Annotated in this window: 52 protein-coding genes; 31 read left to right on the top strand and 21 right to left on the bottom strand. The window is 46.1% G+C overall.

The window, feature by feature from the left end; genetic code table 11:
- Nucleotides 1-164 precede the first annotated feature (164 nt).
- The 3 genes from QUA34_RS22985 to QUA34_RS22975 form a co-directional block, all read right to left on the bottom strand.
- Nucleotides 165-1,148, bottom strand: coding sequence for a glycosyltransferase (locus tag QUA34_RS22985; protein WP_333389347.1), 984 nt, complete (start codon nucleotides 1,146-1,148; stop codon nucleotides 165-167).
- Between the two features lie 331 nt (nucleotides 1,149-1,479).
- Nucleotides 1,480-2,595, bottom strand: a complete 1,116-nt coding sequence (gene mraY, locus QUA34_RS22980) for a phospho-N-acetylmuramoyl-pentapeptide-transferase (RefSeq protein WP_333389346.1) — start codon at nucleotides 2,593-2,595, stop codon at nucleotides 1,480-1,482.
- Between the two features lie 130 nt (nucleotides 2,596-2,725).
- The gene (locus QUA34_RS22975; protein ID WP_006631296.1) at nucleotides 2,726-2,965 is read right to left on the bottom strand and encodes a DUF3134 domain-containing protein; all 240 of its coding nucleotides are present in this window, start codon (nucleotides 2,963-2,965) and stop codon (nucleotides 2,726-2,728) included.
- A 411-nt stretch (nucleotides 2,966-3,376) separates the two neighbouring features.
- Between QUA34_RS22975 and QUA34_RS22970 the strand changes: the two genes are divergently transcribed.
- The 9 genes from QUA34_RS22970 (at nucleotide 3,377) to QUA34_RS22930 (ending at nucleotide 16,278) form a co-directional block, all read left to right on the top strand.
- Nucleotides 3,377-5,053 carry a glycosyltransferase family 4 protein gene (locus QUA34_RS22970; protein WP_333389345.1) on the top strand — a complete coding sequence of 559 codons (1,677 nt, stop codon included), beginning with the start codon at nucleotides 3,377-3,379 and terminating at the stop codon, nucleotides 5,051-5,053.
- A gap of 188 nt (nucleotides 5,054-5,241) precedes the next feature.
- On the top strand, nucleotides 5,242-5,826 hold the full coding sequence (locus QUA34_RS22965) for a PAP/fibrillin family protein (RefSeq protein ID WP_333327473.1): 585 nt from the start codon (nucleotides 5,242-5,244) through the stop codon (nucleotides 5,824-5,826).
- Nucleotides 5,827-6,147: 321 nt separating this feature from the next.
- Nucleotides 6,148-6,372, top strand: a complete 225-nt coding sequence (locus QUA34_RS22960; RefSeq protein WP_333389344.1) for a hypothetical protein — start codon at nucleotides 6,148-6,150, stop codon at nucleotides 6,370-6,372.
- 520 nt (nucleotides 6,373-6,892) lie between these two features.
- Nucleotides 6,893-7,162: a type II toxin-antitoxin system ParD family antitoxin gene (locus QUA34_RS22955; RefSeq protein WP_333389343.1), complete on the top strand. Its 270-nt coding sequence runs from the start codon at nucleotides 6,893-6,895 to the stop codon at nucleotides 7,160-7,162.
- 448 nt (nucleotides 7,163-7,610) lie between these two features.
- Nucleotides 7,611-7,916 (top strand): type II toxin-antitoxin system RelE/ParE family toxin, encoded by a 306-nt coding sequence (locus tag QUA34_RS22950; protein WP_333389342.1) that lies wholly within the window; start codon nucleotides 7,611-7,613, stop codon nucleotides 7,914-7,916.
- Nucleotides 7,917-8,088: 172 nt separating this feature from the next.
- Complete coding sequence (locus QUA34_RS22945) at nucleotides 8,089-8,904, top strand: PD-(D/E)XK nuclease family protein (RefSeq protein ID WP_333389341.1); 816 nt, start codon at nucleotides 8,089-8,091, stop codon at nucleotides 8,902-8,904.
- A gap of 118 nt (nucleotides 8,905-9,022) precedes the next feature.
- Nucleotides 9,023-11,578 carry a DHH family phosphoesterase gene (locus QUA34_RS22940; RefSeq protein WP_333389340.1) on the top strand — a complete coding sequence of 852 codons (2,556 nt, stop codon included), beginning with the start codon at nucleotides 9,023-9,025 and terminating at the stop codon, nucleotides 11,576-11,578.
- Nucleotides 11,579-11,929: 351 nt separating this feature from the next.
- Nucleotides 11,930-14,233, top strand: coding sequence for a serine/threonine phosphatase (locus QUA34_RS22935; RefSeq protein ID WP_333389339.1), 2,304 nt, complete (start codon nucleotides 11,930-11,932; stop codon nucleotides 14,231-14,233).
- A gap of 803 nt (nucleotides 14,234-15,036) precedes the next feature.
- On the top strand, nucleotides 15,037-16,278 hold the full coding sequence (locus QUA34_RS22930; protein ID WP_333327450.1) for a protein kinase domain-containing protein: 1,242 nt from the start codon (nucleotides 15,037-15,039) through the stop codon (nucleotides 16,276-16,278).
- A gap of 165 nt (nucleotides 16,279-16,443) precedes the next feature.
- Here the strand turns inward: QUA34_RS22930 and QUA34_RS22925 are convergent, their stop codons facing one another.
- Entirely contained in the window at nucleotides 16,444-16,662 is a 219-nt protein-coding gene (locus QUA34_RS22925; RefSeq protein ID WP_193973492.1) for a DUF4327 family protein, read from the bottom strand.
- Between the two features lie 646 nt (nucleotides 16,663-17,308).
- Here QUA34_RS22925 and QUA34_RS22920 point away from each other — a divergent pair.
- Nucleotides 17,309-18,289 carry an aspartate carbamoyltransferase catalytic subunit gene (locus QUA34_RS22920; protein ID WP_333214740.1) on the top strand — a complete coding sequence of 327 codons (981 nt, stop codon included), beginning with the start codon at nucleotides 17,309-17,311 and terminating at the stop codon, nucleotides 18,287-18,289.
- Nucleotides 18,290-18,426: 137 nt separating this feature from the next.
- On the opposite strand, the gene QUA34_RS22915 is transcribed toward QUA34_RS22920, so the two are convergent.
- Nucleotides 18,427-18,828, bottom strand: coding sequence for an SH3 domain-containing protein (locus tag QUA34_RS22915; RefSeq protein WP_333327445.1), 402 nt, complete (start codon nucleotides 18,826-18,828; stop codon nucleotides 18,427-18,429).
- Between the two features lie 636 nt (nucleotides 18,829-19,464).
- On the opposite strand from QUA34_RS22915, the gene QUA34_RS22910 reads away from it, so the two are divergent.
- The 3 genes from QUA34_RS22910 (at nucleotide 19,465) to QUA34_RS22900 (ending at nucleotide 21,469) form a co-directional block, all read left to right on the top strand.
- The gene (locus QUA34_RS22910) at nucleotides 19,465-19,956 is read left to right on the top strand and encodes a molybdenum cofactor biosynthesis protein MoaE (protein ID WP_333327442.1); all 492 of its coding nucleotides are present in this window, start codon (nucleotides 19,465-19,467) and stop codon (nucleotides 19,954-19,956) included.
- A gap of 107 nt (nucleotides 19,957-20,063) precedes the next feature.
- Nucleotides 20,064-20,723, top strand: coding sequence for a sigma-70 family RNA polymerase sigma factor (locus tag QUA34_RS22905; protein ID WP_041622468.1), 660 nt, complete (start codon nucleotides 20,064-20,066; stop codon nucleotides 20,721-20,723).
- Nucleotides 20,724-20,863: 140 nt separating this feature from the next.
- Entirely contained in the window at nucleotides 20,864-21,469 is a 606-nt protein-coding gene (locus tag QUA34_RS22900; RefSeq protein ID WP_333327439.1) for a zf-HC2 domain-containing protein, read from the top strand.
- Nucleotides 21,470-21,637: 168 nt separating this feature from the next.
- Here QUA34_RS22900 and QUA34_RS22895 read toward each other — a convergent pair whose 3' ends face one another.
- Entirely contained in the window at nucleotides 21,638-24,016 is a 2,379-nt protein-coding gene (locus QUA34_RS22895) for an NACHT domain-containing NTPase (protein ID WP_333389338.1), read from the bottom strand.
- 222 nt (nucleotides 24,017-24,238) lie between these two features.
- On the opposite strand from QUA34_RS22895, the gene QUA34_RS22890 reads away from it, so the two are divergent.
- From QUA34_RS22890 to QUA34_RS22875, 4 genes are read left to right on the top strand one after another with little or no spacing between them, the layout of a single operon-like run.
- A complete protein-coding gene (locus tag QUA34_RS22890) occupies nucleotides 24,239-24,583 on the top strand; it encodes a hypothetical protein (protein WP_333389337.1) in 345 nt (114 codons plus the stop codon).
- Complete coding sequence (locus QUA34_RS22885) at nucleotides 24,559-24,831, top strand: ATP-binding protein (protein ID WP_333389336.1); 273 nt, start codon at nucleotides 24,559-24,561, stop codon at nucleotides 24,829-24,831. The genes QUA34_RS22890 and QUA34_RS22885 overlap by 25 nt, the downstream gene beginning before the upstream one ends.
- Nucleotides 24,832-24,885: 54 nt before the next feature.
- A complete protein-coding gene (locus QUA34_RS22880; RefSeq protein WP_333327431.1) occupies nucleotides 24,886-25,269 on the top strand; it encodes a response regulator transcription factor in 384 nt (127 codons plus the stop codon).
- 6 nt (nucleotides 25,270-25,275) lie between these two features.
- Nucleotides 25,276-25,605, top strand: a complete 330-nt coding sequence (locus tag QUA34_RS22875) for a response regulator transcription factor (RefSeq protein ID WP_333389349.1) — start codon at nucleotides 25,276-25,278, stop codon at nucleotides 25,603-25,605.
- A 20-nt stretch (nucleotides 25,606-25,625) separates the two neighbouring features.
- Here the strand turns inward: QUA34_RS22875 and QUA34_RS22870 are convergent, their stop codons facing one another.
- Nucleotides 25,626-26,030, bottom strand: a complete 405-nt coding sequence (locus QUA34_RS22870; RefSeq protein WP_333327428.1) for a gamma-glutamylcyclotransferase — start codon at nucleotides 26,028-26,030, stop codon at nucleotides 25,626-25,628.
- A gap of 120 nt (nucleotides 26,031-26,150) precedes the next feature.
- Between QUA34_RS22870 and QUA34_RS22865 the strand changes: the two genes are divergently transcribed.
- Both QUA34_RS22865 and QUA34_RS22860 read left to right on the top strand, forming a co-directional pair.
- Nucleotides 26,151-26,750, top strand: coding sequence for a glyoxalase-like domain protein (locus QUA34_RS22865; protein ID WP_333327426.1), 600 nt, complete (start codon nucleotides 26,151-26,153; stop codon nucleotides 26,748-26,750).
- A gap of 182 nt (nucleotides 26,751-26,932) precedes the next feature.
- Entirely contained in the window at nucleotides 26,933-27,748 is an 816-nt protein-coding gene (locus QUA34_RS22860; RefSeq protein WP_333327423.1) for a phytanoyl-CoA dioxygenase family protein, read from the top strand.
- A 110-nt stretch (nucleotides 27,749-27,858) separates the two neighbouring features.
- Here the strand turns inward: QUA34_RS22860 and QUA34_RS22855 are convergent, their stop codons facing one another.
- The 4 genes from QUA34_RS22855 to QUA34_RS22840 form a co-directional block, all read right to left on the bottom strand.
- Complete coding sequence (locus QUA34_RS22855) at nucleotides 27,859-29,130, bottom strand: bifunctional sterol desaturase/short chain dehydrogenase (protein WP_333389335.1); 1,272 nt, start codon at nucleotides 29,128-29,130, stop codon at nucleotides 27,859-27,861.
- A gap of 73 nt (nucleotides 29,131-29,203) precedes the next feature.
- Complete coding sequence (locus tag QUA34_RS22850) at nucleotides 29,204-29,827, bottom strand: restriction endonuclease subunit R (RefSeq protein ID WP_333327418.1); 624 nt, start codon at nucleotides 29,825-29,827, stop codon at nucleotides 29,204-29,206.
- A gap of 123 nt (nucleotides 29,828-29,950) precedes the next feature.
- Nucleotides 29,951-30,244 (bottom strand): hypothetical protein, encoded by a 294-nt coding sequence (locus QUA34_RS22845; protein WP_333327415.1) that lies wholly within the window; start codon nucleotides 30,242-30,244, stop codon nucleotides 29,951-29,953.
- 8 nt (nucleotides 30,245-30,252) lie between these two features.
- Entirely contained in the window at nucleotides 30,253-30,849 is a 597-nt protein-coding gene (locus QUA34_RS22840) for a polysaccharide deacetylase family protein (RefSeq protein ID WP_333327412.1), read from the bottom strand.
- A 102-nt stretch (nucleotides 30,850-30,951) separates the two neighbouring features.
- Between QUA34_RS22840 and QUA34_RS22835 the strand changes: the two genes are divergently transcribed.
- A complete protein-coding gene (locus QUA34_RS22835; RefSeq protein ID WP_333389334.1) occupies nucleotides 30,952-31,656 on the top strand; it encodes a Uma2 family endonuclease in 705 nt (234 codons plus the stop codon).
- A 38-nt stretch (nucleotides 31,657-31,694) separates the two neighbouring features.
- Here the strand turns inward: QUA34_RS22835 and QUA34_RS22830 are convergent, their stop codons facing one another.
- The 4 genes from QUA34_RS22830 to QUA34_RS22815 all read right to left on the bottom strand — a co-directional run bounded on the left by QUA34_RS22830 (nucleotide 31,695) and on the right by QUA34_RS22815 (nucleotide 38,574).
- A complete protein-coding gene (locus tag QUA34_RS22830; protein WP_333389348.1) occupies nucleotides 31,695-33,350 on the bottom strand; it encodes a family 10 glycosylhydrolase in 1,656 nt (551 codons plus the stop codon).
- Nucleotides 33,351-33,709: 359 nt separating this feature from the next.
- On the bottom strand, nucleotides 33,710-34,108 hold the full coding sequence (psb27, locus tag QUA34_RS22825; RefSeq protein ID WP_333107406.1) for a photosystem II protein Psb27: 399 nt from the start codon (nucleotides 34,106-34,108) through the stop codon (nucleotides 33,710-33,712).
- A gap of 147 nt (nucleotides 34,109-34,255) precedes the next feature.
- Entirely contained in the window at nucleotides 34,256-35,509 is a 1,254-nt protein-coding gene (locus QUA34_RS22820) for a DNA replication/repair protein RecF (RefSeq protein ID WP_333389333.1), read from the bottom strand.
- Nucleotides 35,510-35,751: 242 nt separating this feature from the next.
- Nucleotides 35,752-38,574 carry a cation-transporting P-type ATPase gene (locus QUA34_RS22815; protein WP_333389332.1) on the bottom strand — a complete coding sequence of 941 codons (2,823 nt, stop codon included), beginning with the start codon at nucleotides 38,572-38,574 and terminating at the stop codon, nucleotides 35,752-35,754.
- 339 nt (nucleotides 38,575-38,913) lie between these two features.
- Between QUA34_RS22815 and QUA34_RS22810 the strand changes: the two genes are divergently transcribed.
- From QUA34_RS22810 to QUA34_RS22780, 7 genes are all read left to right on the top strand, one after another.
- A complete protein-coding gene (locus tag QUA34_RS22810; RefSeq protein ID WP_333389331.1) occupies nucleotides 38,914-39,438 on the top strand; it encodes a hypothetical protein in 525 nt (174 codons plus the stop codon).
- A gap of 307 nt (nucleotides 39,439-39,745) precedes the next feature.
- Nucleotides 39,746-40,264 carry a phycocyanin subunit beta gene (locus QUA34_RS22805; protein WP_333037001.1) on the top strand — a complete coding sequence of 173 codons (519 nt, stop codon included), beginning with the start codon at nucleotides 39,746-39,748 and terminating at the stop codon, nucleotides 40,262-40,264.
- 102 nt (nucleotides 40,265-40,366) lie between these two features.
- A complete protein-coding gene (cpcA, locus tag QUA34_RS22800; protein ID WP_006631256.1) occupies nucleotides 40,367-40,855 on the top strand; it encodes a phycocyanin subunit alpha in 489 nt (162 codons plus the stop codon).
- Between the two features lie 148 nt (nucleotides 40,856-41,003).
- Complete coding sequence (locus tag QUA34_RS22795; RefSeq protein WP_333327392.1) at nucleotides 41,004-41,819, top strand: phycobilisome linker polypeptide; 816 nt, start codon at nucleotides 41,004-41,006, stop codon at nucleotides 41,817-41,819.
- A 191-nt stretch (nucleotides 41,820-42,010) separates the two neighbouring features.
- Nucleotides 42,011-42,880, top strand: coding sequence for a phycobilisome linker polypeptide (locus QUA34_RS22790; protein ID WP_333327389.1), 870 nt, complete (start codon nucleotides 42,011-42,013; stop codon nucleotides 42,878-42,880).
- 147 nt (nucleotides 42,881-43,027) lie between these two features.
- On the top strand, nucleotides 43,028-43,312 hold the full coding sequence (locus tag QUA34_RS22785) for a phycobilisome linker polypeptide (protein WP_333327386.1): 285 nt from the start codon (nucleotides 43,028-43,030) through the stop codon (nucleotides 43,310-43,312).
- Between the two features lie 331 nt (nucleotides 43,313-43,643).
- Complete coding sequence (locus QUA34_RS22780) at nucleotides 43,644-44,483, top strand: HEAT repeat domain-containing protein (protein ID WP_333389330.1); 840 nt, start codon at nucleotides 43,644-43,646, stop codon at nucleotides 44,481-44,483.
- Nucleotides 44,484-44,489: 6 nt separating this feature from the next.
- Here QUA34_RS22780 and QUA34_RS22775 read toward each other — a convergent pair whose 3' ends face one another.
- Nucleotides 44,490-44,672, bottom strand: a complete 183-nt coding sequence (locus tag QUA34_RS22775) for a hypothetical protein (protein ID WP_333389329.1) — start codon at nucleotides 44,670-44,672, stop codon at nucleotides 44,490-44,492.
- 18 nt (nucleotides 44,673-44,690) lie between these two features.
- Here QUA34_RS22775 and QUA34_RS22770 point away from each other — a divergent pair, with 18 nt between their 5' ends.
- The gene (locus QUA34_RS22770; RefSeq protein ID WP_333389328.1) at nucleotides 44,691-45,317 is read left to right on the top strand and encodes a HEAT repeat domain-containing protein; all 627 of its coding nucleotides are present in this window, start codon (nucleotides 44,691-44,693) and stop codon (nucleotides 45,315-45,317) included.
- On the opposite strand, the gene QUA34_RS22765 is transcribed toward QUA34_RS22770, so the two are convergent.
- Nucleotides 45,306-45,599 (bottom strand): DUF2103 domain-containing protein, encoded by a 294-nt coding sequence (locus QUA34_RS22765; RefSeq protein WP_333327376.1) that lies wholly within the window; start codon nucleotides 45,597-45,599, stop codon nucleotides 45,306-45,308. The two genes, QUA34_RS22770 and QUA34_RS22765, sit on opposite strands and share 12 nt — an antisense overlap.
- A 100-nt stretch (nucleotides 45,600-45,699) precedes the next feature.
- Nucleotides 45,700-46,167 (bottom strand): response regulator, encoded by a 468-nt coding sequence (locus QUA34_RS22760; protein WP_333389327.1) that lies wholly within the window; start codon nucleotides 46,165-46,167, stop codon nucleotides 45,700-45,702.
- A gap of 428 nt (nucleotides 46,168-46,595) precedes the next feature.
- On the opposite strand from QUA34_RS22760, the gene QUA34_RS22755 reads away from it, so the two are divergent.
- Entirely contained in the window at nucleotides 46,596-46,922 is a 327-nt protein-coding gene (locus QUA34_RS22755; protein ID WP_333389326.1) for an antibiotic biosynthesis monooxygenase, read from the top strand.
- On the opposite strand, the gene cas6 is transcribed toward QUA34_RS22755, so the two are convergent.
- Both cas6 and QUA34_RS22745 read right to left on the bottom strand, forming a co-directional pair.
- Nucleotides 46,923-47,804 carry a CRISPR-associated endoribonuclease Cas6 gene (gene cas6 / locus QUA34_RS22750; RefSeq protein WP_333389325.1) on the bottom strand — a complete coding sequence of 294 codons (882 nt, stop codon included), beginning with the start codon at nucleotides 47,802-47,804 and terminating at the stop codon, nucleotides 46,923-46,925.
- A 180-nt stretch (nucleotides 47,805-47,984) separates the two neighbouring features.
- Entirely contained in the window at nucleotides 47,985-49,067 is a 1,083-nt protein-coding gene (locus QUA34_RS22745) for a class I fructose-bisphosphate aldolase (protein WP_333389324.1), read from the bottom strand.
- Nucleotides 49,068-49,291: 224 nt separating this feature from the next.
- On the opposite strand from QUA34_RS22745, the gene QUA34_RS22740 reads away from it, so the two are divergent.
- A complete protein-coding gene (locus QUA34_RS22740; RefSeq protein WP_333389323.1) occupies nucleotides 49,292-51,934 on the top strand; it encodes a M1 family metallopeptidase in 2,643 nt (880 codons plus the stop codon).
- A gap of 287 nt (nucleotides 51,935-52,221) precedes the next feature.
- On the top strand, nucleotides 52,222-52,638 hold the full coding sequence (locus QUA34_RS22735; protein WP_333389322.1) for an NUDIX hydrolase: 417 nt from the start codon (nucleotides 52,222-52,224) through the stop codon (nucleotides 52,636-52,638).
- 195 nt (nucleotides 52,639-52,833) lie between these two features.
- Here the strand turns inward: QUA34_RS22735 and QUA34_RS22730 are convergent, their stop codons facing one another.
- Nucleotides 52,834-53,316 carry a hypothetical protein gene (locus QUA34_RS22730; RefSeq protein ID WP_333389321.1) on the bottom strand — a complete coding sequence of 161 codons (483 nt, stop codon included), beginning with the start codon at nucleotides 53,314-53,316 and terminating at the stop codon, nucleotides 52,834-52,836.
- Nucleotides 53,317-53,395 lie beyond the last annotated feature (79 nt).

Here is a 53,395-nt window from a genome sequence, read left to right as displayed (position 1 = left end):
TTTGCACTTTACCCTCGCTCTCGCGAGCGCATAACCCAGGCTACGTCAAGTGCCATCGATATATTCAGCAAGCCCTATATAGGGGCGGATTGTGTACAAACGAATATTTGTCGATCGCAAGTGCGATCAAACAATGATTTATTGCTCTAAAATATTAAAGCCGATTAAAACCGCTCAATGTCCCAAGCTGATTCTGGAAGTTTGGCTTGGCGCTGCCCCATTGCCCTTGCCCTAACATTCAAAAGACCGATCGGCGTATTGAATAAGTCTACCAGCTCCGAAGAGCCGATCGCACTTTTGGCAGCAGCAACCGGAAATTCCTTGAACAGCCATCTAGCCAGCCGATAAAAATATTCCTGTGTTGTCAATTCTCGCATCAAATCGACACCGTGGAGTTCGTGCAAATATTTATTAGATTCGCCGTACCGATACCATTGACTTTGCAACTGTTTTATTGTAGAACGGTGGCGGTGTCGGACGATCGCATTTTGAGCAAAATGTAATTGATAGGATGTTTCCCGCAAAATCCGCCAACACAAGTCAGCATCGCCGCCACTGGTGAGGTAAGGGCGAAATAATCCTATTTGTTGTAAAACTAGCCTCCGTACAGCTAAGTTGGCGGTTTGACCGTAGGGACAAAAAGAGTGAGCGAGAGTATGTTTTTGAGATAAAGTATTTTGGCGCTCGGCGTGTTGTTCTAAGATAGTTTTACCGGGCAATGCGAGTATTTCCCCAGCGCTAATTCCTATTTCTAAGTCAACGAATGGCTTAACTAAATTTTCCAGCCAGTCAGATTCCGGGCGACAGTCTGCATCGGTAAATGCAATGATTTCGCCTGTGGATGCGCGAATTCCTTGATTGCGGGCGGCGTAGGAACTTTGAATCTGATTTTCACTGAGGTGGCGAATGATTATTTGATTGAAATTGCTTCCTCCCCTTACCAAGGGGGGGACTGAGGGGGGGTTAGAGGCTGCGGTTTCGATGATTGCTGAAGTGCGATCGCGACTGTTGTTGTCTACTAAGAGATATTCTACACTGTCGATCGGATAAGTTTGCGATCGCAGGCACTCGATCAACCCCGGCAAATCCCTCTCGCCGTTGTAAACAGGCACAACCACCGAAACCTCCGGTAAAAACGTTTTAGTCATTCACAAACAACCGTAAACGATAGCATAACTAATATTGAGTAAGATTAAACGAACCGCGAAGGCGCTAAGGAAGATAAATAAGCAAATGTAGTTCTTCCTTTGTCCTAGAACCCTCTTCGCGGTTATTCAAATAATTAAAAAGTGTTACTAAGTTCCATTGCATTAACTGAGGATATCAATTCTCAAAATTATAACTTCCGAGCCTTAAACAGGCAAGATGCCTGTTCCACAACTGCATTCAGTTCTTGTGGAACAGGCATCTTGCCTGTTTCTTTGAAATAGTAGAAAATATCTCTTACATCCCCTGTGCAATCCGTCACGCAATCTCTTCTCAAATGTTGCTAGTTAACATCAGAATCATTAACACTAACGCCCCGTTAGTTAAATAAAAAATGCCAACAACCTGAGTTTCCAACCAGCCGCACAACTCTAGATGATGGTGCAGTGGAGCCATTCTTAACAGACGCTTGCCGATGCCATCAGGCCCTTTTGTAGCTTTGTAATAACCTACTTGAGCAATTACTGACAGCGTTTCTACAAAGAAAATCCCGCTGATAATTAATAATATCCAAAGGCTATTTGTTAATAAAGCTACCGCACCCAACGCACCGCCCAAAGCTAAAGCACCTGTATCGCCCATAAACACCTTGGCTGGATTGCGGTTGTGTGCTAAGAAACCGAAACAACTGCCGCTGATGCAAGCGCAAAAAATCATTAATTCTGGCGAAGTTGAGGCTACAGATGCACCTAGTCCCAAAAGTGCGATCGCGCCCAAACCGCCCATCAATCCGTCAACACCATCAGTAAGATTAGTAGCATTGCTTTCAGCAACTAGCACAAAACCCGCCAGCGGCCAGAACAGAAAACCTAATGGCAATACCCAACCGAAAGGCAAAGCAACATTCGTAGAAATTGCAGGTTGATGAAACATCAGCCACAGACAAAATAGAGCAGCAAAACTTATTTGCAAAGCCAATTTCATCCGAGGTGAAATACCTTTGTTTGACTTACGTCGCAGAATTTGCCAGTCATCAATCCAGCCAATGAAACCGTAAGCTAAAGTTAAAGCCGATACGGCAACAACATCTGAGTTAAACTTAGACCAAAGTAAAGCGACTGCTACCCCCGCAGGTATAAAAAAGATGCCTCCCATTGTCGGCGTTCCCGCTTTTTTCAAATGGGCTTGGGGGCCGTCTTCGCGAATTATTTGTCCTGCTTTTAGTTGCTGGAGTACGGGTACAACTGCATAGCCCAACCCCGACGCAACTAAAGCACAAACAACTAGCGGCATAAATAGCGATGCAGGTAAATTCAAAAATCTATCCGCTACTACATCTAAACCGATCGCTACAGTGCCGAGCCCCAAACCCAGCAGCAGGAATAAATTCTTGCCTGTAAGTTTGAAAGGCAGACTAAAAGGGATTTTCTCATCCAAAAAGTTATCCATAACACTCCTCACCACACACTATTTGAGAATAAGCAATTGACAATGGGGGAATAGGGTGCGATACAGGAGATTGAGAAATCTCTTAGTTTTTCTTCCCTGTTTCCGGTTGATTTCTTCACCCTTCTACCCGTTATTCTTCGCCTACACTCACATCCTCTTCTACTTCCTCTTCTAAATCATCGTAAGGACTGTCGTCAACTGCCATAAGTTCAGAAATTTCTTCTTCGTGCAGATAGTCGGGTTCTTGGACATCCCTTGCTAACAAGCGATTGTTAGATTCCAACCAGTCTAAAAGAGAAGATTGCTGTTTTAATGGAATTACATCCGCAGGTAAGTGGCGAGGAATTTGACGCAGAGATGGGTTGTACATGATTATCGGTTTTTAAAGACAAAGACGCGATCGAGTGAGGTAACGTTTTGCCGACGAACTACTAATTTGATCAAGCACTTGCAAATCGGGCATTTAGCAAGGCTAAAGCATTATACCACAGGCACTGTTTGGTTCCGGATCGGATAAGATGGGAGACCCTAAAGGCGATCGCCCCCAAGCATGGGCATGAGGATAACACTAAAATCCGCTCTTGCCAATCCTTCTTTAGCCGTAAGCATTGTAATCTGAGACGATCGTCTTTAAGATATCGCGGGACAGGCGGCGATCCTATTGTGCAAGCTTCCCTAAGGGCAAGGGGTTGATTCACAACAGTCTCCTGGATTTTCATCAAAGCCTGAGCCCGAATGCCCTCTGGCTTTTTCAGTCAACTCTCAAGCAATAAATCTCAGAATGGATACAACGGCAGCGGTTTTATACAACAAAGAGGGCTACCACACCGGAGGCAAAAAACTTCTGGGGCGTCATTCAGCCGGAGAAGGGTTTCTCAAAAGCTTAGTCCAACACGGAACCGCTGACTCTCTCTACTGTTGCGCCGATAGCGAAACAACCTTTAAAGAGTTTTGTTCGCACATCCAACCTTGGCTGCAAAAACCTCGGAAAGTTCGTTGGATTCCGATGGAACGACCGGATTTGCTATCTCAACCTGGCACAATTTACCGACCCGATCCGGTTCTGTCGCAGATGGTTTGGGCGCGCAGATTTGTCGATCAGCGGGCCTACAGCGTTTGCGGCGTTACTCACACGATCGGTACACAATACATCATGGAGGCGATCGGCGATTTGATCACCGCACCCATGCAGCCTTGGGACGCCCTGATCTGCACCTCTGCCGCCGTGAAAACAGCAGTAGAAGGAGTTATGAGGGAGTGGTCTGAATATTTAGCCCAGCGGAACGGCGGTAAACCGGAAATTTTAGTCAAATTGCCGGTTATTCCCCTCGGAGTGGATTGCAGCGCGTTTCCCCAGGGTATGGAAGCAGTTAATAGTCGTCGCCAACTGCGACAAGAACTCGGCATTTCTCCCGACGATATTGTTGTGTTATTTGTCGGTCGATTGATTTTTTCTGCAAAAGCTCATCCGGTACCCATGTACATCGCCCTAGAACGGGCCGCACAACAGACAAAAGCCAAAATCCACTTAATTCAAGCCGGTTGGATAGAAGATCCGAGAGAAGAACCCGACTTTAAAAATAGCGCGCCAATATTTTGTCCCTCGGTGAATGCTATTTTTTTAGATGGGAGACAGCCGGAAATCAGAAGAAATATTTGGTCGGCGGCAGACATTTTCATTTCGCTGTCCGACAACATTCAAGAATCCTTCGGACTGACACCAATAGAAGCCATGGCGAACGGACTGCCGGCCATAGTCTCCGATTGGAACGGATACAAAGAATCTGTACGCCACGAAATAGACGGATTCCGCATTCCCACACTCATCCCGCCCCCGGAATCTTGTTTAGATTTAGCCCTAAATTATCTCGACGGCAGCTTAAATTGGCCGACTTACATGGGTCACACTTCCCTCGCCACAGCAGTTGACATTGATGCTTGCACCCTGGCGTTGTGTCAATTAATTGAAAACCCCGAATTGAGAAAGCGGATGGGGGAAAATGCGAGACAAAGGGCGAGGGAAATTTATGATTGGAAAGTAGTAATTGCTGCTTACGAACAATTGTGGCGGGAATTAGCAGAAATTCGCTTTGTGGCACCGGAGTCAGCACCTTTAAAACCTGGGAAGCCGCCTTATCCCCTAGGCGACGATCCGTTTCGCGTATTGGGTAATTATGCGACTAGAAGTTTAAACAATGAGATGATGCTGAGTCTGGGTGCGATCGCCACACCAGAACTTTTAAAGCAGGTACAGACAATTAGGTTTACCAGTTTTGGTGACGATAGGAGAACTTCTGTTAGCATTCAGATGGAGATATTGGATACAATTAAGCAGGAAGGTGCGATCAGCGTGGGGGAAGTTATCCGACGCTACGTTAAAAACGAGCAAGAATTAGCCTACCTGTATCGAACTCTGCTTTATTTGGTGAAATTTGATATCTTAGTGATTAGTGATTAATCATTAGTTATTGATGATATGTTAAGCCCAGGCGCATCTAAATTTTACAGTCAAGTTTGATAAAATTCTTGTGGGATGTCCCGCCCGCCCGAAAAATACAATGCAAGATGCCCGACAGCTTATTACAAATAACAAATTCCCTATTCCTTGTTGCTTCTTCCCCCTTCCTTATTCCTTCTTAAAAAATCATGCTTAGAAAATCTGCACTATTAGAGATAATTGCTGGTAAGAATCGAGGTTTGCTGGCTACGGCTAGCGACAAACAAGCGATTTTAAGTGCGATCGCCCAATTGGAAGATTACAACCCCACACCACGGCCTGTCGAAGCCGCAGAGCTTTTAAATGGTGATTGGCGGTTATTGTACACCACCAGCCGTGAACTGCTGAATCTTGACAGTTTTCCCTTGGTGAAATTGGGTCAAATTTATCAATCTATCCGCGTCAAAAAATCTAAAATTTACAACATTGGCGAACTTTACGGCTTGCCTTATTTGGAAGGAATTGTCAGTGTAGCGGCAAGATTTGAGCCAACTTCGGAACGGCGAGTGCAGGTGAAGTTTGAGCGGTCAATTTTGGGTTTAAGCAGGTTGATTGGCTATGAATATCCGGGGAAGTTTATCGATGAGATTGAGTCGGGGAAAAAGTTCGCTGCTGTAGATTTCGGGCTGGATACTCGCGAACAGCAGGGATGGCTAGATATCACTTATTTGGATAAAGATTTGCGGATTGGACGGGGGAATAAAGACAGTGTTTTTGTCTTGACAAAAGAGTGATTTTGTGATGTGTGATTAAGTGCGATCGCCCCTTAACTCATTCTCAATTTATCTTTCTTTCATCCGCGTTTATCCGCGTTCATCTGCGGTTAAAAATCAAAAATATATCACTTATGCCAACAATTCAACACTTACTAAAACCCTCAAATCCATAGCCGATAAAAGCTTCAGATAGGATAACCGTTAAAACTTAGCGTTAAGAATTGACAATTGACAATTCTTGTGATATGTACTTGAATTTTAATGGAAAAGGCGTTAGTACATTCCCGCCAAGAAACTTACTAACGCCTTTTGTGTACTCCTTACGAATACAACACGATTATGCCACAAAACGGTTATCAACAGGGATTCGCAGCGAATCCTGGGGCGATCGCGTACCAAAAACGCCTTTACCCTTGGGCGATCGCCAAACTCATGCCCAGTATGCAGCGGGCGATTGTGGGGCGATTTCGCAGTCGATCGGATGCTGACGAGCACTTGCTGTGTCTGCGTCAACTGATGCCTCAAACAACGCTTGTGGTAGTTTTTGACTTGCAACCAGACTAAAAGTAGGATTAAACCCCCGTGGTTGCCCCTCTAAGAGTAGGGTAGACACGGGGGCATTACTCCTGCAAGTTATTCACAATTCATACAGAATTGCTATATCAGAAATGCGATTTTTCTGTGGCGAGTGAGGGATTGCCAATTGCTTGACTGTCGCAGGCTTTAAAACTTTTGGGTGAGGGAAATGGGACGACGCCGATGTGGTTTGCTCAACAAATTGAGAATTTGTAAATGGGCGTGGGGAAAAGTGCGATCGCCCGCAGCTCACAATAGTTTTTTCAAGCTCGACTTTAGGGCGGCCACAATTTATGAATATTTTGATATTTGTGCTAAGGTAAGTAGGTAGGCGGGATTCAACTGAGCTATGTAACAATATGTAAACAGGGCTGATTTAGCCACGCTTAGGGCATTTGGATACTTGACAATCGTTTACATAATTGCGTTTTACAGCGCCTACCTACTTAATCTAAAAAATATGTCATGATCGAGCAGTAACATTTCTGAGATTTAAAGGATCAAGCGAATGAATATTTTATTAAAACCGGAATACGAAGAGTTTATTCGATCGCAAATTCAAAGCGGAAAATATGGCAGCGTGGAAGAACTAATTGGAGAAGCGATCTTACTTTTAAAACAACGAGAACAACGCATCGAAGAGCTGCGCCAGAAAATAGCAGTTGGAACTGCACAAATTGCTGAGGGACAAGTGACAGACGGAGAACTTGTGTTTGCCAGACTTCAAGAAAATATCGATAAAATACAACAGTCAGGAGTGTCAGTAACCCAGCCCTAAAGGGACGCTCGCTTGTAAGAGCAATCAAGCAAGCTGTGCTGACCGGCTATCGTCTTAACTGACTAGCATTATTTGAGTCATGACACTCCTTGACTGCGACCCTAGTTTTCCGCTCTGTCCGGTATCTATACCTGATTAAGTATTAACATTGATGCCTCAAAACAAAACCCCTAAAGCAGAGATTGCATCAGGGGTTTTTTATTTGTACGGGCGATCTGAAGTGGGCGATCGACGTAACCTCGTTGTTTCAGCTCTTTGTGTAAAATTACTAGTCTAAATATTTAGACTAGTTAAGTGTATTCTCTTTCCCTTTCCCGCATACTAATAACTGGACAGAGGTCGCTAGATAAAAAAACCTCTATCGGGGTTATGTCTACTGCAAAGTATACAAATACCTATTTGAACGGATTTTGGACGTTAAACAACTGTCTAGTCACAAGGAAAGCTAATGAACAGTTATACATTTTCAGATGAATCTGTCCGAGATTTGAATGAGATTTGCGATTATATTAGTCGAAATAATCCTAGGACAGCAAGCGAGCTTTTTGATGCAATTCGTCAAAAATGTAAACTTGTCGCCGAATTTCCCAATATGGGCAAACGCTATGAGACGTTATCCCCCAACTTGCGCGGATTTATTGTTAGGGATTATTTAATTTTTTATTACCCGAGATCGGACGGGATTGATATTGCTCGCGTGCTGCGGGGCGATCGAGACTTGGAATTATTGTTTTCAGAGTTAGGGGAAGATTAATTAGCTTTAAATATATCTGAACGGGGGATCGCACTTTGAAAAAAGGGCGATCGCACTCTCCTCCAAAAACGCGATCGCCCTAATTTATCTGCGTTTATCTCCGTCCATCTGCGGTAAAAAAAAGATCTATACTTACAATCATAAAAAATATAAAATCTAAAATCATAAAAAAATGCTCCGACTATCCCAAACGCAACTCAAAATCCTCGAAGAATGCCCCCGCAAATTCCAACATAGCTACCTAGAACTCCTCGCCACCACCGCATCCCCAGAACACAAAGAAAAACTCACATGGGGAAGCCACTTTCACCTATTAATGCAGCAGCGAGAACTCGGACTTCCCATTGAATTTATCATCCAACAAGACCCCGAACTGGGACGCTGCGTGGCAGCATTTATCAACACCGCACCCGAACTTTTCGCTAATTCAGAAAATAGCGATCGAGTTTTCCGCCAAGCCGAACACCCCCGCACCCTAATTTTCCAAGACTACCTATTCACCGTTATCTATGACTTGCTAATAGCCGAACCAAACGCCGCCCAAATTCTCGACTGGAAAACCTATCCCCGCCCTCAAAAATCAAAATGGATAGCCGAAAGTTGGCAAACTCGCCTCTATTTATACGTCTTAGTAGAAACCAGCGACTATTCTCCCGAACAAGTTTCCATGACATACTGGTTCGTACAATTGCAAGGAGAAGAACCGCCGCAAAAACTCACATTTTATTACAACCAAACAGAACACGATCGCACAAAACAAGATTTAACCCACCTATTGCAGCAGCTAACCGAGTGGCGACAGCGCTATACCGAAGACGGCGAATTCTTACCCCAAGTAGAAATGAGTTCCAATTTGTGCGATTCCTGTCAATTCGCCACTCGCTGCAACCGCACAACAGACAACACAGCTTCCTCACCCAATCTTTCCGCAGAAACTCCCACAGATTGGCTGCCAAATCTTGCTATCATTGAGGAAATGTCTATTTAATTCAAATCTTTTACTATGCCAACTATTAGTCCCCGGTGGGGGCGGGTTTATAGATATTGTGAATGTGAATAAAAGATTGTTGGTGAACCCGCCCCTACAGGAATTAATGAAATAACTTATGACAGAACTACTTCAAAATTTGCCAACTCAACCCCTATCCCAACCCCCAGCTTGGCTGATCCAAGCTGTCAGAAACCACGCACCCGAACTCCCCGGAAACTATGCCGCTGCACTTCTTTGGTATAGAGGAATTCAAAACCCCGAACAAATACCCGGTTTCTTAAATCCCCAACTTTACCAACCAGCAAGCCCCTTTGAATTCGGACTAGAAATGAACTGGGCGATAGAAAGAATCCAGCAAGCACGAAACAGCGGCGAAAAAGTAGCAATTTGGGGAGACTTCGACGCCGACGGCATTACCTCAACCTCCGTACTTTGGGACGGAATGGGAGAATTTTTTGCTCAAAATGACCAACTAATTTATTACATTCCCAACCGCTTAACCGAATCTCACGGACTCAATATTGCGGGAATAGATGCCTTAGCAAAATCTGGAATTAGCTTAATTATTACCTGCGATACTGGCAGTACCAACATCGCCGAAATCGAATATGCCACCACCTTAAACATCGATACAATTATCACCGACCATCATACATTACCAGACGATCGCCCGCCAGCTACAGCCATTATCAATCCCCGCTACTTTCCCCCAAACCACCAACTATTTAACCTTTCAGGAGTTGGAGTAGCTTACAAATTAGTTGAAGCACTATATCACACATTACCCGATATTCCGCAGCGCCCGCTCACAGATTTATTAGAATTAGTAGCGATCGGCTTAATTGCCGATTTAGTCCAACTTACAGGAGACAGCCGCTACCTAGCACAAATCGGCATCCAACAACTGCAAAAACAAATCGCAAATCCCACCCGCCCAGGAGTTGCAAAATTGCTCGAACTGTGCAAAAGATCGGGCGATCGCCCAACCGACATTTCCTTCGGCCTCGGCCCCCGAATCAACGCCGTCAGCCGCATTCAAGGCGACGCCAGCTTCTGCGTAGAACTCCTCACCAGCCGCGACAAAAAACGCTGTGATGAACTAGCAAATTTAACCGAAATTGCCAACTCCCGACGTAAATCTTTACAAAAAGATGTTGCCAAAGATGCCGCCAACAAACTAGCCAAACTCGACCTCTCAACTACTAGCGTCATCGTCCTCAGCGACCCCCAATGGCCCGTAGGAGTATTAGGATTAGTAGCAGGACAAATCGCCCAAGAATACGGCCGCCCCGTGATTTTATTCAGCACAGAAGGAAGCGAAAAAATTAATGAAAATTCCCCAGAAATGCAATTTACCTCCTTCTTAGATTCAGAATCACCAACACTTTCCCAATCCAACATTGCCAGGGGTTCCGCGCGTTCCGCCAATCAAATCGACCTTTACCAATTAGTCAAAGACCAAGCGCATTTATTGCACAGATTTGGCGGTCATCCTTTCGCCGCCGGATTGAGTCTCCCCGTTGAAAATATCCCCCTATTTACCGATGCGGTAAATCAGCAACTGCGACAACAATACAGCACAGATAGTTTAACAGCCGCCCCCGTTCAAGCCGACCTAAAAATTACTGTCTCCGAATTAGGCAAAGACTTATTTCAAGAACTAAAATTGCTCGAACCCTGCGGTATGGGCAACCCCGCACCCAAATTGCTGATTGAAAACTGCTGGTTTGAAAATCTCTGGAATCAAAAAATTAAGGATTTGAAAGGGCAAAAAGTAGAATATATTAAAACAGAATTTACAATTAGGGATGAATCTACCGATATGGGATTTCCCGGCATTTGGTGGGGACACAATCAAAACGAAGTTCCGCAAGGCCGCTGCGATGTCACCGTTGAACTCGATTTTAATACTTACAAATCGCGGTATGAAGTGCGCCTCGTAGCAGTGCAAGAACGCACGGAAGACAATCAAATCAATTCCCCGACTAAAATAGATTGGATCGTAGACTGGCGCAATAGAAATAATCATGAAGAGTTGTTAGCAGCCAGCACAAACTTAGAATCTCAAATGCCGATCGACAATCTAGTTTACAATTCCGAAATGGTCGATCGCGAAAACTCGATCGTCCTCAAAGAATGCCCCGCAAGCTGGGACGAACTGCGGATCTGGTTTCGGCAAGCACAGTACACTCAGAAAAAACTCGCGATCGCCTATACTTTACCTCCACTCGTACCCCCACAGCAAATCTGCCAACAGCTAATCGGCATCGCCAAATACCTCAGCCGCACCAACAAACCCGTCACCAGACAACAACTCCGCCAAAAACTTGGCATCAGCGACACATCGCTGCAACTAGGGTTCAAAACCCTAACATATCTCGGTTTCCAAATCTATTATCGCGATCGAGCTTTCCACATCACCAGACAACCCGAAACCGCACAGCGTCAAGACGCGCCCGATCAAATCCCCAAACCCTTATTAGATAGCCAATCCCTTCAATTCTCAGTGCCAAATTCCCCGATTGCTGCCCGTTGTGCAGCGCAATTCTTAGCAGCCGTCTCCGAAGAACAATTCCGGCGGAAATATTTCTGTGAAGTACCCCTTTCGACCATTGTGTCGATCGCGCGAGAAACCGTTTTCCAAGAAGATTCTATAGCAATTCCCTTCTAACTGAGATATTGCACCATTGTTAAGAACGGAATCTCCGGCCCGTTCCACTCATAAGATAACTTTGCTTATGGGTTACACACGCTGTTACCACTGGTGGGGCTGGCTTTTGGTCCCCTGAAGCGAGAGAAATTTTTGTGGGTCTGGCTTAAGAGGTCTATTCCTGACACGGCGGCCACATCTCAGTTCTAAGAAATATCTTAGTTCTGAATTCATCCCGATAAAATAAGGCATAGGGCAATGCGAGTTATCCGTTGCGAGTCAGGCCCAAAACTCATAACTCCTAACTCACAGCCCAAAACCCAAAACTCCCCACCGCCAAACTCGCTCGCCCATCTCCCATTTAAAACCCCTATGCTTCTGTGTCCCCGCTGCCAATTTGAAAATCCCAATCCAAACAAGTTTTGTCAACAGTGCGGAAATTCCCTAATTTACAAACCTTGCCAGGAATGCGGTGCCCAAGTCGCTTTTAGCGCCGCATTATGTCAGAATTGTGGCGTCGCAACAGGTCAAGTGTGGCGGGCCATTATCTGCGGTCGATCGAATTTTCCAGCAGTCGAACCACACGAGTCAACCCTACCCCCAGCCGAATTTCCCCAAACACCAGACATAGTTCCAGAAACCGCATCGCGCCAAAACTCTCCTGAAGCAATCACAGACGCCATTAAAACAGAAATTACCACCCCAGCCGAACCCCAAACAGCAGTCGAACCAACTTCTCCACAGACCGAAGTCGCCGAATTCAGCAGCGCAGAAATAGACGCTGTGGTAGCCGTGGGGGCGATCGCACCAGCATCCTTTCAAACAAAAGAAAAAAGCTCTACTACAGCACCAGAGCACGAAATCACCCCATCTGAGCAGAATTTTACAACCGCACCAAAGCCTAAACAAATCCAGGAAGCAACCGAGAACCCCCACAGCCCAAACATAGCTGACACCTCCCCTCCATCTCCAGAAGTCCCCATCCCCAATTCACAATATTTAATCCCTTCCCAGCCAGCCGGAGCTTATTTAGACACTCAGCAGCGCTACCAACTCCTAGAAACCGTGCCGCCGAGAAAACGCTCAGACACAGTAGAAGTAACAGTATTGGACTGTCAGCCGCTAGAAATGTCACCCCTCAAAGCCATGCTAGCAGCCAACTCTGCCAGCGTCGCCAGACGAACATCCCCCTATACCGCAGCAATCAAAGGCGGAGAAAATTCAACCAATCCCGCCTTAGCAGAGCTTTGCCAAGGCATAGCTGAACCTTATCTGGCACTCCGGTGGCAATTCTCTCAAAACCTGCCAGTCATTCACGATAGCTGGTCAGACAACGAACAGGCAGTCCTGCTGCTAGAAGACTGTTCCCAATGGCCGCTGCTGGTAGAACGGTGGAGTCAACCGGAAACTTCCACCCAGCAAATTTTATACTGGCTGCACGAAATGACAGAACTCTGGGCTGCCCTAGAACCCTGGCGCTGTCGGCAAAGCTTGTTGGAACTGACAAATTTGCGAGTCAACCCCGACTCTTCCTTTTCCTTAGCTTCTTTGCGGCTGCAATACCTCTATCCCGAACCCGCCGGATCAAACCTGCAACTGGTAGATTTAGGGCAATTGTGGCAGGTGATATTTAGCCAGTCCGATCATCGCACTCAGTTTGGCGCCTTGCTCGAACTGCTGCAACAAATGTACAGAGGCGAGATTAACACAATAGAAGAATTGCGATCGCGCCTAGAAACAGTTCCCCTCGAACTCCAACCCGCACCTTCACCAAGCTCAACCCCGACACGCAGGCATTACCGCAGCCCCGACGAGTCGCCCCCCGAGGTGGGCGAGGTCTTAACCCAGCCCATGCCACTCCAGATTTACAGCTTAGAAGACGCAGGTCTCACCGATGTTGGCCGCACGCGCGACCACAACGAAGACTTCTTCAGCATCTGGACTCAGCTCAACAAACTAGAAAGCTCCTTCGGTCGGATTTTTCAAACCAAAGGGCTTTACATTCTCTGCGACGGCATGGGCGGACACGACAGCGGAGAAGTAGCCAGTCAACTAGCGGCTGAAACTCTCAGAGAATTCTTTCAAACCCGTTGGGAAAATCAACTACCTCCGGCAGACACCATCCGCGAGGGAGTCCTGCTAGCCAACAAAGCCATCTTTGAAATCAATCAAAAGGACGGACGCTCCGGCAGCGCCCGCATGGGCACAACTCTAGTCGCAGTCTTAGTTCAAGACACCCACTTCGCCGTTGCCCACGTCGGCGACAGCCGCCTCTACCGACTGAGAAAGGGACAAACCCTAGAAAAAATCACCTCAGACCACGAAGTCGGGCAGCGCGAAATTAAGCGCGGAGTTGACCCGGAAACTGCTTATGCTCGTCCCGACGCCTATCAACTAACTCAAGCCCTCGGCCCGCGAGACAGTAATTTTCTCAAGCCTGACGTGCAGTTTTTAGACTTGTGCGAAGATACCTTATTAATTTTGGCTTCCGACGGTCTGACAGATAATGATTTGTTGGAAAGTCACTGGCAGAACACTCTCGAACCCCTGTTCAATCCCCAAGCTGATCTCGACCAGGGAGTTACCCAGTTGATTGAACTGGGTAACAAACGCAACGGTCACGACAATATCACGGCAATTATCATTCGGGCGCAGGTAGGCGCATTTCGATTTTAGAATTTGGATGCTGCCAACTTTTTCAACGGTGGCGCCTTCCCCCTGTGACGGCCTGGGTTAAACCTGCAATTCTTGCAGAGAAAAAAAACAGCTTCTGCCGTTTCCGGGCAAGGCTTTACTGCTCGCTCTGTTCTTAGGTATCCGGTGTTAAAACAGCTTCGGTTTGAGTGATAAAAAACTGATTACAGACCCATACTATTGCAGACAAGCTGTAGAGTACCAACCATTTATCCGTAGCTTTAATTTTGAGACTCTGTTCAGGGAATCTACCGGAAAAAGTTGCTTGAGAGTAAGTGGATTCATCATAGTTGAAAGAGCTTTCACTTACAAAAATAGTTGGTCTAATGAAAAAAAATCAACTAAAATGAAGTGAGTCTGCAGGCTGGCTAATGCGAAATCTGTTTTATACTCGATCGCTATCGGGGCAACGTGGGAAGTGTCAGCTCTACATATATATGTGGGGCTGACATCACCATCTGCTGCTACATCAAATTTACGTAAAAGTTTAGCGATTGTTTACCTAGTTTTTGTTGTTGCAATTTTTCAATTGATAGACTGTGTTTTAAGGAGCGATCGAGCCTTCAGAAAATTTCTGGATAATTGTTCGCAAAAAACTATTTATAACTTAATTGTTTATGAAATCTTTAATCATAATCAGGATATTATAAAGTTTTCGTGAAACTAACCTGTGAAGCTCATAAGTAATTTTTAATTTCTAATTTTTCAAAGCCCTACGCCCCAAATTTGTAAATTCCCGCCAACTCTCACTGCCAAATCAGGGAGTTCAACCACATCAATCGAAAATGCTGCTGACTCTTTTAGATCCAGAAAAACAGACCCCCCTGCAACAGTGGAGTTTCGAGAGCGAATCCATTATTCGCATCGGCCGCTCTCCTGAAAATCACGTTGTGATCCCCAATGCTCTAGTGTCGAGGCAGCATCTGGAATTGCAAAGAGTTAATAGCGTCACGTCGAGTCAGTGGTATTTAGTCAATTCCGGGACAAATGGGACTTTGGTTAACGGTATTCTGATGTCTCAGGGTTGGATATCCGATGGTGCCCTGATCCAGTTGGCGCGGGGCGGCCCAATTCTGCATTTCCAAGCTATTACTATTGAAGTCGGCGGCAAGATTGAGGCGAACTCCACCGTCAATCTCGTGGCACCGAGGTGTACCCACGCGGGAAACCCGCCGGGGAATTTATTCTGCATCCACTGCGGCGAACCGATTAAAGTCGATCGCACGGTGCGCCACTACCAAGTGCTGCGAACTTTGGGCCAAGGCGGTATGGGGACAACGACTTTAGCCTGGGATCGAGATAAAGCCAAAGCTCAACAACCCGGAAGTTCCCCCGCAGCTTCTCTGGTAGTTCTCAAGGAAATGAATGCTGACATGGCTCAAATAGTCAAAGCTCAAGAACTGTTTGAACGTGAAGCTAAAACTCTCAAGGCCCTCCACCATCCGGGAATTCCTCAGTTTTTTGACTTTTTTGTGGAAGGGGGGAAAAAATACTTGGTGATGGAAATGCTCCACGGCGAGGATTTAGAAAAACGCATCTACAACCGCGGGCCTGTTGCTCCCCAACAAGCAATAGAGTGGATGATCCAAACCTGTGAGGTTTTGGACTACATTCACTCTCAAAAACCCCCGATCGTCCACCGGGATATTAAACCTGCTAATTTGCTGGTGCGCCACCGCGACAATTGCATTACAGTGCTGGATTTTGGAGCCGTTAAAGAAATCGGCACTCCACCAGGGACTCGCATCGGCGTTGAAGGTTACACCGCACCAGAACAAGACCGGGGACAGCCTCTACCTCAGTCGGATTTATATGCTATTGGGCCTACTTTGATTTTTTTGCTGACGGCCCAAAGCCCTCAAAACTTTTACGGGAAAATAGCTGGAGGTTACGGCTTTAAGCTCGAAAATATTCCGACGATCGCCCCCAAGCTGCGGGACACCATTTTGCGAACCACGGCAGCTAAGCCTGGGGATCGCTTTCAAACTGCTCAACAATTAGCTCGAGCTTTAGCCGGTTCCCTGTAACAAAAGTCAGAAGTCAAAACTCAAAAGCCAAAAGTCAGAATTTATTAGGAAGAGGGCAAAGGGAAGAGGGAAGAGGGAAGAATTTAGCAACGGAAATTTATGAAAGAAAATTTACCCCATCGCCTCGAATTTTCTCTCCGACACCCCAGTCCTCCGTCTCCTCTGTTATTCTTCGTCCCAAGCTTCTACAGCTATCAACTCGCTCACGGGGTCTTGCATAGAAAAATCAAACTCTAGCAATTGCTGTTTCCAGTACGGCCATTCGTCGCCGTAAAGCAGAGCAATTTTCCAAATACTGTCTGTGGGCTTGATAATGTCAGACGTGACGAGAGAATGCACCTGACGCTGGAACTTAACCATCGGCTGTATCACCTTCTGGCTCATAATACCTCTTGAATTGTTTAAATCTTGTGTAATTACCACTTCCCAGCGCACACTCTTTATCGCAGTTTCGCCAAGAACAGTTTAGCCAAGATACGTGTAGATTTTAGTCGGGAAGCTACATATTCAACTTGTATCTCAACACTGTTCGTTTTGACAAGGCCCTATAAGCAAGACTGAATAGTCAAGACCGACTTCAAAGAATTAATCATCTGTGAAATGTCGCACTGTATGCTGTCGATCGGCAGTGGAAGGTTTGCCGCCTCAATTGTTTCCACATAGTAGCATATGCAAGGGCTGCGCTCGGCTTGTTCTGGAAAAGGCTGAGTTTGCGTAGGAGAAACTGCAACTACTGCGCTTTCGCTGCTACAGCGTAATTTCCGCTTTCCTGCGGGTAAACCACACCTGTTTCACCTTCGACGCTGGGTTCGCTGTGAGAGTGGGATGTGAACTACATAAACTGATTATAGCTCTACTCACCGCAAAAGCGATCAAAAATTGTTGGATACTGTTGATCGCCACCCCTAAATGTCGATCGAACATTCAAAGGCGACAGCAGACCGGGCGTACAAGCAAGTTCCAAACCCATCGTCCGTCCTGATTGAGTCAATCTCAAATCTCAAATCTCAAATCTCAAATCTAAAATTGTATGACTTGGACAAGGCGACACATTCTCACTCTGGCTGATTTTACCTCGGACGAATACGATACGGTGCTGCAAACTGCAGCCAGTTTTCGGGATGTGCTCGGCCGCCGCACGAAGAAAGTGCCGGCCCTGCAGGGTCAAGTGGTCGCGAATTTGTTTTTTGAACCTTCTACCCGGACTCGCAATAGTTTTGAGTTGGCGGCGAAGCGGCTGTCAGCGGATACGCTGAATTTTACCCCTGGAAGTTCTTCTCTAACGAAGGGGGAGACTATTCTGGATACGGCTAAGACTTATCTGGCGATGGGAACGGATTTGATGGTAATCCGGCACGAACAAGCTGGAGTTCCGAGCACGATTGCTTCGGAAATGGATCGCTTGGGTTCGAGAGTCAGCGTTCTCAATGCTGGAGACGGCCAGCACGAACACCCATCGCAAGGTTTGCTAGACTTATTTACTATTTGTGCTCTGTTAGATACCGAACGTCCGCGGCTGGAACTTTTAGCGGGTAAAAAAATTGCTGTGGTGGGGGATATCTTACATTCGCGGGTGGCTAGGTCTAATATTTGGAGTCTAACGGCTTCTGGGGCAGAGGTTCATTTGGCCGGGCCGCCAACTTTGCTACCGCTGTTGTTTGCTGAGTGTGGCGATGGTAGGGAAGGCAAATTATTTTTGCATTGGCAGCTTGAACCGGCTTTGGCCGATGCTGATTTTGTGATGACTTTGCGGCTGCAAAAGGAACGGATGAGCGACCATTTGCTGCCGAGTTTACGAGAGTACCATTCTTTGTACGGGATTACGCGCGATCGGCTGAAACTTTGCAAGCCGGATGTGAAGGTGTTGCACCCTGGTCCAGTTAACCGCGGCGTGGAAATTAGTTCGGATTTGATGGACGATGCCCAGTTTAGCCTGATTTCTCAGCAAGTTACCAGCGGCGTGGCGGTGCGGATGGCATTACTTTATCTAATCGGCGGCGGTAAAGTTTAGGCTGTTAGTTGTTAGTCATGAATTTCGGATATTCGATTATTTTCAGGATCGATCGCCTCTTTAAAATAATCGTTACCCAGTATGGCCGGGTAACGATTAAAACTCTTTCTAGAAATGTAAAGTGCTCTAGTTAAGAGTTAGGAGATCCAGGACGCAGACACCCAGCCACCGCCTTTGAGTTGGGCCCAGCCGTTTTTGTAACGACCAGTCAATTTGACGTGATCGCCATAATATAACTTGCCGATTACATGAGAACAGCTATCGGGGCGGTTGCGGATATTCAGTCGGCCGCCATTCGTAACAACTTTGGCGTAGTTGTGATGGCCGTGATGGGCGCGATGGCCACAGCGTTTGTAGCAACCTGCGGCCTGGGCTTCGCCACCGACACTCAGAACAGATAGAGCTACTGCCATACCTGCAACGCCTATCCATGCAGAATTAGGAATTTTCAAGCCCAGTTGGTCTAACGACTTGACTTGGAGTTCGGACTCTGGAGATTCATAAGCAACAAAAGAGTGGCTCAATGCTAGTGCTTCCATAGTTTCCTCGTGATTGTTGTTAACCTTTCTTGGTGCAGACTCAGGTCAAAACCTCAATTAACAGCCCAAATTATTAACTTATGTTTCATAAAATCCACAAAAGGGCGTTAAGGTCTTGCTGTTGCCGAGTATTGGCTAATGTTCCTGAACCCTGCACAGGTATATCATGTCATTTATGTAGCTTTCCGGAACAAAAAAATAAATAAAGTTTACATCTGCTGCTAAAAATTTTGCCGACGCGGATCAGAACTCCGGGCAGAATTAAACTTAACTGTGTCATTAAAAAGGGAACGAAGTTATCGATTGGGGTTGGGAATTGCTTGTACTGAGTTGCGAATGACACTACTTATTTTGGTACTTATTTATTGAATTGCTACAGCAAGATGGGCAGTTAATTCGATCGAACAAGCATCCGGCTCGTCTTCAAGCACAATCTTAATTTGCTTCGGGTCAGTCATAGTGTAGCCGATCGCACTCGTGCAGAAGTTCGGGGCGATGGCGCCGGGCCCTCGGCCGTGCTACAAGATGGGTCTCAAGATTAGTCGCCCTAAGTCCCCGACAAGAATGCAAGACAAATCCATCGCGACTTGATTTGTGTCAAGATCAATTAACTTCTCCAGCACCACTTCTTTCGCAATGAACTCCTTCGCTACACTTTCGATCGGCACAATTCCTCAACGCCATGCATCAGACAGCTTCGCCATTACCTTAGCGCCGTTGTCTGTAGAGGAAATATACGCTTTGGCAGATGACCCCGCGAACGGAGCCGTGGTAATGATGAGCGGTACAGTCCGCAACCAAACTGACGGTCAAGCTGTAGTTTCCCTAGAATATCAAGCCTACGAACCGATGGCAGTGCGAGTATTCCAGCAAATCGCTACTGAAATCCGCCGCCAGTGGGCCGATGTCAATCGGGTCGCCATTCACCACCGCGTCGGACACTTGCAGGTGGGCGAAATCAGCGTACTGGTGGCTGTTGGCTGTCCCCACCGGGACTCAGCCTTTGCAGCTTGCCAGTACGCCATAGATACGCTCAAACACAATGTACCGATTTGGAAAAAGGAACATTGGGCTGACGGTTCTAGCAGTTGGGTTAGTATTGGAGCGTGCGAGGTTGTCGGGCATTAGTCAAGGGATTTAAGATTTGAGATTTGAGATTTGAGATTGCAGAGGGGAACTTGTTACGATCCCCTAACGTCAAAAAGTGTGGAATGTTCGATGAGCCAATTCCACCGATGAGCGACTTTATTTCCGTGTCCTGGTCTGCGGTTGTGGCGACCGTTCAAAGAGTGCAATTGCCAGCCGAAAAACTCTCTAATTATGACTTGGTGTTGCGGTGTCAGGAAGGAAATCGACCTGAGACCACGGCCTTTTCAGAACTGTTGAAGCGGTATCAGTCCCACGTAGACAGGGTTCTCTATCACTTGGCCCCTGACTGGCAAGACCGAGCAGACCTGGCTCAGGAAGTGTGGATTCGGGTCTACCGCAATATTAACCGTTTGCAAGAGCCTGTTAAATTTCGGGGCTGGCTGAGCCGCATCGCCACTAATTTGTTTTACGATGAGTTGCGGAAGCGCAAACGGGTGCGAACTCCGCTGTCGCTGGACGTACCCCGTACTCTGGAAGATGGCGAGGTTGATTGGGAAATTCCGGCAGACAGTCCGGGGCCTGATGAAGATTTGACGACTAGAGAATTTTACGACCAGTTGCGGGTGGCGATCGCAGATTTGCCGGAAGTATTCCGCACGACCATTGTTTTAAGAGAAATAGAAGGTTTAGCCTATGAGGAAATAGCCGAAATGACCGGAGTTTCTCTGGGAACTGTCAAGTCGAGAATTGCTAGAGCTCGCCAAAGATTGCAGTTGGAATTGCAAAAATATCTCGATGGTAATTAGCAAGAGTAATTTCAGAGGCGGGTTAAGAAGATTTGGTGAGGTTTGCTGTGACATCAAAACTTCTATTTTAAAATATAAATAAGCAGTAAATCATTCTAATAGCGAGTGCGTGATTCCCCAATTAGAGCAAGTCGGAAATTATGAATGGTAACTTTGAATCCGATAAAAATCAGAATCTGCAGGGTGTGGGGGATTCACTCGCTGAAACTCAAGTTAACAACAATTATGCCCAGGGCAATGTAACTACTATGATGCGCGATCGCTTTGAATTGCTAAGTGCCTACCTCGACGGTGAAGTGACGGCGACAGAACGCCGGCAAGTTGAGGAGTGGCTGACAAATGACCCCACTACGAAGCGTTTGTACTCGCGACTGCTGATGATGCAGCAGAGTTTTCAGGCAATGCCGGTGCCTCCTGCAGAACAATCTGCCGAGGAGTTGGCGACGAAGGTTTTGCAGCGGGTGGAACGCAAGCCCAAACAAACTTGGATTCTGGGTGGAGGTGCAATCGCAGCTTTGTTGATTGCGGTGGTGTCTGGTGTCGGTGGCGGCCGCCAATTGTTTGCTCCCCAGTTTGCTCAATCGCCCGTTCCTGCTGAATCTGACGGTTTGATTATGGCTTTAAACGAGCCTCTGGTGGAGATGGTTAATCCCAACGATTTGATGCTTGGGGTGAATGCACCGATCATGGATATTCCCAAAGTTGATGTAGCAACCCCTCAAAAGTCCTTGCCAAAGGCGCAGTAGGATTTCTGTTTGGAGCATAAATGAAGTTGCTAAGCTCCCTAGAAAAGGGGGCTTTTTGCTGTTTGTCCCAGTTTTTCAAGGTGGATATATCCTTTGACATTTTCCTGGCTTGGAATGACTTATTGTGGGGTGATCGCATCTTAATATCGGAGTAGGTAGCGAGTGGAATTAGAGCGGGCGATCGCACTTGTCACGTGTTTTTTGGATATTGGCGATCGGCAACAGCAATGTCTCCTCAATTTCCTGCCGCACAGCAGGAGATACATTACAACCGCTATTGAGGCAATATACCAGCAATTTATTAGCATCGTAATACTTCCTCAGCAAGGACTTCTGCTGTTTGCTAAATTGCCAATCGTGACCTATATTGCGATAGGAAATTATGATTTGTCTTAATTCCCTAGTCCAAACTTGTCCGTTAGCTTGCCACCATTCCCTAAATATTTCCTTGTCACCATCAGGGTGAGGGAGTTGTTTCTTAAGTTTTTGCAGTGCTTGCATCAGTTCAGGTTCAACAAGAGGGACAAGAAGAATGTCGTGGGCAAGACTAAGGGCTGGGTCAATAGCACCGTCGAGTACAGGCAAAATGGCAAGGTCAAGAACAAGGTCAAGGGTAAATTCAACAGCAGGGTCAAAGGTATGTTTAACGGCAAGGTAAAGGGCTGGGTCAAGGAAACGTTCAGGGTGACGATTAAGAGCAAGCTTAAGGCATGGAAGAAGGGAAAAGTAAAAGAATCTTACTGCCGCAGGTTTGTACGGAAAATCAACAGAAAGGGATTTTTGGTTGACCCACAGTAGGAATTGCTGTAACTGCTCATCCTTAGCGATCAGCCCATCAACTTGCTGTTTGATTAACAGCAACAAGTCATCAGCTTTTTGCAACATCCCAACTGCTAACAACAAAACTTCTCGCCAACGCTTCTCTGTCAGGTGACTGACCAGTTTTCCCAAAGCTTGTGGAGCGGAATTATGAACTATTTCTGTAGCAGTCAAATACTCTTGAAATGTTAGATGAGAAAACGAATAAATCCCTCTTGCCCTCTCCACTAATAATCCATGTTGTGCCTCGATCGCCTTCAGGACAACCTCACTATCCATTTCTAACTGAACGCGGTCAGTTGTGGCATCGGGTAAGTTAGCCAGATAGTCGGCAATCAATTGCTGAACAGTATTTTTTTCAAAAAAATAATCGCCATGCTCAAAAGTAATAGCTGCCACAAAAGCAAGTAAATGTTGTTTGCGGGAAAAATTCAAATCTCGATAAACTTCATCCCGTTGAATGCCTCTGGTTTCATCCCATTTTCTGAGCATAATTTCCATTCCTTCCTCATACAACTTGGCTCGGTTGGATGGAAAATCAGCTTTGGCTTGGAATACTAAACAAGTCAGATTAAGCAAAATTGGCGTTACTGCCAGTTCTCTGATTTGCTGATTTTTTTGCAGTTTCAGCTTCTCTACAAATTGAGATGCTAAAGCTTTCCCTGCCTCCATATTCTGGGAAAAAGCGACAAACCAATTGCTCGCAAAGGCAGCGGTTTGATCGCAAGTAAAATCCGCTACCTCAACACAGGTAAAGGCTTCGTCGTGAAATCGGTACTTAGCAGCGGCAATTCGACAGGTAATAATAAACTGATTGTTGTAATACTTTTGGACAAACTGACGAATCTGTCTGACGACTGCATCGCTATCAGATTCTGGCACTTCGTCTAAGCCGTCCAATAAAATCAAACCTCTGCCTTGACTGAGTATGAATTCTGTTTGCGAGCGCCCTTCTACTCCGCAACTGGCAAATTCGTCGCTGATATATTCTAATAAGTCAAGATTAGGGATTTCAGCAAAGGTTTTCAGAGGGATAAAAATCGGTATTTTGTTGGCTTCAAATTTTGCGCGATCGCACTGAATGGCGATGTGTTTCAAAAAAGTTGTTTTACCGGAACCAGGTTTGCCGAGTACCATCAATTTAGAGTGAGATTTCACCGCATCCAATCCTGGCACTCGTTTCTGGCATACTTTACCTAATCCCAAGCGGTTAAAGTTATCCGCATCTGGGTTGAAGTCTCTGAGTAAATCGCGAATTTCTCCCGGCTGCCAACTGGTAATTTCCTCCAAAATGTTGACTTCAACGTACAGGTTGCTGACATCAACAGGCTGTGCAATATCCAACAGTTGCATTTTGCTGTAAAGCTGTTGGATTTTGGTGTGGCATTTTTGCCGTATTTCTTGCACTAAGGAATCAATGTCTAAATTCCGTGGCTGCGGATTTTCTGGTGGAGGACGATCGACAATTTCTTCCCAATTCAACTGCAAAACGGTGCAGAAAGCCTTGAAAGCATTGGCTTTAATAGGTTCTTGTCCTCGTAAAAAACGCCTCCAAGTTGGCAGCGACAGGCCATCGGCATAGGGCCCGGCTTCTGTCCAAGTTCGATCGGGTTCTAATGTTTGACTAGCTTCTACTAACCATTTGGGGTCTTCTATAGTCGAGCCCCTTTCTCTTCTAGCTTGCCTAATTTTTACTAATCCCTCCTCAGAGGCTTTGAGGGTCGTCATTATATAATTTACTTCTCTAATTGTCAATGTCTGTTTTCGCTCAGTTTAGCGATCGCAAACTGAGTTTGTCAAGACCCCAGCAACAAAGAGAAAATGATCCTGACAACAACTGCACGACCTACGGCAAAAGTCAGGCATAAATCATGCAAAATTTATTGTTCAGAATGCCACTCTTTTTTGTAGGCGAACAACACCCATTAAATGATGACAAAGGAGGGAAACATGAGAAATAATGCAGAGGAAATACCGTCAGGTGGGATAGGTATAAAACTAATTAGCAAAATTGCAGATGAGCTAAGTTATACCCGCACTTCTGAGGGGCGAAACTGTCTGTTAATTGTGAAATATTTTCAGCTTGATCTAATGCCAAACCAACCTACCACTCAGCTTGGTTATTTTAAACAGGCAATTCATGTTTTGAATGCCTTTAATTTGCCGTTTCACAAACAACGAATTGGTTCATTCCATAGAAGTTGTCACCAGCAAATTAAAACAATTAACCTTCAACTAAATACTGACCTCAAGAGTGTTGCTCAAGTTTTATGGTGGGTCGAGCAGTTTTTTTAGACTATCTACGCATTCCCGAAGCAGTTTTGCAGCAGTGCAAACTTGCTACGATCGAAGGGTTTACGAATGCTGTTCGCCACGCCCACAAAAATCTGCCCTTAGAAACTCCGATCAACCTTGAAATAACCGTATTTAACGAACGCCTAGAAGTCAACATTTGGGATATGGGAGAGCCTTTTGACCTCCAAGCCAAGTTGATTGAAGAATTGCCAATTATTTGGAACGACCTGGGCTTTACTCTTGACTAAGGCACTTCTGAAAGTGCCAGCTTTCCATTGACAACAGAAAGGAGCTTTTTGGTGATGATTACTGATAATACTGCCAAGATTTTAGTTGTGGATGATGACCCATCCATCCGCAATTTAATTCATCGCTTTTTAAATCATAAATATCAAGTATATTCGGCCGTAGATGGCGAGACTGCTTTAGCATTGTTTGAGAAAGTAAAGCCACTGCTAGTAGTTCTTGATTGGAATTTGCCGGATACTACAGGCTATCATCTCTGCCAGGAAATGCAGCGCCGTACTAATGCTTTTGTGATCATATTAAGCAGCCGCACAGACGAAGCTGATAAACTTAAAGTCCTTTCTGCAGGCGCTGATGACTATATCTGCAAACCATTTGCTCTGGCCGAGTTGGCAATTCGTATAGAAGTTGTGTTGAGACGCATGAGGTCTGTCACTTGATCGCGTATTGTATTCGATCAATTCGCGATCGATTCAGCGCGTCGGGAAGCAACACTCAACGATCGCATTATAAAGTTAACAGGCTTGGAATTTAAGATATTGTATTTTTTGGCAAGTCATTCCGGTCAATCTTGGAGTCGCCAACAGCTAATCGAAAACATCTGGGGGTGGAACTGCCACGACACAGGAGAAAAGCAACTTGTTAGCGTAAATATCGGTCATATTCGCAAGAAAATGATTCAAGTTGATGCTACTGGATCGCAGTTTATTAAAACTATTCGGGGTTACGGTTACAGGTTCGAGCCGCCTTCGCCCACTGCAATGGCACTTTCCTAAGCTCATCGGCATTAACCACTTTATTTGGTGAAAAACCTATTTTCCCACCTGCCGTCGGGCAGCCAGATGCCTCCTAGGGAACGAACGCGATCGGGTAACATGAAGTAAGCCCAAGCCGTGCCTAAAGGTTTGAGGTGTCGATCGAAGATTTCGATTTCCTGCCGCTGATATTCGTTTTGTGTCGGTTCCCGCAGCGGATGATAGTCTTCCAATCGGTCTAAATCGTCCAAAATAGCCGAGTTTGCGAAACAGAGGAGAAAACCGCAGACTTTGCCATCTCCGGCCATCATCGCAGGATAGCCGATCGGCAGCGCAAAAAGTTGACCGCGGGCGATCGCGGGGCAAGCATCCACAACTTTTCCTTCGCAGTAGCGGAGGTAGTTGGACTCCCCCGGTTTGAGTGTGCCGTAGACAAAGACTTTCATCGGGTAGGGCTTAACCGCTAGTTTTTGCTAACATAGATGGCTAAGCTAATAGTTTAAGTCTCGCGGGCGATCGCGACTGCAATCTTGATAAATTTCGTTGTTTACCCTTTCTTATAATTCATGACTCTAGCAGTTAGTTTTATTGATTTTGGACTTCGGCCTTTGTACTTGAGCTCTTTTTTGCCGTCCCTGCCCCTGGACAGCTTGTTTTCGACTCAAGGGATTATGGTGATGCTGCTGGCTGCCTATGCGGGGGCGATGTGGATGTTTCTCACCAGTGCTCCGAAGGTACACACGGTGATGGTATCGGATCTCGGACAAGCGAGGGAGTTCTATGAAGGTATGCTAAACTTGCCAGTAGCAGAAGTGCCGCTGCACTACTACTACAATTACGAGCAAACTTTGGGCACAAGTGGTATCGATCCGCTGTATTTGTCGCCGAATGTCGGGAGGGCAACGACCTCTCAAACGCTGGGGAGTCCCGAGGGTTTGTGGTATCAGTTGATGAAAAATACCCAACTGCACATCATTAGCGGGGCCGGTGCAGGGGAAAAAAATCGCCAGCGTCACGTTTGTTTCGATCGCGATTGTTTGGATCAGCTATTGATGAGGGTACAAACTCGCGGCATTAGTTATAAAATTCGCCGGGAAAAGCCTCTGAATTTTTTGGTCAAAGATTACGATGGTCGCGTCATTGAAATGTCTGAGGTTAGTAATTAAGCTGACAGGCAAAAAATTTTAGATATAGAAATCCGGTTTCTCCCAGAAAGCGGGTTTCTAAAGCTACTAGTTTGCCAGTCATTGTTGCTATGACTTCTTCGTCTCCGTTACAACTTAACTAAATCTTTAATTTCTCCCAAACATTGTTTAAAACCGAGAACTTGATTCAAGAGGTAAAGCAGATGGGACAGACAAAATTAGTCGAGCAGTTTAATCAAGATGGATATGTTAAGCTCCGGGGCTTTTTTTCAGAAGCCGAGATGAGAATACTGATCGAGGATATTAAAGAAGCCGATCCGAAGCACATTGACAATAATCTGAATAAAGGAAGCTTAACTTTTCACAGTCAGCTATTCCAATACAGTGAAAAGATCCAAAACTTCATCTCTCAACCCCGACTTGTGGAACTGCTTGCACAATTCATTGGTTCAAATTTCTGGGTGCGGTGGGATCAGGCAGTAGCCAAAGGACCAGGAGCAGAAACCTTTCCTTGGCATCAGGACAATGGCTATAGCAACCTTAAGGATAATCACTATCAACTGTGGATTGCACTTACCCGAATGACCCCCGAAAATGGTGGGCTGTGGTTACAACCGGGCAGTCACAAAAAACGGCTGCCGCACAAAGTTGAAGGTAACTATGCTGTGTATGATGGAACTCCTGACAGTCCACTCTTCATTGAAGCAGAAGCGGGGGATATTGTTTTGTTTTCCTCGCTGACACTTCACAGTACCACACCTAATGTTTCCCAGGAAACCCGCTGGGCTTACGTGATTGAGTACATGTCCCTCAATCACGTCGATCCTTCTATCAAACCACCCTATTTTGTGGTTGCCCGTAACGGTAAATCCCAGCCAGAGTTTGTTAATCTTCATACAGGTTTGCTGAACCCCTGGAATCATTTGAAATACGTTGGTTATCGCTGGAATCTCAAGCAAATGTGGCCAAGCAGGCTGAAACTACTTCTAAAGAGAGCAGAGTTGGTAGGAAAGAAGTAATACCAATTCTTACTGTACCCTCACTAGGTGAAGCCCGAACGTACTTCGCAAGTCATTCGTACTTCACCTAGAACCCTAGAAGCATTAGGTTGATTTAACCGGATTTGATATCACTTAGTGATTACTTCAACGCCCGATCGCTCTAATTCTATATCTGTCAAAGAGACTGCTTTCCGGCTGAAAATTTGGAAGTAGAGAGAAACAAAAAACTCTTTGACTGGAAAAACGATAAAAGTCAAGGGATTAATTGTCACGATGATATTCCGGGCATCGGCTTTAGCTTGTTTGACAACTTGCTGCGCTACCCAGTCGGGAGACATGATGCCGATCGGGTTTAAGTTGCTTTTAAATGGCCCTAAAATCAGTTTGCGAACGATGCAGGGCGCGTCCAGCCGCCGCAGGGTGACTAAATCTCCCAGGGCGCGCTTGCTGAGTTCGTACAGGGGACTGACAGCGGGAATTACTTCTGCTTCGGAAGTGTTGATCCAGACTTCTTTGCAAGCGATGTTTTCGTTAGTGCGGACTGTTAAGAAAAACAGTTCCATCAGCCGCCACGCGGAAAAAGTGTTAATTTCATAGGAGTTTGCGATCGCCTCTCCTGTTCTTTCTCCGTGTACATTAATCCCGTGATTGATTACGAGAATATCGATTTTTTCTAACAATTCTGCTAAATCTGCCTCTTGACCTATTTGCCAAGTTACGGTTTTTACAGGTAAATTTTCGCCGTCTACATCCAAAGTAATTGTTTGATTTCCCGATGAGAGGGCGATCACTTTTGCACCAGCTTTGTGCAGGTGTTTGAGTAGCAAACGCCCTAAAGTTCCCGATGCACCGGTGACGGCTACAGTTTTGCCTTTAAGAGAAAGTGCTGTACCCATAAGTTTGTCTATTAAGGTGAAAGTACCGCAATAGTAAGCATTTTGATTGTCGAAGTGATGCCGCCAGTGATAAGGTTTATTAACTAACCACTTGCCAGGTGGAGTCAGGAAGTCTCCGGGTTGGTGGGTGATGTCGGTTAATTCGTCTGCGCCTTTGATGCCGCACCCGCGGGCGATCGCGCTCAACAAAAAGCCTAAAGTATAAATACAACCGGCTGCTGCACCCCAGTGATATTCCGGTAGCCCAAAATAAGCTACAACCCACAGCAACAAGCCTAAAACCATCATCGCCGCACCTTCGGGCACGTCGTGACGCCAGTGTGCTTGCTTGTAAATTGTCTCGCTGACGGGGGTCAAATTCGGGCGGAAAACGCGGTGATGCCAAGTGTGCAGCTTTTGCAGGGGGGCCCAATAATGGGACACGACGTGATAAAAGTCTCGTATTATTTCTGCCCAGCAGACAGAAGCTATTGCCACAGCGCCGACTATCCAGTAATTTACCATGCTCGCACCAGTTTGAAATTTGAGATATTAGATATTGTCTGCTTTGAAAGATAACTCAAAATGGCTTTTATTGCTAGTCTGGAAGTTGACTCAGGCGTTTTAAAATCTGCAAAACCCGGTACAATTCATTGCCGGGATTGGAAATAACAAATTCAGCCGATCGCGCATACTGGGGAGTTTCGCCTCTAACTAACTTGACAAAATTGAAGTTAGCACCTGTGGCAATCATCCCAAAAGTAGGATTTTCTGGGTTCGGATCTGCCAGCATATATGTCAGGAGTTGGGCAAGTGCTTCGTCAGTTGAAAACGAAAGTTGTTTGGATTCTATTACTGTCACCCACAAGTTTGCTTTCATAATTAGGATATCTATTCTGCCTTCGATTATTCTGCCTTCGTCTTCCTCTTGAATGGCGATCGACTTTTCGGCTTTGACTTGAAAAGGAGACTCATACAGACCGGCAATAAACAAAATGGGGCTGATGATTGTTAGCTTGACTGCATTTTCCAGTACAGGCGGGGGGTCTACCAAGTTGAAGTATATGTCTTGAACGCGATCGAGCAATTGTTTTTCCGAGTCGGTTACTTCGGGTAAGTTTTCTTGCCATTCTCGGAAAAATTCGCTGTTGCGAACTCGCTGCAAGCCGAAGTTATCGATTAGATAGCGGAGGTTGATATCTCTTGATTGTAGTTTTTGCATTGTGATTAATAAAGGGTTTTATGATTATTAATAAGTTTAGCATAATTGGGATTTTTAACCGCAGATGAACGCAGATGAACGCAGATGAAATTCTGAGTAAGTTAATTGGGCCCAGATGTCTGTTCATGGGGATTTTTGATTGCCAATTCGCTGTTTTTGTCCAGCTTGCATTTCCAGCAATTGTGGCACGGTGACAAAACGATATCCCTGCTGTTTAAGTTTGGGAATAATTGCAGATAGCGCCTCGACTGTTTCCTGGCGATTTCCCCCGCCGTCGTGCAATAATACGATCGCCCCCGTTGAAGCTTGGGATAGCACGGTAAGGGCGATCGCAGCAGCCGGAGGTTGCAGAAAGTCTTTAGGATCGATCGACCACATCACCACTACATAATTCTTCTTTTGAGCGTCATTTGCCAAACCGTTATTTAAGTGGCCGCTGGGGGACGAAACAAGAAACTTTTTGCCCCAGTCGATCGATAAATATGAACGCCAGTATTATCTATTTCATCCGATGCTGTTTTTTCGGTAACATTGTGAGAATAGTGATGCCAAGTATGATTTCCGATCGCATTTCCCGTTTGCACAACTCTTTTCGCAATTTCTGGATACTCCCGCAAATTTGCACCCAAGCAAAAAAATGTAGCTGCCGCGTTATGTTTCTGCAAAATTTCTAATATTTTCAAAGTTTCAGGCGAAGGGCCATCGTCAAATGTCAGGGCGATAACTTTTGAGTTGTTAATACTGGCTTTATAAACAATTTTGCTGCGAAATTGCGCGGGCGGTGCAAAGACTAAAGGTTGTTCGGGAGGTTTGGGAGAGGGAGTTGCGGGGGGAGAATGTGGTGTTTTTTGTTTGGGAGGTTTCAGCAGGTTTGGTGGGGGATTTTCAACGGGTGCGATTTGTTGGGCGAGCGAATTTGAGTTTGCAGTTTGTCGCGTTTCAGAAATAAGGGAAATTAGGGCGATCGATCCGATTAAAAACAATATTTTTAGCGCCCATTGACTGGCCAATTTGGTACTCATTTGCCACAGCATTTATTTCTGATAATATAACTCTGGCTTACAGCTATGCCGAAAATTAGATAAAATCGCAAGATACCGACGCATAACAACAGGAGAAAAGCCATGATTGCTCCCGCAAATCTCAGCCGCATCAGCATCCCTCCTTTGGAAAATGGCGATTTGCTCACCCGTGCCGAATTCGAGCGACGCTATACAGCAATGCCGGGACTCAAAAAAGCAGAATTTATCGAAGGAATTGTTTATATTGCTTCACCCTTACCCTTTGAACCCCACGCCGAACCCCATGCTCGCCTGATGACTTGTCTTGGCTTCTATGCTGCTTTTACCAAACATACTTGGCTCGGCGATAACCCCACCGTGCGTCTCGACGTGGATAACGAATTCCAGCCCGATGCTGTACTGCTAATTGATTCCCGACGCGGCGGTGCAACTAGCCTCAGTGATGACGGCTACATTGTAGGCGCGCCGGAATTTGTTGCCGAAATTGCTGCTAGTACCGCTACGCTCGATCTGCGGGACAAAAAGCGAGTTGACCGCCGCAGCATGGTGAAAGAATATCTCGTTTGGCAAGTAATCGATCGCCGGATTGATTGGTTTTCCTTGCAGGAAGAAGAATATATTTCTCTGCTACCCGATGCAGAAGGAATTATCCGCAGCCGTGTTTTTCCGGGGTGGTGGCTGGCTGTTTCAGCACTCTTAGACGGGGATATGCCAAGTGCGATCGCAACTCTTCAAACGGGATTAAACAGTGCCACGCACCAAGAGTTTGTCCAACAGTTAGCTGCTTTCCCAAATCCCGTTTTGTAGAGAGGCTACAAATCGCATCTCTACAACAACTAATCCCCCTACAACCGGCAAGTTTGCCGTGCCCTTTCATCCTCCGGTTCTTGCCACCCAAAAGCAAAATGACTCACCGCATTAATTTGCGGCGTCGCAGAGCGAATTGCCGCCATTTGAATCTCCAAAGACGGCCGATTTTTCAGAGGTTTTCCCCAATCTCCAGCAATGGCAGGAATAATTTTTGCTCCCGCAGGCGCTAAACTTACTGTTCGCTGCACCTGTGGCACAATGCAGCTTACATCGCCGCAATTTCCGTAAGACATGGCGTGGAATTCTATAGCAGCCGGAAATGTGTCCCAAGGCTGCAATCTCGAATCATATCCCCCTTGATTTATCGCTTGATTTGCAGTGGGAAAAAACACCGCTCCTACAGGAATTCCCATCCTTTGAGCTGGTTGAATTGCTATCCCCAAAAAATCTAAAATCCCTTGAACGGCGTGAGCAACGCTTAGTTTCCACAAATCTTTTTGCAGAATGCCGGTATCGGGAAGCCGCGGTGTCGGTGTCGGTGTCGGTTTTGGTGTGGGAGTTGTAGGGTTTGGCTTGTTAGTGGCGGGAGTTGTTGAGGCTGTTCTTGATACGGCATTCTGCGTTCTTGAAGGTGAAGTTGCTACTGACATGGCCTGCGGAATTCGACCCTGCCAAAGAGGTTCTCGCTCAGTTGGATACTGTTTGACTAATGCTTGAACGTCAGTAGTATTTATAAATCCCTTAGTCAAATATCGCTGAATTAAATCTCGCCCTTGCTGATTGCTAGCCCGCTGCAAAAGAACTTGCTGCGATGCTGGGCCGTAAATCCACAAGTCTTGAACTTTGGTAGCAACTGAAGCGGGTCCGATGCCCCGTAGATAGCGAATGTAGTCGAACAACATTCCTTGGGGCTTGCGCTTGACTATTTGATTTACTAACAAAGTATAGTCTTGCCGTGCTTGCGGGTTGTACGGATCGATAAAGGCTTGATTGCCCGGAACTTCTCCGAAGTCCTCGTTAATTGCTGCGTATTCGCTTACTGTTAAACTTGTCTGATTTTTACCGTTGATAGCGAGGGTTTGCTGTCTGTCTGGACGCTGAGCATAGCTATAGCCAAAGTTCATGGTAAATAACCAGGCGTAGACTTTTAAACCTCGCTGTTTGCCTTTGGCGATCGCCTTTTCTAACAAGTCGTATTTCTCGTAACCGCGATTTCTCAAAACAGAAGGCCAAACCGTAGGGTTGTCTGCTGCTGGTAGCAGCACTTGACCATCGTAAAACACTTCGACATAGACTTGGTTGTAGCCTTTATTCACAACTTTGTCTAATACTCGATCGAGTTCTCCGGGTCTGACATCGCAGGGATATAAACGCAGCCAAACTGCTTGGGTTTCGGGCCAAGTTTTTTGGCGACATTCTGCTATTTCCCGCGCGTGTTTGTTCAAAATAGCAAAATATGCTTGCTGAGATTCCCGTTTTCCCGACAGCGCGGCGCGGCGCAAGTCTTCTTTTTGATTTACCTGTTCTGGGGATAATTGGCAATAGGCTGATGTTTGGGCAAAAGCTGGTTGATTTCCGATAAACGGCCACACAAGTTGGCTGATGAAGCTACTGGTTAAAACAGCAGTTACCGCACTTAAAAAGCGTCGCTGGTGTTGAAAATTCGCGATGCGAGTTGGTGCAATTTTCATGGGAGAATTGAATGGGGTTTTCAGGTTTAAATTGGGTGGCGATCGCATTTTGCCGATCGCGCTCAACAAGCAGCTACAAATTTTCTACTTTTTTCCGTTGACTTAGTTATGGCACAAGTCGATCGCACAGTGCAAATTCTATCTGGCGGCTATTTAAATTCAATAAGGGCGATCGGGTAAGACAAGACTCCGCGATTAAACCGTTTTGCAGTATTTTTTCCCTAAATGCTGCATAAAAAAGCGCCTGGATACAGTGGGCGCTAAAAGCAGTTGATATTTCTACTAAAAATTGTTAACACTCAAATATCAAGGATGCAAGATGAATTATTAAAATTTATCCTCGATCCTAAATTTTGAGATTAAGCTCCTCTGTTAAGAGCAGCTTCAATCTGCTGAAATTCTGACTCAAGACGCTTTTTCAATTTTTCAGGAACCGGACGGTTGGGATAGGAACTGTAATGTCCTGCCAAAGAGTTTAATGCCGTCCGCATTGTCGTGAAAGAGGCCAGCTTGGTAAGAGCGGGATCGCGGCGGTATTCAGCAAAAAAATCGTTGATACTTGTGCGAGCCTTGGCTTGAGCGGCTGCTTTTTCCGGCGTACCCTCTGGCAAAGTGAGCGCTGTTCTCAAGCTCTTCACTAATGCTAATGTGTCTTGGCCATAATCTCCACTCAGAGTGGCGGGAACATTGGTACAGCCCGCTACGCCGATGACAACAACTAATACTAGGGCTAACAGACGGGAAATGTAATGCTTCATAAGGTTTAGAAAAATGGAAGCGAAAGCGGCAATCAAAATTAACCTTTATCCTATCTTGAATTGAGCTAATAGTGCCAATTTCTCAACTTTTTTTCAGCTTTACCATGAAACATAAAATTTGTCAATCTAAAATCTAAAATCTAAAATCTAAAATCGATTGATTTGTCCAGCAACGACGGAGAGAATTTGGGTTTGTCGCAGCCACTGAGCATCAAAAGCGCCTAGGTGAGTTGTAGTAATCAGAGTTTGGAATCGTTCTTGAATTGTTTCTAAAAGTTGATTTTGGCGGCTCAGATCGAGTTCTGCAAGTACGTCGTCGAGCAATAGTAAAGGCGCTTCGCCGACGACTTCTTCAATAAGCTGCAGTTCGGCTAATTTTAATGCTAATACCAGAGTTCGCTGCTGACCTTGGGATGCGTATTGACGAGCTGGGGTATTGTTAATTGTAAATGTAATGTCGTCGCGGTGGGGGCCGACTAAAGTGGTTCCTTGAAACTGTTCTGCGATCGCCCTTTTTTGAATTTTCTCTAAAAATGCTTGCCGCACTCCTTCGAGATTGTCTTTAGCGATAAATTCCGAACTTACTTCAATATTAGCATCGTATTTCACATCTAAAACTTCGGCAGAACCGCTAATTGAACCGTGCCAATTTCGAGCTAAAGGCATCAAACGCTCCAAAATTCGATCGCGCCTGCGGATCACGCGAGCGCCCGCTGTCGCCAACTGCGCGTCCCACAAAGCTAATTCTGAACTGGGAATGGGGGATTGGGGATTGGGGATTGGGGATTGGGCATTGGGCATTGGGAATTCTGCGATATTTGGGTCTTCGGGAGTTTCAGATCCGATAAATCGCATTTTATCAAAACCTTCAGAAAATTCCGCTTTCCTGATTTCTTTAGAACGTTTCAACAGAGCGTTTCTCTGGCGCAAAATTTGGTTATACTGCTGCAAAATGTGAGCGTAAATCGGTTCTAATTGGATGACTAGGCGATCGATCCAATTGCGTCTTCCTTCGGGCCCGCCGCGCACTAAGTCCAAATCCAAACAAGAAAATTGCACTACATTTAAGACACTCAAAAAGTCTAAATGGCGACGCAGCGGTTCACCGTTGAGCTTCAGTGTTCGACGCGCTGCAGAGCGAAGAGTTAAAGCTAAGTCGATCGCTCCGGTTTGACGTTCGAGTGTAGCATCAATTTGGCCGATCGGCTTTGAGTCGAGTATTAAATCGCGATCGCGCCCTACCCGGTGGCTTTTTAATGTAGAAAGCAACTCTACCGCTTCTAACAAGTTAGATTTTCCTTGAGCGTTATTTCCTACTAAAATGGTTTTGGGAGCGTCAAATGCTACCTTTTGATCGAAATAGTTCCGAAACTGCCGTAGGTGCAGCGTTTTTAAATACATAATATTGGGAATCGGGAATCGGGAATCGGGAATTGGGAATTGGGAATTCGGAATCAGGAATTGGCAGTAAAGTTATCGTAGGGTGCCCATTGCGTACCTTACCCATTCCATGGCGAATCTTTGGAATTGCAGTTTTTGCGGATCGTTGCGCTTGCCATGACTTTATAGTGTTGAGAATCTGGTCAAATGCGAGCAGTCTAACGAATAATGAAACATCGCTCATTATTCGTTAGCCATTAACACTATTTTCGAGATTTGTAAAAGCGCACAAACAGTTTTTCCATTTCAATCCAGACAAACATCAGAGCGCTGAAACCGAAGCAAACCAGCAACTCAAACCCCGTTAAATAATGAGTGCCGAAAAAGGCTCTCAGCGGCGGAACGTAAATCAGCATTAATTGCAAAGCAGTAGTAACAATAACAGCTCCCCAAACAAAAACATTAGTGAAGGGGTTTAACTCGATAGTTAGCTGAGTGTTAGACCGAATTGCGATCGCGTGACCCATTTGTGCCAAACAAAGAGTTGTAAACACCATTGTTTTCCAAGCCTCGGGATCTCCAACATGATTAGGGTTGGTGGTATATCCGTAAGCCCAGGACATCATCGCGATCGTCAAAATTGCAAAAATAATCCCGATCCGAATCATGTAAGAACCCAAACCCCGCGCAAAAATACTTTCTCGCGGACTGAAAGGAGGCTTTTTCATCACGTTCGGTTCCCCCGGTTCGACGGCCAAGGCCAAAGCGGGAACGCCGTCTGTTACTAAGTTCATCCACAAAATTTGCAGTGGCGTCAGCGGCACTCCTCCCAAACCCATTAAAGGTGCGGCCGCAATTGTCAAAACTTCGCCGATGTTGCTGCCCAAAATGTATTTAATAAAGCGGCGAATATTGCTATAAACCACTCGCCCTTCTTCAGCGGCGGCGACAATAGTTGCGAAGTTGTCGTCGAGGAGCACCATATCGCTAGCTTCTTTGCTGACATCGGTGCCGGTAATCCCCATAGCGATTCCGATATCGGCTTGTTTCAAAGCGGGGGCGTCATTAACGCCATCGCCGGTCATCGCCACAAATTTGCCCCAACTTTGCAAAGCTTGGACTATTCGCAATTTGTGTTCGGGGGAAACGCGGGCGTAAACACTAACCTGTTCGACTTGCTGTTTGAGTTCTTCTTGGCTAAGCTTTTCTAATTCTTGACCGGTGAGAACTCGATCGCCCTCTTTAGCAATACCTAAATCGTAGGCGATGGCTTTTGCTGTCAATTGGTGGTCTCCTGTAATCATCACCACCCGAATGCCTGCATCGCGGCACTTCACCACTGCTTCCCGGACTTCCGGGCGCGGGGCGTCGAGCATACTGACGAGTCCCAGCCAAATCATTTCTTGTTCGCTGGTTTCCTCGGAACCTTGGGGCGGCACGTTTTCCCAGAGTTTGTACGCAAACCCCAGGACTCGCAAACCGCCGCTTGCCATGTTGTTGTTTTCGGCGAGGATGCGATCGCGCATTTCCTGATTTAAAGGTTGTACTCGATCGCCGGCTATAATGCCTTTGCAGCGCTCCAAAGTCAACTCTGGAGAACCTTTTGTCAGCATCAAATAATTCGACTGCTGTCCTTCGGCTGCTGGAAATCCCGAATGTCCCGATCTGCCGGGCACTTCGCAAATCACGCTCATCCGTTTGCGTTCGGAAGAAAAAGGAAATTCCGCCGTCCGCTGCAGCAATTGAGACTGTTTTTCCTTATATATTCCTGCTTTTCCCGCTACACACAGCAGAGCTCCCTCCGTGGGGTCGCCCAAAATCTTCCATTCTTGCTGTTCTTGCTGCAATACTGCGTCGTTGCACACTGCACAGGCAATTAATAAAGATTCGACTTCTGGATATTCTTCTAAATTATTAATTTGGGTCGATGTATGCCGATCGGTAAAATCTCCGATCGGTGCATAGCCGTCGCCTGCCACGGCGACTGTGCAGTCGCCCGTAGACACTAGCTGAACAACCATTTTATTTTGAGTCAGAGTACCTGTTTTGTCAGAACAAATGGTAGTTACCGATCCCAAAGTTTCTACGGCCGGCAGTTTGCGAATCAGGGCGTTTCGTTTCACCATCCGCCTAGTTCCGAGTGCCAGAGTAACTGTCACGACTGCTGCGAGTCCTTCGGGAACCACAGCCACAGCCATGCTTAGAGAAACTTCTAACAACTCTTCCCACCTGCTGGTATCGAACCCGAGGCTGCCGTTTTGGAAGGTAATCATGCCGCCGATGACGACAATTGCGACTAAGGTTAGGGCACCGGAGACTAGAACATTTCCCAACTGGCTCATCCGCTGTTGCAGGGGAGTCGGTTCGCTTTCTACTGACTGAAGCATGGTGGCAATTTTGCCCAGTTCAGTTTGCATTCCAGTGTTGGTGACGATCGCCTTTGCTCGTCCCTGAACAACTTCTGTGCCCTGAAAAATCAGGTTGAGTCGATCGCCCAAGGAAGCATCTTCTGGAAGTTCTAGATCGGCTTGCTTGGTGACTGCTAGAGCTTCCCCCGTCAAAGCTGATTCTCTGACTTGCAAGTTGGAAGATTCGATCAAGCGTGCGTCTGCTGCTATTTTTACCCCAGCCTCCAACAGCATCACGTCTCCAGGTACGAGTTCCTTGGCTGCTATTTCTGAAGTTTTGCCGTCCCGCAGGACTCTGACTAGGGGAGAAGCGAGGTTTTTGAGGGCTGCGAGGGCTTTTTCAGCACTTTGCTCTTGGAAATAGCCGAGAATGCCGTTGAGTATGACGATCGCAAAAATGGCGATCGCATCTTTGGGAAAAGTATTCGACCGAAAGTCCAAAAAACCCGAAATCACGGCCACACCCATCAGCATCAACAACATGATGTTGGTGAACTGATCGACAAAAATCGACCACGGACTGCGGCCTCCTGTTTCTTCGAGTTCGTTGGGGCCGTATTGCTGCAAGCGTTCTGACACCTGTTTGCTGCTCAAGCCAGCGTCTTTGTTGCTGCTTAGCTGCTGGAGAGTTTGGTCAATTGCTACGGTGTGCCAAGAAGAGGGAGAATTTGAAGACATAAATTACGATCGATCGTGGGGCATAAAGGTGGTTGTGGCCGGACAGCTACAGCCGATCCATCTGGCTGATTACAGTGAGAGAGTTTTAAGTTTTGAGTTCTGAGTAAAAAACTGTTTAACTTGCGACTCGTTTTGGGCGGTTCGATGCCGGGGAAGCAAAAAGCTTTTAACTTCACTGCGTCTGGCGGCTCGATCGCGCCGTTTGTAGACCTACCGCTGAGAGCACCTATCCACCTTACCAAAAATAATGGGTTTAAAGCCCCGTCCTTCGCTTGACGGAAGCCCAAGCAGTGATTCTTGGAATCCTGCGGTACGGCCGGGGAGGATGTCAATATATAGATGAAGAAAGTATTTTTTGCAACCGCTGCAGGACAAACAGTAGATGCTTCCTCTGGGGTCAAATCCAATGACTCCCCAGACCAAGCATCCCCGCGTTATGAAATACCGGGCCCGGTATTTCAACTTCCAACGGCTGAGTTTACTCACTCAATGCTGATAGTTCTGGTAAAAGCTGAGGCTGTGGCGAGGGGGTTCACAATCTTTTGGATTTTTCCCACACCGAATTTTGCAGGCCTCCTGACATTGGGCAGAATTTTTGGTTTTTTCCCTATTCCCCAGCCTTCTTTTACGAAAACTTTAATTTACTTAATACTTCTTAACAATTCCGCTTTTCCAGAGAAAGCCAACAAAGACGATCGGCCCACGGGACGGTTCGGGGGGGTTCTACCGCCACAGCAGGGCGATCGAAGCAAACTCTTCGTTTATGAGTACCCTCGCGCATCTACCCTAGGAAGGAGATTTGCCCGCACTTGCACCCCAAATATTTACCTTCTTAGAGAGATAAGTTTCTGTAATAATTTGTAATAAACAAACGCAGGCGAGCATTGTATAAAGATTATCAGAGGGTTGAAACGACAGGCCAAAGTTAACAAAAACCCTGATTGACAAGGTTTGTCGCATCTCATAAAAGGTGTAAAATTTTCTAAGGTTTCTTAAACCTCCGTTGCAATGTAACAATAGTGCAGGTAGCGGAAAGGGAGAGATCGATGGGACCAGCAGATTAGCTGGCATCAAATTTCAACCCTTGCAGGCACTCGTAGCCTGAACAAATTTAACTTAACGGTTTTATACCGCAACCAAACTCAATTAACTCAAATAGGAGAGTTCTTTCATGTTTGACGCATTTACAAAAGTGGTTTCCCAATCTGACGCTCGGGGCGAATTTCTAGCTCAGGGTCAACTAGATGCTCTCAGCAGCATGGTTTCCGACGCCAACAAGCGGATTGACGCAGTAAACCGCATCACCGGCAACGCATCCAGCATCGTAGCCAATGCAGCTCGCACCCTGTTCGCTGAACAGCCTCAACTGATCGCTCCTGGTGGTAATGCTTACACCAACCGCCGCATGGCAGCTTGCTTGCGCGATATGGAAATCATCTTGCGCTACGTCACCTATGCAACATTTGCAGGCGACGCCAGCGTTTTGGACGACCGCTGCTTGAACGGTCTGCGTGAAACATACCAAGCTCTGGGAGTTCCCGGTGGCTCAGTTGCAGCCGGCGTGCAAAAAATGAAAGAAGCAGCGATCGCGATCGCTAACGACCCCAACGGTGTTACCCGTGGTGATTGCAGCTCGCTGATGTCTGAAATCGGCAGCTACTTCGACCGCGCAGCCAATGCAGTCGGCTAAAAATAGCCAAGCGAACCTTTCTTGTAAAGAAGCGAGCATCGCATTTTTGCAAACAATCATTTTTGTACAAAAACAACACAACATTAGGGAGAAACCAGAACAATGAAAACCCCTTTGACTGAAGCAGTAACCGCAGCCGATTCTCAAGGCCGTTTCCTGAGCAGCACAGAACTGCAAGTCGCCTTCGGCCGTTTCCGCCAAGCAGCAGCCGGTTTGGAAGCAGCCAAGGCTTTGACCGCCAACTCTCAGCGCTTGATCGACGGTGCAGCTCAAGCTGTGTACAACAAATTCCCGTACACACAACAAATGCAAGGCCCTAACTACGCTTCTACCCCAACCGGTAAAGCCAAGTGCTCTCGCGACATCGGCTACTACCTGCGGATGGTAACCTACTGCTTAGTTGCAGGCGGCACCGGTCCGATGGACGAGTACCTGATTGCAGGTGTTGACGAAATCAACCGGACATTTGAATTGTCTCCTAGCTGGTACGTTGAAGCTCTCAAGTACATCAAAGGCAACCACGGTCTGAGTGGCGACGCTGCAACTGAAGCGAATTCCTACATCGACTACGCAATCAACGCTCTGAGCTAGATTTGCGTGATGCCCGGAATTGTAAGCTGCTGTTAGCTTAAGTGTTAGCGGTTGTTTAGAATTCCGGGCATCTGCGATCTAAGCCTAGTTTTGCAAATACTTTTTTAAGCAGTTTTCAGTTTTTAAAGCAAAAAAGGGAGAAGCGAAGATGGCGGGATTAGGTGCAGCAGAACGGTTGGGAATAAAAGCATTTGAAGAAGCGGGACGAGTAGAACTGCGCCCCCACTGGACGCAAGACGATGCGAAAGCAGTAATTCGCGCGGCTTACAGCCAAGTTTTCGGCAACGAGTATTTAATGTCGAGCGAACGACTGACCAGTGCTGAATCTCTGCTGATGCAAGGGCAGATTTCAGTGAAAGATTTTGTGCGGTCAATTGCACATTCCGAAACTTATCGGAAAAAGTTTTTTTATCCGAACTCGCAAACGCGGTTAATCGAGCTTAACTACAAGCATTTGTTGGGTCGCGCTCCTTACGACGAGTCGGAAATTGCTTTCCACGTTGATTTGTACAATGCAGAAGGCTACGAAGCTGAAATCAATTCTTACATTGACTCAGTTGAGTATGAAGAAAATTTTGGCGACAGTATAGTGCCTTACTATCGCGGTTTCGCGACCCAAAGAGGTCAAAAAACCGTCGGTTTTAACCGGATGTTTCAATTGTACCGGGGTTTTGCTTCTAGCGATCGATCGCAAAACCAAACCCAAGCCCGGCTGACTTGGGAAGTAGCGAGAAATATGGCTTCGCCGATACACACAGCCTCCACCGGAAAAGCCCTTGGCGGTACTTCCGGCGGTTCTCGCGACCAACTCTACCGAGTCACCGCAATGCAAGGTGCGGCTAAGTTTTCGCCTCAAGTGCGGCGGACAACTACCGAATATCTCGTGCCTTACGAGCAACTTTCGAGCCGCTTGCAGCAAATCAACAAATGTGGCGGCAAAGTGGTAAGTATTACCACAGCTTAAAGTTTGTAAAGACGTTTTTTTGAAACGTCTTTACCAAATTAGGACTAAGGCTAAAAAATTCTTCAATTTTATGTGGATATGTAAGGTGTGCAGTGTACACCCTACTTTGAGGCATATTATCCTTAGTCCTAAAAATTTCAAGTGCAACCAAGCATTAAACTTTTGTCATTAATAATTTAGGAGAAAATCTGGTGGCGATTACAACAGCAGCGTCCAGACTAGGAACATCCGCATTGAGCGATGCGCCGAAGGTAGAACTGCGCCCGAACTACAGCAAAGACGACGTTGAAACTGTGATTCGTGCGGTTTACCGTCAGGTGCTGGGCAACGACTATTTAATGAAATCCGAGCGACTTACAAGTTCCGAGTCTTTGCTGCGGGACGGCAGTTTGACGGTACGAGAATTTGTACGCGCTGTAGCTAAGTCAGAACTGTACAAAACCAAGTTTTTCTACAACAGCTTCCAAACTCGGACGATCGAACTAAACTACAAACACTTGCTCGGTCGCGCTCCCTACGACGAATCTGAAGTAGTTGAACACTTAGATTTGTACCAAACACAAGGCTACGACGCTGATATTGATTCTTACATCGATTCAGTAGAGTATCAAGAAAACTTCGGCGAAAGTATCGTACCTTACTACCGCGGCTTTAACACCCAGCGTGGTCAAAAAACCGTTGGTTTTACCCGGATGTTCCGCCTGTATCGCGGCTATGCAAACAGCGATACATCTCAACTAGAAGGCAATAACTCTCGCTTAGCTGTCGAACTCGGCACTAACAGCGCTACGGCTGTAGTTGGGCCTTCTGGCGGTAACGAAGGTTGGGCATATCGGCCTTCTGCTAGAAACGTAACTCCCAGCAGCACTTTCGGCGGCGCTGCTGCTTACGGCAAAGAAGGGCGGCTGGTGCGCGTGGAAGTTTCGGGTATTCGCACGGGCGGCTATCCCAGCGTGCGCCGCAGCAGCAAGGCTTTCATCGTACCTGTTGAGGAGTTGTCCTCGCAAATGCAGAAATTTCAACGCATGGGCGGGAAAATCGCCAGCATTACTGCAATTTAGTCAGTTGGCAGTTGGCACTTGGCAGTTGGCAGTTACTAGCTTTTAGTCAACAGTCAACAGTCAACAGTCAACAGTCAACAGCGATGCCCTGAGCGAAGTCGAAGGGTCAACAGTCAACAGTCAGAATCACCAATTACCAAGAAGCTTATGTTGGGTCAAATTGTAGCTGGAAAAAGTGGCAATACAGCTTCGGCTGGTCGCTGCTTTCGGTATGAAGTTGTCGGCTTGCGCCAAAGCGATGAAACAGATAATGTGGATTATTCGATTCGATCGAGCGCGAGTACATTTATCACCGTGCCTTACAATCGGATGAATCAAGAAATGCAGCGGATTACTCGCATGGGCGGGAAAATTGTCAGCATTCATCCTTTAAACGCGAGTGCAGAATCATCCCATGAGTCATCCCATGAATCATCTGGTGATCACCAATAGTTGGGTGGGAGGGGCGATGAAAATCGCTCCTAGATAAGCTAGAAGGGGCGATGAAAATCGCTCCTAGACAAACAAAGTCCACTCCAAGCGGACTAAGAGTTAATGTAACCCGCCCAGGCGGGTTTTGTCTGTTTAGTAGCGATTTTAATCGCCAAGTTTCCTTGCAGGTTTTGTCTGGGTAGCAGCGATTTCAATAGCCGAATAACTAACAACTATAGCAATCCTCGCATCATTTGTGAATTTCTTACTCCCTCCCCTTGATAAGGGGAGGGTTGGGGTGGGGTAAAAAGTTTACGACTCCTGCAAGGATTGCTATAATAACTAATAACTAATGACTATGAATTATTACGAATCCGACTCACCGCCGGCGGGTGTAGCTGAGGGCGAGTCTTTAACTGTTGAACAGGCGATCGCAAATTTGCACTCCCAAGATTACAGTCTCCGGTATTATGCTGCGTGGTGGATTGGCAGATTTCGAGTCAAGGAACCTGCAGCTATTGCAGCTTTAATTGCCGCATTGGAAGAAGAGTCAGAACAAACAAAAATTGGCGACTATTCCCTATTACGAAATGCGGCACGGGCTCTGGGTAAATTGAGCGACAAACAAGCCTTGCCGGCCCTGATTCGCTGTTTGGAATGCGCCGATTATTACGTGAGGGAAGCGGCGGCTCAAGCTCTAGAAATGTTGGGAGATCGTGATTCTATTGAGCCACTAATGAAGCTATTGGATGGGGGCGTAGCTGTCGCTGTGCGAGTGCCAGGAAAATCCCACCTCGTGCAACCTTACGACTCGGTAATTGAAGCTTTGGGAACGCTGAAAGCGACAGAAGCAATACCGCTAATTTCACCTTTTTTGGAACATTCTGTGGAGCGGGTGCAGTACGCTGCGGCGCGGGCGATGTATCAGTTAACTGGTGAGCGGGTTTATGGAGAGCGGTTGGTAAGTGCTTTGAATGGGGATAATTTGCAGTTGAGGCGATCGGCTTTGATGGACTTGGGGGCGATCGGCTATTTGCCGGGAGCGCAAGCTATTTCTGAGACTTTAGCAGAAAATAGCCTGAAATTGATTGCGCTCAAAGGAGTTTTGGAGCATCACCTCAATCAACAAGAATCACTATCTTTATCAGATGATGCTATCCGCGTTATGGATTTAATGGATAGTTTACTCTGAAAAAAATTAGTTCACAACTGAAATAGGATTGGTGTAGAGATTCTCAATTGTCTGCTGTACATTCAGGACACAGCACATTTCAGGACACAGCAGTGCTGTTGGCCTACATATTTTGATGAGAATGTTGGTGGGTGAGGTGGCAAAAAGTTCGATCGCGCGATCGACCCAACTTACAATTAAAATGGTCACGGTAAAGCTTACAAATAAATGGCATTAGAACTAATTCAGGCTGTCGAACAAGCAGATTCTTCCGAAGGCTTGTTAAACGCAGTCAAAGCACTGGCGGCAGCTTCCTCAAAACAAGCAATTCCTACCTTAATTACAGTCCTCGGTTACAACAACCCAGGCGCCGCTGTTGCCGCCGTTGATGGGCTAATTCAGCTCGGAGAAGCTGCGGTGCTGCCGCTTCTAGAACAGCTTGACGGCTACAATTACGGGGCGAGAGCTTGGGCTGTTCGGGCTTTGGCGGGAATTGGCGACCCCAGGGGTTTGGAGATTTTGCTCGATGCAGCGGCGAATGACTTTGCTTTGAGCGTGCGGCGGGCGGCGGTTAGGGGTTTGGGGACGATTTGCTGGGAATTGATGCCCACAGAAGAAATTGCAGATGGTCAACTTCGCGCTGTGAAAACGCTACTGCAAGCGTCCCGCGATCCAGAATGGGTGGTTCGCTACGCAGCAGCGGGGGGTTTGCAAGCTTTGGCGGCTGCTGCGACTGTTAAACCGGATTGGTTAGCGGAAGTTTCGGCCAGACTTGAGGAAATCACCCAAACCGATGAAACTACTTCGGTGAAAGCCCGGGCTTTGCTTGCTAAGAAAATATTGTCACTTGGGTAGGGTTTGGGCGATGGTCTCTTCCAAGTCCCCTTGAGTGAGAGTCGTTAATATAAAGACTTCTTGTACGGTTTTGCCCTGTCTGGCGATGATTTTAAATCCCCCGCGGATGGGTACTGACACTCTTAATGTCATGCGGGGGATGTGTCCTTTAACTTTGTTGATGACGCCCGGAGTTACTGTTTGAATGCCGATTTTTAGCGTGAGGCGCTCTAAAATTGGTATCAAACCGGGAAGGTGGGTAGAGTGGTTCCAAACTAGGCGGCCTTTGGGTTGTGCGTTCATAAATATTTAACCAAATTCAACATACCCAGTCTAAGCCACCCCTGGGGGGAACCAATTTGAAATTCCCTCAACTTATGTATCAATAACGTTACTGTGAGTGTCATTGCCAGCAAACCGAGACAATCTCAAACCGAGATTTTTGGTTCGGGGCGCGCAAGCTAAGATTTGATGGCGCAGAATTGTCCTGTACTTTTTGATGTGGTGGGTTGGTAACTGTCGGTTTTTCTAGTTGAGTGGCGATCGCCCCGAGCATTGCTGCGACGCTGCAAGGTTTTTTGAGATAGCCGTCTGCTTTAAGTTCCAGGGCTTTTTCCATTTCGGAGGCTGTCATAAAAATAAACGGAATGCTGGCGGTTGCAGGGTGCGATCGCACGGCTGCGAATACTTCAAAACCGTCGAGCTCCGGCATCATGACATCTGACAAAATTAAATCGGGAATTTGGGCAGCTAACTGGATACCAACTTGTCCGTTTTCGGCGCCGACAGCTTCAAAACCGCGCGATTCCAGAAGTTCTAATACGGTTTCTCGGATTAAGTTATCGTCTTCAATTACTAATATTTTTTTCATGTGTTTGAACAGGCTCTTTACTTTGTTTGTATGTGTCTGTTATCATTCTTACAAATTAGTTTTAAAGAATTCAATAGGGTTATTGCAAAAAACCGCTTTTGACTAGCAAATTTTTACGGTTTTGTGTATGCTCGCAGTTACGCACAACACTGGAGTTATCAGCACCTTTACCTTGTGTACTAGCGCTAGAAGTCGCTCCGGCGTACCTAGGATTGTGAACGTCTAAAATCAGCGATTCAATAGTTTATTTAATCAAGATTTTAGCCGCCTGACTCAAAAAGTTTCTATTTGAGTGGCGATCGCAGTTACGTGTAATTAATAAATCCGCCGATGAGCTAAGCGCGAAACTCCAACCTGTGCAGTTCACAAATTTCGGGCGATCGGGTAAAATATAACTTGCTGTATCGCTATTAAGTGAGGAAAAAGATATGTCAGAATTTCTAGACTTTCTCAGACATCAGTTTGCCTACGTTGCAATTGGCGAATTTAAACCAGGAAAATTTGAAGCTGCCGAACAACTTTTTGAAAAAGCCGTTGCAACTTATGCCACAGGTTTTAAAGGAGCATACTTGCTGCAATTGCCCAATACAGACAAAGGTATTGCCATCATTTTTTGGGAAAGCGTAGAAGATATGGCAGCCAATCAAAGCGCAGCTTATCAGGAAATATTGAAGCAGATGGCGCCTTTGTTTGCGAAAATACCAGACACTGATGTTTATGAAATTGTTAGTGAAATTCAGCCCAAAAGTGAATAATTAACAAACCTGCAATCGGCGCGTCATTCCCATTCCCATCGGCGTCTTTCGCCCGACTCCGCTGTAAAGCGCAAAATCTGCTAAAGTGTTAATTTGCTTGATAGTAGCAGGAGCTATATCTCCCATAATTCGGTAACTAATATCCCCGACGCAGCCAATAAATTTACTGCGAGAATCCGTACTAACTTCTGTTCTGATATCGAAGAAACTGGGAAAAATAGCTTCTGTGAAAGTAGGTTCGATCGCAATCCTGCTGTACTTGTTCCAGCGATTCGCTAAACTGCCGAAAATACTCTCACGAGTGGGCATAGCACTATCATATACACCTTGCCGAAAATTAGTAGGAGTGCAAAAACTAAAAGCAATTTGGCGCTCAGTTTCCGAAGCTCTCTCGAACAATTCGGCGTAAGTACAAAAGTTTACCCAAGGCTGGTTTGATTGCGGTTCGCTCAAAATATTAGTAATGTATATATTTGTCGGGCCCAGATGCCAAGGGCGCTCAAAATTGAGTTGCTGCCAAAGTTGAGTTAGGCGATCGAACAAACCGTCATCCAGCAGAGAAATTCGCCACCAAATCGGCGTATTTTCCTGAATTGCTTGCTTGTGTTCCCACTGGACAGCCGGAGATATTGTGCGGGAAGCCGGAGGCAAAACTCTCTTTTGTGGCTGGGGCGTGGTGCTTTTGTAAGCTTCTTTTCTCCTTACTTGAAAAGGGCTTAAAGTGAAAGCTTTTTCATGAGACTGGTCGTGCAGGTACGCGCTCAAATCGCTGTCTACAGCACTCACAAGGTTCAAAAACAAAGCGTGGAGATGCCGCCCCGTTAAAAACTGGGATGGAATTGGTGCAACTGGCAGCAGGTTTAAAACAAGGCTGTGGGGCATTTTTAAATTCTATACAGTGTCTCTATATATTTTCAGCTCGTATTAATATTACAGCTAAGTTGGCACTTAGATTAAAGAATTTTAATCACGTAAGGTGCAGAGTCTGCACCTTACGTTTACGGGGATTTGTGCGCCTAGTGCACCCTAGGTTTAGGTGGTTATATTGAGTGCGGGAAATTTTTAGGCGATCGAGATTTCTGGCGACAAATAAACATCTTGAATGGCGTGGAACAATTTTACGCCTTCTTCAAAGGGACGCTGAAAAGTTTTGCGACCGGAGATTAAGCCGCAGCCGCCAGCGCGCTTGTTGATTACCGCCGTGCGAATTGCTTCTGCAAAATCGCTTTTCCCCGAAGCACCGCCGGAGTTAATTAAACCCATCCTTCCCGCATAACAGTTGAGCACTTGATAGCGAGTTAGATCGATCGGGTGATCCGTTGTCAAATCAGAATAAACGCGCTTGTCGGTTTTGCCGTAACTGTGACCACTAGCTTTAGCAACTGCTGCATAGCCGTTGTTACATTCGGGCAATTTCTGCTTGATAATGTCAGCTTGAATTGTCACTCCCAAGTGATTTGCTTGCCCTGTCAAATCTGCCGCCACGTGATAATCTTTGTCTTGTTTAAAGATATCGTTGCGGAGATAGCACCACAAAATTGTCGCCATTCCGTATTCGTGAGCGTGGGCAAAAGCCTGACTGACTTCTTGGATTTGTCGCGTCGATTCCGGCGAACCAAAATAAATTGTTGCTCCGACTGCTGTTGCTCCCAAATTCCAAGCTTGCTCGACAGAAGCAAACATTATTTGGTCGAATTGATTGGGATAAGTTAGCAACTCGTTGTGATTGAGCTTGACAATAAAAGGGATTTTATGCGCGTATTTGCGAGATACGCTTCCCAAAACTCCCAGCGTTGTCGCGACAGCATTGCAGCCAGCAGAAATTGCTAATTTAATGATATTTTCGCTGTCAAAATAGATGGGATTCGGTGCAAAAGAAGCGGCCGCCGAGTGTTCGATTCCTTGGTCTACCGGCAGGATAGATAAATAGCCCGTATTTGCCAAGCGTCCGCTAGAATAGAGTTGCTGAAGCGATCGCAAAACTTGGGGAGATCGATCGGTTTGAGCAAAAATGCGATCGACCCAATCCGGGCCGGGCAGGTGCAACAAATCTTTAGAAACTTTTGCTTGATGGGTGAGCAAGTCTTCGGCTTCGTCGCCAAGCCAAGATTCGATCGAACTGGGAACTGATAGTGTAGCTGTCATACAGATTTCCCTCTCAATTTCAATTGCAGGCTGATGATTGCAGACATTAACCTTGCTGATATTGTAGCGAAAAAATCATTTTTTCCATCTCCTCAACCCTCAACCCAGTTTTTAACAAGTTAGCGACAACAGCAACTAGGACGCGCTACTCTATAATAAGCTGGCAGTTCAGCCGGATCTGCGCTGCCAGCGATCGCCGATCGACTCACAACTTTGCCATCACAATGTCACACACTTACTTTGATTCTGAAAACGGTCACAAATCCTTCGAGATGCCCGGTGCCAGGCCCCACTACAACCCCGATCGCCCTGGTCAAGTAGAGCACATTTTCCTCGACTTAGTGCTGAATATTCCCAAACAAAGCTTTCGTGGCACTTGCAGCATCCGCATCAATCCAGTCCGCAGCGGTATTGACAAATTAACCTTAGATGCTGTCAACCTGAATATCAAATCAGTAAAAGTCGGCGAAATTGAGCAAAATTTCGACAGCGATGGCGAAGTGCTGCAAATTCAACTACACGAACCAACCGAAGCTTACCAACCAATTACAATTGCGATCGAATACTCAGTCGAAAAACCCCAGCGTGGCCTCTATTTTGTCGGCCCGGACAAACACTATCCAGACAAACCCACACAAGTTTGGACTCAAGGCGAAGACGAAGATTCCCGCTTCTGGTTTCCCTGTTTCGACTATCCCGGACAGTTGGCAACTTCGGAAATTCGAGTGCAAGTTCCGAGACAACTCTTTGCTATTTCCAACGGCGAATTAATTAGTACAAAAAACGAAGGCGACGATAAAATTTATCACTGGTCCCAAACGCAGGTACACCCGACGTACTTAATGACCTTAGCAGTAGGAGATTTTGCCGAAATTAAAGACGAATGGAACGGCAAACCAGTTAATTATTACGTGGAAAGAAGCCGCGAAGCAGACGCTAAGCGCAGCATGGGCAAAACGCCTCAAATGATTGAATTCTTCTCTAAAGCATTTGGCTATCCTTACCCTTTTCCCAAATACGCTCAAGTCTGCGTCGATGATTTCATCTTCGGCGGTATGGAAAATACTTCGACAACTTTGCTAACAGATAGGTGCTTGTTAGACGAACGCGCCGCCCTCGACAATCGGGGTACTGAAAGCTTAGTCGCCCACGAATTGGCTCACCAATGGTTCGGTGATTTAGTAGTAATTAAACATTGGTCTCATGCTTGGCTGAAAGAAGGCATGGCTTCTTATTCCGAGGTGCTGTGGACTGATAAAGAATATGGCAAAGAAGAGGCGGCTTACTATATGTTAAATGAAGCCCGCAGTTATTTAGCAGAAGACAGTTCTCGCTACCGCCGCCCGATGGTTACTCACGTTTACCGCGAAGCCATTGAATTGTACGATCGCCATTTGTACGAAAAAGGTGCTTGCGTCTATCACATGATTCGCGCCGAGTTGGGCGACGAATTATTTTACAAAGCAATTCACACTTTTGTGCGGGATAACGCTCACCAAACTGTAGAAACCATCGATTTGCTCAGGGCGATCGAAAAGGCTACTGGTCGCAATCTCATGTTTTTGTTTGACCAGTACGTTTATCGTGGCGGTCATCCAGATTATAAGGTTGCTTATTCCTGGGATGCCGACAGCAAATTAGCCAAAATTACTGTTACCCAAACTCAGGTAAAAGACAGCAAAAATGGCAACGGCAACAGCAACAGCAACAGCAAAGATATATTCGATCTGAAAATCCCGATCGGCTTCGGTTACAAGCCGGAAAAAGAAGCAGATGATGACAGTTTGGCATCTTCAACCCCCAACCTCAAAACTTTCACAGTCCGAGTGCATGAGCGCGAGCAAAGCTTCTATTTTCCTCTTGAAGAGAAGCCTGCATTTATCAGTTTTGATGTCGGCAATAAATACTTAAAAACTGTTATTTTAGAGTATGGAATTGCTGAATTAAAAGCTCAGTTACAATTCGATCCAGACCCTGTTTCGCGGATTTACGCGGCCCAAGCTTTGGCGAAAAAGGGAGGACTGGAAGCGGTGAAAACGCTATCAGAAGTTCTCAAGAAAGAGCCGTTCTGGGCGGTACGGGCAGAAGTTGCCGGTCAGTTAGTTGAAATTAAACTTGACCAAGTTTTTGAAGGTTTAGTAAGTGGTTTAAAAGATAAAGATGCTCGTGTTCGTCGCGCTGTGGTAAATGCGCTGGGTAAAATCCCAACTCACGAAACTTATAAAGCGCTGAGATCGATCGTCGAAAAAGGCGACGACAGCTATTATGTAGAAGCAGCAGCAGCGACTGCTATGGGCTCCATTGCAGGGGCTAACCCCGATGAAAAACCAACCGACGAACAGGTACTCAAAGAGTTAAAATTGGTGCTGAAAGAGCGTCAGGGGTGGAATGAGGTAGTGCGATCGGGTGCGATCGCCGGTTTGGCACAGATGAAAACTTCTGAAGATGCGCTGAATTTAATATTGAAATATACAGCCGCCGGTACTCCGCAAGCTTTGCGCTTGGCTGCAATTCGATCTTTAGGCACAATTTCGACTGGTCAAACCAAGGTCAATTTAGAACGGATTTTGCAGCGATTGGCAGAATTATCTAAAGAGACGTTTTTCTTGACTCAAGTGTCTGTAGTAGCGGGATTAGGACAAATGCAAACTCGCAAAGCACTTCGCATTTTGCGTTCTTTAGCTGACCAAACTCCCGATGGCCGCGTCCGCCGCATGGCTGATGAAGCTGTGCAAAGAGTGCAGAAAAATGCTGGTTCTGATGCAGCGGTAAAGCAGTTGCGGGAGGAATTAGACCAGGTGAAAAAGGAGAATCAAGATTTGAGGAGTCGGATGGAAAATTTGGAGGCTAAGGCGAAGAAAGATTAGGTGTAAAATCCTACCGACGCAGATAAAGGCAGATATTGGCGATCGGCTTTTATCTGCTTGTCGGTAGATGATTGTGCGCGGTTATTATAATAATATTATTGTTCAGTGGGAGTGCATGGGAATTTCCTATTTTCGACAGAACGGAAAAGCCAAATATGTTTATTCTCCACTTTATTGCTGTCTCAACTTGGGAAGTATCGAGAATCAGGATGCTATTTTTATTTTTTACTTTTAAACAACCGTTCATGAGGTTACAGCAGCTTTTGTAGCCACAAATATTAGAAATCATGAGTATAAAAAGCATTTTACTGGTTGAGCAATCGGGGGTAATTCCCTACCGCATTCAAGAGGGAGAAATTGAAGTGATGCTGATTACTTCTTCGGCTAGCAAGCGCTGGGTGATTCCCAAAGGATTAATTGAAACTGATATGACTCCCCAAGATTCCGCCGCCAAGGAAGCTTGGGAAGAAGCAGGTTTGTTGGGTAAAGTGTTCCCGGATTTGCTAGGAACTTACGAGTATCAAAAGTCAGGCTGTACTTGGCAGGTAGGAGTATTTTTAATGGAAGTGCAAGCAGTTCTAGAAATTTGGCCGGAAGCTAGCAAAAGAAAGCGGCAGTGGGTAAGTATTCCTAAAGCAATTAAGCGGGTTAATGAACCGGAACTCAAACTCATTTTGGCGGATTTGCCGAATCGGTTCTGGTGATTCAGTCAGGGACGCAGAACCTAATTATCTAATGTGCGCCTCGGCGCATCTTACCGCCATAATTCGCGCGTCAAACCACTTTTTGGTCTTAGTATAAACTTGTAGGGTGCGTCCGTCAGCTAAATTATTGGAAAATCCAGCTATGATTACTGACGCACCCTACAAAATTATGATATCAGTGTAAAAAGTTTCCCCTTAAGCGTTAGCTGACAGAAAAGGAATACTTTCGGCTAAGTTATCCTTAACTTCAATTCCCTGTTTTCTCGCCCAAAACTGGCTCAAAAAGTGAATTTGTCGGAAGCCGACAACTAAATTTAAACCGGGTACAAAAATCCACCAAACTGTTAGCGGTTCTTTGATTCCTTCTTGGCGGTACAATTCGTTCACTGTCTTGTAAAGTTTGAACTGCACGATGTAAATCCAAGCAATACCGAGGAGGGAAAACCAACCAAACCATCCGGGAACGTCAGGGTCGAATATTCGCAAAGCTTGGGGGACGGCTACTCCTAAAACAAAAGGAAGCAAGCAAAGAGTTCCCGACCAACCGCTGCCGTTATAGCGACGCAATTCTTCTTGAATAATCCATTTGTACCATCCGTAATATAGCAGCAAGCTGACTGCCGACAGCAAAATTACTCGCCACAAAGAGCGGGGTTTACCTAAAGGTTTGTCGGACATATTTAGGGTTTGCTGAATAATCGATCGCAAACTAAGAACAGGAGCTCACGATATATTCAAGCAGAGTTAAATATAAGTT

This window comes from Microcoleus sp. POL10_C6, from assembly GCF_036701585.1.
In the GTDB taxonomy this organism is placed as follows: domain Bacteria; phylum Cyanobacteriota; class Cyanobacteriia; order Cyanobacteriales; family Microcoleaceae; genus Microcoleus.
This window is presented reverse-complemented; position numbering and strand designations above follow the sequence as displayed.

Excerpts from the sequence above, each read along its gene's own strand:
- QUA34_RS22985 (WP_333389347.1), bottom strand. The coding sequence starts at position 1,148 with ATGACTAAAACGTTTTTACCGGAGGTTTCGGTGGTTGTGCCTGTTTAC.
- mraY (WP_333389346.1), bottom strand. The coding sequence starts at position 2,595 with ATGGATAACTTTTTGGATGAGAAAATCCCTTTTAGTCTGCCTTTCAAA.
- QUA34_RS22975 (WP_006631296.1), bottom strand. The coding sequence starts at position 2,965 with ATGTACAACCCATCTCTGCGTCAAATTCCTCGCCACTTACCTGCGGAT.
- QUA34_RS22970 (WP_333389345.1), top strand. The coding sequence starts at position 3,377 with ATGGATACAACGGCAGCGGTTTTATACAACAAAGAGGGCTACCACACC.
- QUA34_RS22965 (WP_333327473.1), top strand. The coding sequence starts at position 5,242 with ATGCTTAGAAAATCTGCACTATTAGAGATAATTGCTGGTAAGAATCGA.
- QUA34_RS22960 (WP_333389344.1), top strand. The coding sequence starts at position 6,148 with ATGCCACAAAACGGTTATCAACAGGGATTCGCAGCGAATCCTGGGGCG.
- QUA34_RS22955 (WP_333389343.1), top strand. The coding sequence starts at position 6,893 with ATGAATATTTTATTAAAACCGGAATACGAAGAGTTTATTCGATCGCAA.
- QUA34_RS22950 (WP_333389342.1), top strand. The coding sequence starts at position 7,611 with ATGAACAGTTATACATTTTCAGATGAATCTGTCCGAGATTTGAATGAG.
- QUA34_RS22945 (WP_333389341.1), top strand. The coding sequence starts at position 8,089 with ATGCTCCGACTATCCCAAACGCAACTCAAAATCCTCGAAGAATGCCCC.
- QUA34_RS22940 (WP_333389340.1), top strand. The coding sequence starts at position 9,023 with ATGACAGAACTACTTCAAAATTTGCCAACTCAACCCCTATCCCAACCC.
- QUA34_RS22935 (WP_333389339.1), top strand. The coding sequence starts at position 11,930 with ATGCTTCTGTGTCCCCGCTGCCAATTTGAAAATCCCAATCCAAACAAG.
- QUA34_RS22930 (WP_333327450.1), top strand. The coding sequence starts at position 15,037 with ATGCTGCTGACTCTTTTAGATCCAGAAAAACAGACCCCCCTGCAACAG.
- QUA34_RS22925 (WP_193973492.1), bottom strand. The coding sequence starts at position 16,662 with ATGAGCCAGAAGGTGATACAGCCGATGGTTAAGTTCCAGCGTCAGGTG.
- QUA34_RS22920 (WP_333214740.1), top strand. The coding sequence starts at position 17,309 with ATGACTTGGACAAGGCGACACATTCTCACTCTGGCTGATTTTACCTCG.
- QUA34_RS22915 (WP_333327445.1), bottom strand. The coding sequence starts at position 18,828 with ATGGAAGCACTAGCATTGAGCCACTCTTTTGTTGCTTATGAATCTCCA.
- QUA34_RS22910 (WP_333327442.1), top strand. The coding sequence starts at position 19,465 with ATGAACTCCTTCGCTACACTTTCGATCGGCACAATTCCTCAACGCCAT.
- QUA34_RS22905 (WP_041622468.1), top strand. The coding sequence starts at position 20,064 with ATGAGCGACTTTATTTCCGTGTCCTGGTCTGCGGTTGTGGCGACCGTT.
- QUA34_RS22900 (WP_333327439.1), top strand. The coding sequence starts at position 20,864 with ATGAATGGTAACTTTGAATCCGATAAAAATCAGAATCTGCAGGGTGTG.
- QUA34_RS22895 (WP_333389338.1), bottom strand. The coding sequence starts at position 24,016 with ATGACGACCCTCAAAGCCTCTGAGGAGGGATTAGTAAAAATTAGGCAA.
- QUA34_RS22890 (WP_333389337.1), top strand. The coding sequence starts at position 24,239 with ATGAGAAATAATGCAGAGGAAATACCGTCAGGTGGGATAGGTATAAAA.
- QUA34_RS22885 (WP_333389336.1), top strand. The coding sequence starts at position 24,559 with ATGGTGGGTCGAGCAGTTTTTTTAGACTATCTACGCATTCCCGAAGCA.
- QUA34_RS22880 (WP_333327431.1), top strand. The coding sequence starts at position 24,886 with ATGATTACTGATAATACTGCCAAGATTTTAGTTGTGGATGATGACCCA.
- QUA34_RS22870 (WP_333327428.1), bottom strand. The coding sequence starts at position 26,030 with ATGAAAGTCTTTGTCTACGGCACACTCAAACCGGGGGAGTCCAACTAC.
- QUA34_RS22865 (WP_333327426.1), top strand. The coding sequence starts at position 26,151 with ATGACTCTAGCAGTTAGTTTTATTGATTTTGGACTTCGGCCTTTGTAC.
- QUA34_RS22860 (WP_333327423.1), top strand. The coding sequence starts at position 26,933 with ATGGGACAGACAAAATTAGTCGAGCAGTTTAATCAAGATGGATATGTT.
- QUA34_RS22855 (WP_333389335.1), bottom strand. The coding sequence starts at position 29,130 with ATGGTAAATTACTGGATAGTCGGCGCTGTGGCAATAGCTTCTGTCTGC.
- QUA34_RS22850 (WP_333327418.1), bottom strand. The coding sequence starts at position 29,827 with ATGCAAAAACTACAATCAAGAGATATCAACCTCCGCTATCTAATCGAT.
- QUA34_RS22840 (WP_333327412.1), bottom strand. The coding sequence starts at position 30,849 with ATGAGTACCAAATTGGCCAGTCAATGGGCGCTAAAAATATTGTTTTTA.
- QUA34_RS22835 (WP_333389334.1), top strand. The coding sequence starts at position 30,952 with ATGATTGCTCCCGCAAATCTCAGCCGCATCAGCATCCCTCCTTTGGAA.
- QUA34_RS22830 (WP_333389348.1), bottom strand. The coding sequence starts at position 33,350 with ATGAAAATTGCACCAACTCGCATCGCGAATTTTCAACACCAGCGACGC.
- psb27 (WP_333107406.1), bottom strand. The coding sequence starts at position 34,108 with ATGAAGCATTACATTTCCCGTCTGTTAGCCCTAGTATTAGTTGTTGTC.
- QUA34_RS22820 (WP_333389333.1), bottom strand. The coding sequence starts at position 35,509 with ATGTATTTAAAAACGCTGCACCTACGGCAGTTTCGGAACTATTTCGAT.
- QUA34_RS22815 (WP_333389332.1), bottom strand. The coding sequence starts at position 38,574 with ATGTCTTCAAATTCTCCCTCTTCTTGGCACACCGTAGCAATTGACCAA.
- QUA34_RS22810 (WP_333389331.1), top strand. The coding sequence starts at position 38,914 with ATGAAGAAAGTATTTTTTGCAACCGCTGCAGGACAAACAGTAGATGCT.
- QUA34_RS22805 (WP_333037001.1), top strand. The coding sequence starts at position 39,746 with ATGTTTGACGCATTTACAAAAGTGGTTTCCCAATCTGACGCTCGGGGC.
- cpcA (WP_006631256.1), top strand. The coding sequence starts at position 40,367 with ATGAAAACCCCTTTGACTGAAGCAGTAACCGCAGCCGATTCTCAAGGC.
- QUA34_RS22795 (WP_333327392.1), top strand. The coding sequence starts at position 41,004 with ATGGCGGGATTAGGTGCAGCAGAACGGTTGGGAATAAAAGCATTTGAA.
- QUA34_RS22785 (WP_333327386.1), top strand. The coding sequence starts at position 43,028 with ATGTTGGGTCAAATTGTAGCTGGAAAAAGTGGCAATACAGCTTCGGCT.
- QUA34_RS22780 (WP_333389330.1), top strand. The coding sequence starts at position 43,644 with ATGACTATGAATTATTACGAATCCGACTCACCGCCGGCGGGTGTAGCT.
- QUA34_RS22770 (WP_333389328.1), top strand. The coding sequence starts at position 44,691 with ATGGCATTAGAACTAATTCAGGCTGTCGAACAAGCAGATTCTTCCGAA.
- QUA34_RS22765 (WP_333327376.1), bottom strand. The coding sequence starts at position 45,599 with ATGAACGCACAACCCAAAGGCCGCCTAGTTTGGAACCACTCTACCCAC.
- QUA34_RS22760 (WP_333389327.1), bottom strand. The coding sequence starts at position 46,167 with ATGAAAAAAATATTAGTAATTGAAGACGATAACTTAATCCGAGAAACC.
- QUA34_RS22755 (WP_333389326.1), top strand. The coding sequence starts at position 46,596 with ATGTCAGAATTTCTAGACTTTCTCAGACATCAGTTTGCCTACGTTGCA.
- cas6 (WP_333389325.1), bottom strand. The coding sequence starts at position 47,804 with ATGCCCCACAGCCTTGTTTTAAACCTGCTGCCAGTTGCACCAATTCCA.
- QUA34_RS22745 (WP_333389324.1), bottom strand. The coding sequence starts at position 49,067 with ATGACAGCTACACTATCAGTTCCCAGTTCGATCGAATCTTGGCTTGGC.
- QUA34_RS22740 (WP_333389323.1), top strand. The coding sequence starts at position 49,292 with ATGTCACACACTTACTTTGATTCTGAAAACGGTCACAAATCCTTCGAG.
- QUA34_RS22735 (WP_333389322.1), top strand. The coding sequence starts at position 52,222 with ATGAGTATAAAAAGCATTTTACTGGTTGAGCAATCGGGGGTAATTCCC.
- QUA34_RS22730 (WP_333389321.1), bottom strand. The coding sequence starts at position 53,316 with ATGTCCGACAAACCTTTAGGTAAACCCCGCTCTTTGTGGCGAGTAATT.